Genomic DNA, 57,671 nt, shown 5'->3' with positions numbered 1-57,671 from the left:
GAACCCATCGCTATCGGGATTTCGCCGCTCGGTTTTATGGTGCTGTTTTTGGTCGCTGTCGCCGCCTGGATGTTCGCCCGGACGGCCTTCGGGCGCGATTTTTACGCGGTGGGCGATAATCTTGCCGCCGCCCGCCAGCTTGGGGTCGCGGTGAATCGTACCCGTCTTTTAGCCTTCACTTTCAACGGCATGCTGGCGGCCATCGCCGGGATTATTTTTGCTGCGCAAATTGGTTTTGTCCCCAACCAAACCGGTAGCGGGCTGGAAATGAAAGCCATCGCTGCCTGCGTGCTGGGCGGGATTTCATTACTCGGCGGCACTGGCACCGTGATTGGGGCGTTTCTTGGCGCGTTTTTCCTCACGCAAATCGACACCGTGTTAGTGCTGTTCAAACTCCCGGCCTGGTGGAATGACTTTATCGCCGGACTCGTTTTGCTCGGCGTTCTGGTGCTTGACGGGCGCTTACGCCAGGCCCTCGCGCGTCATCAGCGGGCGCAGAAATACAGCCGCTTTGTGCCGCCGTTGCCGGGGGCTAAAAACGTGCGGCCTTTTCCCCGCAAGAAGAAGGATGTGGCCTAAATGAGCAAGCTGAAACTTAACTGGGAAGTGGCGCTATTGCTGATTCTGGTGGCAGAAATTCTGCTGTTCGGGGCCATTAATCCGCGCATGCTGGACGTCAATATGCTGCTGTTTAGCACCAGCGATTTTATCTGCATTGGCATTGTGGCGCTGCCGCTAACACTTGTGATCATTAGCGGCGGCATTGATATTTCGCTTGGCTCCACTATCGGCCTGTGCGCCATTGCGTTGGGCGTGATGCTCCAGGCGGGCTTGCCAATCTCGCTGGCGATTATTCTCACGCTCGCCGTCGGCCTGTTGTGCGGGTTGTTTAACGCCGCACTCATTCACTACACCGGTATCAGCCCGCTGGTTATCACGCTCGGCACGCTTTATCTGTACGGCGGCGCGGCACTTTTGCTTTCGGGTATGGCGGGAGCGACGGGTTATGAAGGCATCGGTGGCTTCCCGGATGCCTTCACTAATTACGCCAACCTGACACTTTTCGGCCTGCCGATTCCGCTGGTGATGTTCGCGGTGATCACGCTGCTGTTCTGGCTGCTGACACATCGCGCACGCTTTGGTCGCCATATCTTCTTGATTGGTCAAAACCCGCGTGCGGCGCGTTATGCCGCGTTGCCAGTCAACGGCTCGCTGTACGGTGTGTACGGCATGGTGGGGTTGGCGTCGGCGATTGCCGCCATCGTGCTGGTGTCATATTTCGGCTCGGCGCGTTCTGATTTAGGGCGTGACCTGTTGATGCCTGCGTTAACGGCGGCGGTGTTGGGCGGGGCGAATATTTATGGCGGTTCCGGTTCGATTTTAGGGACCGCGCTGGCGGCGTTATTAGTGGGGTATTTGCAACAAGGTTTACAGATGGCTGGCGTGCCTAATCAGGTATCGAGTGCGTTGTCCGGTGCGCTGTTGATTGTGGTGGTCATTGGTCGTTCGGTGAGTTTGCACCGCGAATATTTACAGGCGACGTGGCGTCGTTTGCGCGGCAACAGAAAACTAACGGGAGTTTGATTATGAAGCAGACAACAAAACGCGCCCTGCAACTCAGTGCATGGGCCTTAGCCTTTGGTGTGGTGAGCGCGCAGGCCGCCGACCGAATCGCCTTTATCCCAAAACTGGTCGGCGTAGGTTTCTTTACCAGCGGGGGTAATGGCGCGATGCAGGCGGGTAAAGACCTTGGCGTGCCGGTGACGTATGACGGCCCAACTGAACCGAGCGTCTCCGGCCAGGTGCAGCTTATCAACAACTTCGTCAACCAGGGCTACAACGCGATTATTGTCTCGGCGGTATCGCCAGACGGTTTATGCCCGGCGCTGAAACGCGCCATGCAGCGCGGGGTAAAAGTGCTGACCTGGGATTCTGACACCAAACCTGAGTGCCGCAGTATTTACATCAACCAGGGCACGCCGCAACAGCTTGGCGGCATGCTGGTGGATATGGCTGCTAAACAAGTGACAAAACCTGCCGCCAAAGTGGCGTTCTTCTACTCAAGCCCGACGGTGACGGATCAAAACCAGTGGGTGAAAGAGGCGAAAGCCAAAATTGCGAAGGATCATCCAGAATGGCAAATCGTCACCACTCAGTTTGGCTATAACGACGCGACTAAATCGTTGCAAACCGCTGAGGGTATTCTAAAAGCGTACCCGGATCTGGATGCGATCATTGCCCCGGATGCGAACGCACTGCCTGCCGCCGCGCAGGCAGCTGAAAACCTGAAACGCACTAATGTGGCGATCGTCGGCTTCAGTACGCCAAACGTGATGCGCCCGTATGTTGAGCGCGGAACGGTGAAAGCCTTCGGCCTTTGGGACGTGGTACAGCAGGGTGAAATTGCGGTCAACGTCGCAAATACCATGCTGAAAAAGGGCGATCTTAACGTGGGCGATAGCGTGGAAGTGGCGAAAATCGGCAGTCTGAAAGTCGAGCCTAATAGCGTGCAGGGTTATCAATATGAAGCCAAAGGCAACGGCATTGTGCTGCTGCCGGAGCGCGTGGTGTTCACCAAAGACAACATCGGCAAATACGATTTCTGAGGGAGGAAAAATGGCAGATCTTGACGATATCAGAGAAGGCAAAGATTACGGCATTGGCCGCCCTCAGGAGAACAAAGCGTTTTACCTGAAGGGCAGCGGGGCGCTGGATTGGGGGATGCAATCGCGCCTGGCGCGGATATTTAACCCCGACTCCGGGCGCACCGTCATGTTGGCCTTCGATCATGGTTATTTCCAGGGGCCGACCACCGGCCTTGAACGTATCGATTTATCTATTGCACCGCTGTTCCCGGAAACCGATGTGCTGATGTGCACGCGCGGTATTTTACGCAGCGTGGTGCCGCCAGCCACGAACAAACCAGTGGTGCTGCGGGCCTCGGGCGGGAATTCAATTCTCAGCGAACTGTCGCGGGAAAGTGTGGCGGTGACCATGGAGGATGCGCTGCGCCTGAATGCCTGCGCGGTGGCAGCGCAAATTTATATCGGCAGCGAATACGAACATCAGTCGATCAACAACATTATCAAGCTGGTGGACGAAGGCACGCGGTACGGGATCCCGACTCTGGCCGTGACCGGTGTGGGTAAAGAGATGGCGCGAGATGCGCGCTATTTCTCCCTCGCCAGCCGAATTGCCGCAGAAATCGGTGCGCAGTTTGTGAAAACCTATTTTGTTGAAGAAGGGTTCGAGAAAGTGACGGCCAGTTGCCCGGTGCCGATTGTTATCGCCGGAGGTAAAAAATTGCCGGAACAAGAAGCGTTGGATATGTGCTTCAGGGCGATTGACCAGGGTGCATCGGGCGTGGACATGGGGCGCAATATCTTCCAGTCAGACGCGCCGCTTGCGATGTTAAAAGCGGTGAAAAAGGTGGTGCATGAGAATGTTTCGGCCCGGGAAGCGTATCAGTTCTGGCTCGATGAAAAACACCATGGAGGCAAGGCATGAATGTGACGCTGGTGGAGATTAATATCAAACCGGAACGGGTCGATGAGTTTATGGATGTGTTCCGCGCCAATCACGAAGGGTCAATCAACGAGCCGGGGAATCTGCGTTTTGATGTGTTGCAGGATCCGGATGTAGCGACACGGTTTTATATCTACGAGGCGTATCAAAACGACGAAGCAGTGCTGGCGCATAAGCAGACGCCGCATTACTTAGCGTGCGTTGAGAAGCTGGATGGGATGATGTCGGAGCCGCGTAAGAAACGGAGTTTTGTGGGGTTATTGCCATAGGAGATGGCTGTCTCTTAGTCAGATCTATATGAGCCAGGTGAAAGTTCCGTTCACTTAATTTTCAGTGGTTTATGAAGCCACCGAAACGGTGAACGTGCAAAGGGTGCTACCGCAGCACCCTTTGCAATCCCGGCTCCCGGCGTTTAAATCGCCGCTGCGCGGTAAACCTCCATTTTTCCTTTCAGTCCCAGGGTCGGTTGTGACTCGCTCCCGGCGATCACAACCTCTCGCCGTTCCCGACGGCTCGACCCGGCCTTCCAGTCAAAACGGAGGCGATTTATGCCGGACTAAAAGGTCAACGTCAAAAGCCGAACCGGTTTTGACCTTGTTCCCGGTAAAAATTGCCCCGGCGCCAGGATTATCAAGGAGAGGGTGTTCTCTCCTTGATACGGTCACCGTTAACAGTGGTTGCAGAGATAACCAGACGTTCGGGTGAGCGGAAAAACACCTCATCTTACAGATCTCACCCTGGCAAATTGCCAGACTGAGATCTGTATAAGACAATGTCTAAGGATGAAGAATCGGATTAATGTTCTTCTGTCACAACCGCATCTGGCTGAGTCACTCTCAAACTCGCGAGGGCCTTCCTCGCACAGCCCAACACATGCTCACACTGCTCAATCGTGATAGTCAGCGGTGGCTCAATGCGAATAGTTTTCGCATTATTGAGCGTCCCGGCGACCAGCACCTGCTGGCGGAACATTTCACTGGCAAAATTATAGCCAATTTCGTTGTCGCTAAACTCGATGGCAATCAACAAACCTTGTCCACGCGCATCGACAACCAGTTCCGGGAACTCACGTTTCAGAGCCTGGAAGCCATCCACCAAAAGTTGCCCTTTCTGCTGCGCCTGAGCGGGAAGATTTTGCTCAAGCAGAACATGAATAGTCGCAAGCGCTGCCGCACAGGCCAACGGGTTGCCGCCAAAGGTGGTGGTGTGCAGGAAAGGATTATCAAACAGCACAGAGAACACTTCTTCTGTCGCAACCGTTGCGCCAATCGGCATTACGCCGCCGCCGAGTGCTTTGGCGAGGCATAAAATATCAGGCTGTACGTTTTCGTGTTCGCAGGCGAACATTTTGCCCGTACGTCCCATGCCGGTTTGCACCTCGTCAAAAATCAGCAGTGCGCCAAATTCGTCGCAAAGTTTACGAACCGCTGGCAAATATCCGACTGGCGGGATAATCACGCCGCCTTCACCCTGAATAGGCTCAAGGATCACGGCTGCGACATCATCACCGGTTTTACGGCATTCGCTGAGCATAATGCGTAACGCGTCGATATTGCCAAACGGCACATGCCGGAAGCCCGGAAGCAGCGGCATAAACGGTTTACGGAAAGCGGCTTTTGCTGTTGCGGACAATGCCCCGAGAGATTTGCCATGAAACGCGCCTGAGGCTGCGATAAAGGTAAATTTCCCACGCGGAGATTGATACGCTTTGGCGAGTTTAATCGCCGCTTCAACCGATTCTGTCCCGCTGTTGCTAAAGAAGCTGTATTTGAGTTTGCCCGGAGTGAGTGTCGCAAGCGTTTTGGCAAGCATCGCCCGTAAAGGGTCGAGCAGCTCCTGACTGTGCAGGGGTTGTTTTTCTAGCTGATGCTGTACGGCGGATACCACTGTTGGATTACGGTGCCCCACGTTAAAAATGCCGAACCCACCCAGACAATCTAAATATTCCTTACCCTGGGTGTCGACAAGCGTATTCAGACTGCTCGCTTGCCACTCTACGGCTCCGTAATCCCCGCCGGCGGTCACTGATTTGCGATACTCAAGAAAACCCGGATTCACATGCTGTTGGAAGTTTTCGATAACCTCTCGATTTAGCGCTTTCATCTCCTCATGGCTGAGTGTCTTCTTTTCGATGATGTTCAGAGCGTGCGCTGTGCAGGCAAGAGCCGAAGCGCTAGTAGGTAACCTGTTCAAAATGTGCTCCTGGGAATGACGTATCACGCGATACACAAAATAAGTATTGCAGGGAATACGCCACTTCGCTTCCCCTAAACAAAATCGGGATAAACGATCTGGGGGAATTGCGATTGCGTAATAATTAATCACAAAGAGTCACGTTTTGCGGTTAAATATCCTGGTCAGGAGCGGCTTTGCTATGGGATATCTGGTTTTTTTGCACCATAACCATGCGTCGTGCTGCTTATTGGTGCGATGACGCCATGTTGCCGCTTACGCGGCGTCCATGCGGTGTTCTCCGCGAACCAGAGCGGCGCGGTTGAACTCATGTTGTATCGCGCCGTCCGCCATATACGCCGCACGGTCTGACATATGCGCAATCACGTCCGCGTCATGGCTGACCAGCAAATAAGTCATGCCAAACTGTTGTTTCAGGCGGTTGAGCAAATTGAGAATTTCCGCCTGTACCGACATATCCAGCGCGGAAGTGGGTTCATCGAGCAGCAGAATTTTAGGGCGCAGTAACAGCGCACGCGCAATAGCCACACGCTGGCGTTGCCCGCCGGAAAGCTGATGCGGATAGCGCTGCAAGGCGTCTGCGGGCAACCCGACCTGCTGCAATGCTTCTTCTACGCGCAGTACAATTTGCGACTCGCCATGAATTTTCAGCGGTTCGGCCAGCGTCCGGTAAATAGTATGGTTTGGGTGCAAAGAGGCGTAGGGATCCTGAAACACCATTTGCACGTTGCGGCGTAAATCGCCCTGAAACCGCACGCCGGGTTTAATCGCGCCGTCCAGTAATTTCACATGGCCTTGCCACTCGCGTTGTAACCCCGCCAGCACGCGTAAAATGGTGGATTTCCCGCAACCTGAAGCGCCAATCAAACTAAACGTTTCACCCTGATTAAGGGTAAAACTGGCATCGCGTACGGCGGTTTTAAGCTGGCCTTTTGCCAGAAATTGCACGCGTAAATTATTGACTTCAACGAGAGCCATGGCTATCTCCTTGCAGGTTCTGGCTGCGGTCTAACGTGGGGAGCATCATGCCGTAAGTGGTTGCATTGGGGCGGCATGTCCAGAGTGTGCGGGTGTACGGATGGGTGGCGTTGGCAAGTTGGTCGGCGGCCATTTCATCGACTTTTTGACCCTGATACATCACCAGCACGCGTTGGCAATGTTGGGCAACTAGCGGTAAATCGTGACTTATCAGCAACATCGCCATCTGGCGTTGCTCGCATTGTTCAACCAACAGTTCCAGAATCTGGTTACGCAGACGCGCATCCAGCGCGGAAGTGGGTTCATCGGCGATCAACACTTTCGGGTTGTTGACCAGCGCGATAGCAATCATCACGCGTTGCCCCATGCCGCCGGAAAGTTCAGCCGGATAGCGTGGCAGCACGTTTTCCGGCAACCCGACTGAATTGATCACTTCGAGAATACGTTCACGACGCTGTGCCGCTGAGAGTTTCTGATGCAGTCGCAGGGCTTCGTCAATCTGCTGGGCGACATTTTTGACTGGATTGAGCGCGTAGCGCGGGTCTTGTAACACCATCGCGATGTCATTCCCGCGCAGGTTTTGCCAGCCACGGTTGTGCATCGTCAGCAGGTCGTTATCCAACACATTGAGCTGAGTGGCGCTGACTTTGCCCGGTTTGCGCACCAGCCCCATCAGCGCTCGCGCCGTCATGGATTTACCGGAGCCTGATTCCCCGACCAGCGCCAGGCGCTCGTTACCCAGCGTAAACGAGAGGTTATTCACCACGCGTGCGCCGGGGTAATCAATGTTTAGCTCACGAACTTCAATACGATTCTCACTCATGACCCGGCTCCAGCACGTCGCGTAAACCATCGCCCAATAAGTTAAATGCCAGGCTGCTAATTAAAATGGCGGTGCCAGGAATGGCGGCAATCCACCACTGGTCAAAAATGACCTGCATACCGTCGGCAATCATTGAACCCCATTCGGACATCGGTGGTCTTGCGCCCAAACCTAAGAAACCCAGCCCGGCGGCGGCGAGAATAATGCCTGCCAAATCCAGCGCCAGACGCACAATCGCCGACGGCAAACAGAGCGGTAGAATATGCCCCACCAATAACCGTAGCCCGCGAATGCCCATCATTTCGGCGGCAGCCAGATAGTCACTATGGCGCAGGCGTTGGATTTCACTGCGCGCCTGGCGGGCATACGCAGGCCAGGTGGTGAGCGCCAGCGCCAGAGCGCCATTCACAAGCCCTGGGCCAAGCATCGCCACAAAAGCGAAGGCCAGAATCAGACGCGGCATCGACATCACCACATCGGTAAAGCGCATTAGTACGCGCTCAAGCCAGCCGCCGTAGTAGCCAGACAGAATGCCAATCAGCAAGCCGACGGGCAGGGTAATTACCGTCACCAGCAGCACCAGCCCGATTGCTGGACGCGCGCCATAAACCAGGCGTGAAAGCAGGTCACGACCGTAGCTATCGGTTCCCAGCCAGTGGTGAGCGTTGGGCGCTTGCAGGCGTGCGGCGGCGTCTTGCCAGTTCGGGTCGAAGGGCGCGATAAGCGGGGCGAAAACCGCAATCAGCACCAGCAGCGTGATAATCACCAGGCCGCAAAGGGCGGCGGGTGAGCGCAATGTACGGCGTAAAAACAGGTAAGACGGCATCAGTGCACCCTCGGATCGGTGACACGCACCAGCACGTCAGTCAGGTTGTTGATAATGACAAACGACACGCCAATCAGCAGCGTGCCGCCCATGATCGCGGTGGTATCTCCGGCGAAGAGCGCGGTGGTCAGGTAACGCCCGATTCCCGGCCAGGAAAAGACGGTTTCGGTCAGTACCGCCCCTTCCAGCATGCCGGTATAAGCCAGCGCGATAACCGTAAACAGCGTGCCGCGAATGTTGGGCAGCACGTGGCACACCAGAATTGTCATGTCGCCAGCACCTTTGGCGCGGGCAAGAGTAATGTACTCTTTGTTCATTTCGCTTAAACAGGCGGTGCGCGTGAGGCGGGTAATGCTTGCCAGCGAGTAATAGGCCAGCAGCAAAACCGGCAAAGTCAGGTGGTTGATGGCATTCATGAACGCGTCACGGTCGCCAGAAAGCCAGGTGTCTATCAGCACAAAACCGGTTTTGGCTTCGACGCTGTACTGGTAAATATCATCCAGACGACCTGGCCCCGCGCTCCATTGCAGGCGTGCGTAAAACAGCGCCAGCATCAGCAAACCGAGCCAGAAGATGGGCACGGAGTTGCCCAGCAGGGTGAAGGTGCGTACCGCTAAATCCCATGGCGAGCCTGCAAAACGGGCACACAGCACACCAAAAAATACGCCCAGCACGCTGCCAATAATCAGCGCGAGGGTGGCCAGCTCAAGTGTTGCCGGAAAGGCGGCGAGCAAATCTTGTAATACGGGCTGGCCGGTGGCGCTGGCGGTGCCTAAATCGCCATGAGCGAGTTGGGTCAGGTAATGCCAGAACTGAACCGGGAGCGGTTTATCTAGGCCAAGCTGGTGGTGGACCTGGTCGTAAGTGGCCTGGCTTGCGTGGTCGCCGACGATTTGCAGCACGCGATCGACAGGCGAAAGTGCCGAAAGGGCAAAGGTGATAAGCAGCAGGCCGACAAGCGTGAGCGCCAGGGTAAACAATCCCTGGGCCAGGGTGAGCAACGGGCGGCGAAATGAGACTTCAGACATGGGTAACTCTTTTGCTGGTGTTGGATAAAGCAACCCTCACCCCGACCCTCTCCCTGAGGGAGAGGGGGAAACGGGTCAATCCCCTCTCCTGGGGGAGAGGGTTAGGGTGAGGGGCAATCTTATTTACTGACGCGATCGTAATACACCATATCCGCATTCAACCCTTGCTGATAACCCTTCACGTTTTCACGGACCACGATTTGGGTTTTGCCCTGATCTACAAACACATACGGCGAGTTATGCTGCACTTCTTCCTGTATTTTCTTATACAGATCCAGGCGTTTTGCCGGGTCAGCTTCGGCGACAGCCGCCAGAGTTTGCTTATTCAACTCAGGAATTTGCCAGCCGTTTAAGCCTGCCACGGTGCTCGCTTTACCGTCGTTATAGGCAAAAGCGCTGGCGTTTGAGTGAGCGTCAAAGTAATCCGGGATCCACAAACGAATCGCCGCCTGGTGCTGTTTAGCACGAACGCGAGCGTAGACCTGGCTGCCTGCGGCTGGCAGAAGATCAATCTTCACGCCGCCCTGGGCAAAACTCGCCTGCATCGACTGCGCGATGGTGATAAACGGCGGTTTGTTTTCTACATCCAGCGTGAAGTGCGCGTCTTTGATGCCTGCTTTAGCGAGGATTTCTTTCGCTTTTGCCGGGTCAAATTTGAATGGATTGTTATCCAGCGCCCCAGCAAAGCCCACCGGCAGGAAGCTCTGGTGGATAAAATACTGGCCTTTCAGCAAGTCTTTGGTGATGCCTTCGTAGTCGACCAGGTAGCGAGCCGCTTCCCACAGGGCCGGGTTTTTCAGCAGCGGGTTAGCATTGTTACCGGCGTTGAACACCATGTAATTCTGCTCGGCAGACGGAATACTCAACACTTTCACGCCTGGTTTGCCTTCCAGAGCACTGGTCTGATCCGCACCTAAATCACGTGCGATATCGGCATCGCCTTGCTGAATCAGCAGGCGGCGAGCAGCAGGATCGGGCACGTTTTTGATAATGATGTTTTTAACTTTTGGCGCGTCGCCTGGAGATGTCGGGTTTGCATCCAGAACAATCGCCTGATGCGGCTGGTAAACGCGCATTTTGAACGGGCCGCTGCCTGCCGAGTGCATCTTCAGCCATTCGTTGCCGAAGTCACCGGCTTTAGCATTTGGGGAAACCGCTTTTTCATCCACGATAGAGGCAATCGGCGTGGAGAGAATATTCAGCGCCACCGCCGGGCTAACGTCTGCCGTCCAGTGTAATTCCAGCGTGTGGTCATCGACCTTTTTCAACTGGCTGGCGATGTTGTCTGGCTGCCAGCCCAACACGTTGAGAATAAACGCCGGGGATTTGTTGAGCGTCACCGCACGGGTATAAGAGAAGATAACGTCTTCCGGACGCAGCGGATTACCCGAGGAGAATTTGGCATCCGGGCGCAGTTTAATGGTCAGTTTTTTATTCGCCGCATCGCCCTGCCAGCTTTCGGCCAGTACCGCGACCACTTTCGCCGGGTCATCACGGTCGGCCTGAACCAGGCGCTGATACAAACTTGGTACGGTTTGAATGCTCGAAAGCTCGTTCGCTTCAGCAGGGTCAAGGCTGACGATATCGTCCAGCCCCTGGGCGACAATCAAGGTATTTGGCGGTGTAACGGCATAGCTGCTGGCGGAGATTGCAGCCAATAGCAGTAACGGCAGTGCTTTTCTTTGCATGTGGCACCCTGCGTAAAAGAGAAGAATTCTTTATGAGTTGTTATTCGCGGACTGGATTACGTTAGGTGAGTTATGAATATTCGCAAAGTCCAAAAAATACTTTGCTTATAAATTTTAGACATAACCAATTCCTGCCAGGAATGAGGGTTAAAGCCTGAAATGAAAACGCCGGGCATTAACCCGGCGTTTGCGATGCTGCTAAAGATTACTCGTTGATGCGCGGGTGCTGATCCACCAGGTTGGTGCGCTTCGCCTGTAATTCTTCAATCTCACGGTCGATATCTTCGATTTTTTGCTCGATGTTATCGTGGTGTTCCTGAACAATTTCACGCGCTTCGGCAATATCAGACGCCGCAGGCGTTGCGCCTTTCAGCGGCTTATTTGCCGTCTCTTTCATCGTCAGACCGGTAATCAGACCGATAGCCGCCACCACCATCAGATAATAAGCGGGCATCATCAGGTTTTCGGTGGATTCCACTAACCACGCCGCAACTGTTGGGGTCACACCCGCAACCAGCACCGAAATATTAAAGGCACTGGCTAACGCACTGTAACGAATATGCGTCGGGAACATGGCGGGCAGAGTCGAAGCCATCACCCCGGTGAAGCAGTTCAGCACGACCGCCAGAATCAGTAACCCAGCAAATATCAGCCCCAGCACATTACTGTTAATCAGAATAAAGGCCGGAATCGCCAGAACAAGCAATGCCACGCTACCGAAGACGATAAACGGACGGCGGCCAAAACGGTCACTCAGCAGGCCAATCATCGGCTGCACAAACAGCATCCCAATCATGATGGCGATAATAATCAGCACGCCATGTTCTTCGGAATAATGCAGGTTGTGCGACAGGTAACTTGGCATATACGTCAGCAACATATAGTAGGTGACGTTGGTGGAAATCACGATGCCGACACAGGTCAGCAGGCTGCGCCAGTGTTTGGTCGCAATCTCTTTGAAGGAGACTTTAGGGCCATCAGCCAGGCCTTCTTTATCGCCCTGTTCGAGTTTATCAATGTGCTGCTGGAACGCAGGAGTCTCTTCCAGCGCATGGCGCAGATACAGGCCGATAATCCCTAATGGCAATGCCAGGAAGAACGGCAGACGCCAGCCCCATTCGAGGAAGTTAGCTTCACCGACAATCGCCGTAATCAGCACCACCACGCCCGCACCACAGACAAAACCGGCTATCGAACCGAAGTCCAGCCAGCTGCCCATAAAGCCGCGTTTACGGTCTGGTGAGTATTCCGCAACAAAGATTGAAGCCCCCGTGTATTCACCACCCACTGAGAACCCTTGCGCCATTTTCGCAAGCAACAACAGGATTGGCGCCCAGATACCAATTGTCGCGTACGACGGAATCAGGCCAATACAGAAGGTACTCAATGACATAATGATAATGGTGATGGACAGGATCTTCTGACGCCCGTATTTATCGCCGAGCATCCCGAAGAACAGGCCACCCAACGGGCGAATCAGGAAGGGAACGGAAAACGTACCCAGTGCGGCGATCATCTGCACGCTTGGGCTGGCATCCGGGAAGAAAACCTTACCGAGGGCGTAAGCAACAAAGCCGTATACGCCGAAATCAAACCATTCCATCGCATTGCCAAGCGAGGCGGCGGTAATCGCCTTTTTAAGACGGCTATCGTCGATGATGGTGACGTCACTGACCTTAATAGGTCTGACTTTCTTTTTCCTTTTTAACATTATTATCCTCTTTTTCCTTGCGGGCGCTAAACGGTCCCGTACTAAGTGTAGTGTGCCGATTGCAAATTGAAGGTCAAAACTCCAGCACTTAGCGTCACTATGACATTTTCATTAATAACTTTATGAAATTAATGGGAAATGTGTTCCCCATCCAAAATCATTATAAAAAATATGGCTTAGTTAAAAAAGTGTGATCGTCGTCAAGTTTAACCGCTAAAGGAAATTTTTGCAGCGCCGAAATAACAATGCCACTAAAAATATTAACAATTGGATAACCTGACAGGGGAGTTGCTATGACTGCGCGCACGGCTGCTACACAGCATGAATACCTGCTCGACGACGACACGACATTGATGTCGACCACCGATTTGAAAAGCATCATTACCCATGCGAACGATGCGTTTGTGAAGGTGAGTGGTTACGAACTTCACGAGCTAACAGGCCAGCCGCACAACCTGGTGCGCCACCCTGATATGCCCAAAGCCGCCTTTGCTGATATGTGGTTTACCCTGCAAAAAGGCGAGCCGTGGACCGGTATCGTCAAAAACCAGCGTAAAAATGGCGATCACTACTGGGTGCGGGCGAACGTTGTCCCAGTGGTGCGAAACGGGAAAACAACCGGCTATATGTCGATTCGCACTAAAGCGAAACCGGAAGAAATTGCCGCCGCCGAGCCGCTCTACAAGGCGCTTAAAGAAGGGCGTTGCCAGCGCCGTCTGTTTAAGGGGCTGGTTATTGGCAAAACCTGGCTGGGGAAAATCCCGGCCTTGCCGTTGCGTGGACGTATTCGTTTGATTATAAGCGCCGTGTTTTTGCTGATGATGGCGGCTTCTGCATCGCTTGGCCTTGGCGCACTGCCGGTGCTGATGAGCGCCCTGGCGAGCGTGCTGGCTTGTCTGCTACTCGAGTGGCAAATTGCCCGTCCGCTGGAAAATGTCGCGCGCCAGGCACTGGAAGTGGCAACCGGAAACCAGCAGAGCGTGCAGCATCTGGCGCGAAGCGACGAAATCGGCATGACGTTACGTGCCATCGGCCAGCTTGGGTTGATGTGCCGCTGGCTGATTCATGATGTCAGCCACCAGGTTGAGAACGTGCGTAGCGGGAGTGAAACGCTGGCGCAGGGGAATGTGGAACTGAATGAACGCACGCGCCAGTCCGTGGAAAATGTGCAGCAAACCGTCACCACCATGAGCCAGATGGCGGTATCGGTGCAGAACAATTCAGAAACCGCTGCCGCCGCAGATAAACTTTCAAGTTCTGCGAGCAAGGCCGCAGCGCATGGCGGGAAAGCGATGGAAACCGTGGTGACCACTATGGATGACATTGCCGACAGTACGCAACGTATCGGCTCTATCACCAGCCTTATCAATGACATTGCGTTCCAGACAAATATTCTGGCTCTGAACGCGGCGGTGGAAGCCGCACGTGCCGGAGAGCAGGGTAAAGGTTTTGCCGTGGTTGCTGGTGAAGTGCGAAACCTGGCACAACGCAGCGCGACGGCGGCCAACGATATCCGCAAACTGATTGATGCCAGCGCCAGCAAAGTGCAGTCCGGCACCATTCAGGTTCACGAAGCGGGGCGCACCATGAATGATATTGTCGAGCAGGTGCGCAATGTGACTCAGCTTTTGGGGCAGATAAGCCTCGCCACTTCTGAGCAAGCCGAAGGATTGTCTGATTTAACGCGCGCGGTCGCAGAACTGGACGCTATCACACAGAAAAATGCGGCGCTAGTCGAAGAAAGTGCGGAAGTGTCGGCAATGGTGAAGCACCGGGCGACGCGCCTCGAAGATGCGGTAACCGTTCTGCATTAGGGTTAAAAAATCGATAACCGCACGTTTTAACCCCTGGGATGGTTTTTTTTAGCTAGTCTGGGACAGATTGACCGTTTATTCACGACCCAAATCTATGGAGAGAATTATGACGCAGTCGTCCCAAATTAACCGCCGCTTTGTCCTGGCGCAGCGCCCGCAAGGTATGCCAACCGATCAGGATCTTCGCCTGGAAGAAGAGCCCGTTCCACAGCCTGCGGCAGGCCAGTTGCTGCTGCGCACACTCTATTTATCCCTCGACCCGTATATGCGCGGGCGCATGGATGATGCCGAGTCTTATTCCGCGCCGCTGGCCATTGGCGATGTCATTGGTGCAGGCACTGTCTGCCGTGTCGAAAAATCTGAACACGCGGACTATAAAGCGGGTGAGCTGGTGTTGGCCTACACCGGTTGGCAGGATTACGCGTTGTCTGATGGCAGCGACGTGCAGAAACTCGACCCGAATATGCAGCACCCGTCGTATGCGCTCGGTTTGCTCGGCATGCCAGGTTTTACCGGTTACATGGGGCTGACCGATATCGGCCAACCGAAAGCCGGAGAAACCGTGGTTGTTGCGGCGGCCAGCGGTGCCGTGGGCTCAGTGGTTGGGCAAGTGGCGAAATTGCTCGGTGCAAAAGTCGTCGGGATTGCAGGTGGGGCTGAGAAGTGCCGTTACGTCACAGAAACGCTGAAGTTTGACGCCTGTATTGACCACAAAGCGCCAGATTTTGCCGAACAGCTGAAAAAAGCCTGTAACAAAGGCATTGATGTCTATTTTGAAAACGTCGGCGGTGCGGTGTTTGATGCGGTTCTGCCGCTGCTTAATACCAAAGCGCGTGTTCCGGTGTGCGGCGTTATCAGCCAGTACAACGGCGCTAACAGCGCTTTTGAGCAGGATCGTTTGCCGCTGTTGATGGGCACCATTCTGAAAAAACGTCTGCGTGTTCAAGGCTTTATTATTTCTCAGGATTACAGCGACAGTTATCCGCAATTCTTTAAGCAGATGAGCCAATGGCTGGCGGAAGGTAAAATTCAGTTCCGTGAAGATATTGTCGACGGTCTGGAGAATAGCGTTGAAGCATTCCGCGGCTTATTAAGCGGCAAGAACTTTGGCAAGGTGATTGTGAAAGTCGCCGAATAAAGTGAAAAGGGTGGATGAGGTTAACGCTTATCCACCCATTTTTTTACTTTTTATATGGCCCGTCTATTACCGAATTCCGCACTAATAAATCCGAGGTAAATATATTCTCTTTGGATAAATACCCGCCATCCAGCATTGAAATTAAACGGTTGATCACTTCGCTGATCATTTCGCTGACTGGATCTCTAACACTGGATAACGCCGGGGAGAGATAAGGTGCGGTAGGGATATTATCGAAGCCGATAATTGATATTTCACCGGGAACCGAAATTCCCAGATCGTTTAATTTCTTCATGGCACCGATCGCCATTTCATCATTACTGGCGACGATCGCGCTGATCTTATCCTGCCGTTGATACAGCGATTCTACCGCTGAGACTCCACTGCCAGGCGTCCATTTCCCTTGCACGATTAAGTTGTCGTTAATGCCAATATCATATTGATTTAACGCTTCTTTATATCCGGCTAAACGCTCGATCGCGGTAGGGGAATCCATCGATCCGGTAATAAAAGCAATATCACGATGACCGCGCTCAATAAGATGTTTGGTGGCCAGATAGCTGGAGCCTTTATGGTCACAACAAATACAGTGGCTTTGGTGTTTTCTTAATTTTCGATTCACTACCATGATGGGCTGTTTGTATTGATCGATAATTTCATCCATTTCATCAATGGATAAAAAACGCGGATAAATAATCACCGCATCACAACGTAAATCGAGCAAAAATTGAATGGCTTCGCGTTCTTCCTGCGCACTGTGTTTACCGTCCACCAGAATAAGCTGGCGACCGTTGTCTTCTAATTTCTTGGCGGCCTGAGAAAGAATTTCGCTGAAATAGCTGCCGTTATATAACGTGTTCGTCACGACCAGCCCAATACATTCCGATTTATTAGACGCCAGATTACGTGCCAGTAAATTTGGCCGATATCCCGCTTCCTCAATGGCTTTATAAACCTGCTCTTTGGTGGCGTCGCTCACGTATCCCTTGCCGGATAAAACACGTGAAACGGTGGCTTTTGAGACACCGGCTTTTTTTGCCACTTCTAGCATTGTCGACATGGGAGCTTCCTGGCTTTGATGATTGCGCCCATTTTACACATTCCGCAGCGACAAAATACTGCCCTATACCCGTCATACTTCAAGCCGCTTCTTTGTTGGCTGCGTGACCTCGCCCAGGTCACTTACTTAAGTAAGCTCCCAGGGACTCGTTCCCTTGCCGCCTCGAAGCAACTCGAATTATTTAGGGTATGAAAGCGGTGTTAGTGGCCTTAAAAGGCTGATTATGGCGATCGCAATCACAAAATTAACAATATGAAAAATTAGTGTTTGATCTGTTTGTTTTGCCTGTTCAATCTAATGTGGAACCGGTTACCTATTTCTCAGAACCCTACAGCCTGGCGTGATATTACCGGTAATGATATTTGCAACTGCATGAATTTAAATAAGAAAGAGTGGTAACTCATGGCTAAGAATTACGCGGCAGTCTCTCAGTCGATAGTGGACGCAATTGGTGGCGCAGGAAACGTTGGCGCAGTCACACACTGCATGACGCGTTTGCGGTTTGTTTTAAATGACGACAGCATCGTGGATACCGCGAAACTGAAAGCTATCAATGGCGTGCTGGGTGTTGTTCGCAGCGAAAACCAGTGCCAGGTGATCATCGGTAATACCGTTTCTCAGGCCTATGCTGAAGTGCTGAAACTGTTGCCAGAAGGGATGCAGCCAGCGGTTCCGGCAAATGGCAAAAATAAAATCACCCTGAAACGGATTGGTGCCGGGATTCTGGATGCGCTGATTGGCACCATGTCGCCGTTGATTCCGGCGATTATCGGCGGTTCGATGGTAAAACTGCTGGCCATGATTCTGGATATGACCGGTGTATTCGGCAAAGGCTCTTCCACGCTGATTATTCTGAACGTGATTGGCGACGGCGCATTCTTCTTCCTGCCAATCATGGTTGCGGCCTCTGCCGCGATAAAATTCAAAACCAATATGTCGCTGGCGATTGCCATTGCTGGTGTGCTGGTTCACCCAAACTTTGTTGACCTGATGGCGAAAGCCGCCCAGGGCCAACACGTTGAATTTATGGGCATGACGGTCACGGCGGTGAAATACACCTATACGGTGATTCCGGCACTTTGCATGACCTGGATACTTTCTTATATCGAAAGATGGGTTGACCGCATTACGCCTGCGGTGACGAAAAACTTCCTCAAACCGATGCTGATTGTGCTGATCTCCGCCCCGATTGCCATCATGCTGATTGGCCCGCTGGGTATCTGGATTGGTACCGGTATTTCTTCCCTGGTTTATACCATTCACCACTATTTAGGTTGGTTGTCGGTGGCGATTATGGGCGCGCTGTGGCCACTGCTGGTGATGACGGGCATGCACCGTGTATTCACACCATCTATTATTCAAACCATTGCTGAAACGGGCAAAGAAGGGATGGTTATGCCTTCTGAAATTGGTGCCAACCTGTCACTTGGCGGTTCATCTTTGGCAGTGGCGTGGAAAACTAAAAACCCTGAACTGCGCCAGACTGCGCTGGCCGCTGCGGCTTCGGCGATTGTGGCGGGTATTTCCGAACCAGCACTTTACGGTGTGGCAGTGCGCCTGAAACGCCCATTAATTGCGGCATTAATCAGCGGTTTTGTTTGTGGTGCGGTGGCCGGAATCGGCGGGCTGGCGAGCCACTCCATGGCGTCACCGGGATTATTCACCAGCGTGCAGTTCTTTGACCCCGCAAATCCGATGAGCATTGTATGGGTGTTTGGCGTGATGATCCTGGCAGTGGTGCTCTCTTTCTTCCTGACGTTGTTGCTGGGCTTTGAAGATATCCCGGTTGAACAAGAGCAAGGTAACGAGAAAGAACAGGTACAGCCAAACGCCGTTGTTGCATCTGCAAGCGCTAACTAATTAAGAAGAGGAATCTCATGAGCGAATCTCTATTTCCGAAGGATTTTTTATGGGGCGGTGCGATTGCGGCGAACCAGGCTGAAGGCGCTTATCTTGAAGGCGGCAAAGGGCTGACCACCGTCGATACTATCCCGCATGGCAAAGACCGTTTATCGGTAAAACTGGGTATCGAGAAGCGCTTTAGTTTGCGTGATGACGAATATTACCCAAGCCACGTCGGCATTGATTTCTATCACCGCTACAAAGAAGACATCGCGCTGATGGCGGAAATGGGCTTTACCGTCTTCCGCACCTCCATTGCCTGGAGCCGTATTTACCCTAATGGCGATGAACTCACGCCGAATGCGGAAGGCATTGCGTTTTACCGCGACATGTTTGCCGAGTGCAAAAAGTACGGTATCGAACCGCTGGTGACGCTGTGTCATTTCGACGTGCCGATGCATCTGGTGAAAGAGTACGGCTCCTGGCGTAACCGCAAAATGGTGGAGTTTTTCACCCGCTATGCGCGCACCTGTTTTGAAGCGTTCGACGGGCTGGTGAAATACTGGCTGACCTTCAACGAAATCAACATTCTGCTGCATAGCCCGTATTCTGGCGCAGGTCTGGTATTCGAAGAAGGTGATAATAAAGAACAAGTTAAATACCAGGCAACGCACCACGAACTGCTGGCGAGTGCGCTGGCGACGAAAATCGCCCACGAAGTGAATCCGGACAATCAGGTGGGTTGCATGCTGGCGGGGGGGAATTTCTACCCGTACTCCTGCAAGCCTGAAGATGTGTGGGCGGCGCTGGAAAAAGACCGTGAGAACCTGTTCTTTATTGATGTGCAGGCGCGTGGCGCATACCCGTCTTACACCAAACGCGTGTTCCGCGAGAAAGGCATTACGCTAGAAATCGAGCCGGGCGATGATGAAATCCTCAAGAATACCGTCGATTTTGTTTCGTTCAGCTATTACGCCTCGCGTTGTGCGTCGGCTGATATGAACGATAACAACAGTAATGCGGCAAACATCGTGAAATCCCTGAAAAACCCGCACATTCAGGCGAGCGAATGGGGTTGGGGAATCGACCCGCTGGGTCTGCGAATCACCATGAACATGATGTACGACCGCTACCAGAAACCGCTGTTCCTGGTGGAAAACGGCCTCGGTGCGAAAGATGTGGTTAACGAGCAGGGCGAAATCAACGATGACTATCGTATTAGCTACTTGCGCGAGCACATCAAAGCCATGGCCGACGCCATCGACGACGGCATTCCGGTTATGGGTTACACCTCGTGGGGCTGCATAGATTTAGTCGCGGCATCCACCGGCGAAATGAGCAAACGTTATGGTTTCGTCTACGTAGATCGTGACGATCAGGGCAACGGTACTCTGGCCCGCACGCGCAAAAAATCGTTTTACTGGTATAAGAAAGTGATTGCCAGCAACGGCGCTGATTTAAGCTGATTGTGAGTCATGCGGCCTGGCTTTGAAGCCTGGCCGCAATAAAACGTTTAAACCCGCACCACCATCTCCAGCGGCGCGACCTACTGGGTCAAGCTGACTGAGTCATTCTTACGCTCGTAAATTACAACTTTCTGCTGACGGTGAATAACCCTGGGTTTTCTAGACTGAAAGAAAACGTCAGCAGAGGTTATACATGTCCTGGCAACCTTTTCTCTCAGTGATCCCAGGAGCTGTGCCTGTGGATCTCGCCGTAAAAAATATCACTTACAGCGACATAAGTGATGACTGGCCGATGAAGGATCAGGTTTCAGAACAGATCGATGATATTAACCTGCAGTTAGTCAACGATCCGACGCTTGAGGCGCCGGAGATTTTCTTAGATAGCGAGGGAAAGCGGCGAATACGCTGTCGCAATAAACTCTCGGAACTCGCTTTCCATCATCGTCCTGCCCTCGAAGAATGGCGTTGCCAGCTGGTTCCTACCGCGCTGGCACTTTGGGCTGTACAGCATCCGCTGGCGGAGCGCCTGATAAGCGGCGGGGAAATGGATATCCACAGCCGACCCTGGTTTATTCATGCCAATGATGCGCGAGGGATTCGCTCACGCGCTAAAGTGATGGCGAGTATTGCGGATATTCATCTTAATAATAGTGTCTCAGGAAATTGGGTGAGCCTGGCCTGTGGCGCGGCGGTACCGGTTTTAAAGACGCTGCGCGGGGCAAAACTCAAGGCGCAAAAATTCACTTTGTTGCTGATTGATCACGACCGGCAATCGCTGAAATTTGCCCGAGGCCTTGCGACACAATATGGGCTGGTGGAAGGGCATCATTTTCAGTTACTGATGCGCAATTTATTCGACCGGATGGTGGTCAGCGACAAACTGGTTCAGGAGTTAGGAGAACAGTCTGCGGAGCTGGTTGATGGTCTGGGGATATTTGAATATTTCTCGGAATCCGAAGCGGTGCATTTTATTCGCCACGCGCTACGTTTGGTCAAACCAGGCGGTGTATTGATCGTTTCAAATATGCTTAAAACCAGTCCGCAAATTGATTTCGCGCTGCGTTGCGTGGGCTGGACGACGATATATCCACGAACGCTTTTCGAGCTAAGGGATATTGTTCTGGCGGCGGGAATCAGTCTGCAAAATGTCACGGTGACATTACCGAGCGATGGGGTTTATGCAGTGCTGGAAATCAATGTGAAGCAATAAACCTGCTCAGACTTTTATTAAGAAATGAGCAGGCCATCTTATTAAGACAGGTAATTCATGCCTTGTTTCAGCACAAAATCACACGCCTGAGTTTTCACTTTTTCAGCCAGGGATGAATTGCCGATGGTATTCAGATTCACCTGCTGGTCTTTACCGGTATTGAGCAGCCCCATCAAACCCTGGGTGTAATCTTGTGGCTGGCTTTCTTTGGTGCCGCTGTCTAAGCCCAGCTTATCGAGAAGCTGGTTCTTCACGTTGTCGGTATTGGTGGCGGAAACCAGCTTGTTCTTCATGCAGTACTGCAAGATGCCCGCGGCGTTGGTCATGGTGTCAGCACTCAGGGCGTTAGTCCCGCCGCCGAGCAGGCTGGTCAGTGAGGCAACAGAGTTGCCAGTGGTGCCGGTATTGCTGGTGCTGGTAGATTTACTTAACTCATTTGCCGCGCTCGAAAGCTGATCCTGCCAGCTTGCTGCCATCGCCTGACCGGCAAATACGGATGTTGCCAGCGCCAGAGCGCATAAAACCTTTTTGCTTGCTTTCATCTGTTTATACTCTTTTCGATAACCTGCGTTGCAGGAGAATTTTCGTCGAGTATAGCGCTTTCTCTGAACTCATTAGAGTTCAGAGAGTTCTTAAAGCTTCCAGATTGCGGGGTTTTTATGGCCCGATGTAGCGCAGCACGACTTTTACCGCCATTTCACGGTAATGCGCGGTGCTATCAACCGGCTCTGAACCATCTTCAAAGAAGTTCGAGAATGTGTAGCTGTTCGCGACATGGTAGAAGCTAAAACTACTGATCAGGCGGTGTACGTCTTTGGCCGTCACGAGCTTATTAAACAGTTGTTTTTCCTGGCCGCGGGTTAACACATCTTCGAGTAATTCCAGGGCGCTGCGGTTTATTTCACGCAGGTAGGCTGATTCTTTCACAAAGCGCCCGCGCTGCATGTTTTCCATGCAAATAATACGAATGAAATCCGGATGGGTAGCGTGGAAATCAAATGTCCATTCCACCAATTCCACCATGGCTTCGACCGGCGGTTGATGGGAAAGATTTAGCTGGCGCTCACAGCTACGGATTTGGGTGTAGACATATTCAAGCACCTGAACATAAAGCAGTTCTTTGCTCTTGAAGTGATAAACCACCATGCGTTTTGTGGTGTTGGCCTTTTCTGCGATTTGCTCCATGCGTGCGCCGTTAAGGCCAAATTCAGCGAACAAACTAATGGCGCTGAAGAAAATCTTTTCTTTCAGACTGGCGTCATCAAAACGCTCAGGAAGATAAATTTCGTGGGTTTCCACGCAAGGCTCCTTAATGTCATCAGGCCGCTGGTACCGCCCAGGCCAGATGACATTAAAACAAGTTTGCGCGGGCAAAGCACTGATGAGTTAGCGAAGCCCTGAAACACATCACACTCGCGGGCGTTTACGGTAAAGCCAAAGCCCCGGAATAGATAAGCCAATCGATAACGCCCCCACAATAAATGACGCTTTCAGGAAGTTGGTAAGCAGCTGGATCATGAGGTCTTCGGTGTAACCAAAGTGGCTGAGTTTTACGGCTGAAATCATGGCGGTGTAGGCTGAAATTCCCGGAAACATCGGGATCACGGCGGCTACGGTAAAGACTTTGGGGTGCGCCAGGTACCAGCGCGACCACTGAATGCCGATGCTCCCGACCAGCAGTGAAGCAATAAATGTGCTCCATTCAATGTTCAGACCAGCGGTCATCATCGCCATTCTGGAGCCGTGACCAATCGCCCCGAGCAGAGCGCAATACGGCAGTGCGCGTTGCGGAACATTAAACACTAACGCAAAACCCACGGCGGGGATGGCCGCCAGCGCCATGTCTTGTAATAGCGCCAGCAAAAAGTCGATTATTCCCATCCTTTCAGCCCCCATAACGACATCGCCATCACCACACCAATGCAGGTGGCAAGCGTGAGTAAACTGGCCATTGCCCACCTGGCAAGCCCGGTATTGACGTGGCCTTTAAACATATCGGCGACGGCGTTTATTAATGGGAACCCTGGCACCAGCAGCAACACGCTGGCCGCCATCGCAATATTTGATGTGGTGGCAAATGGCCCTTTGGCAATCAGCAAGCCTGAAATCGACGTGGCGACAAAAGCCGTGATACAGAAGTTAATCTGTGGATGTAAATGGCGTGCGGTGAGTATCAGTCGGACATACATCGCCACTGAACCTGCCAGAAACGCGATAAATGCGCCATCCCAACCGCCCTTATTGAGCTTACAGAAACAGCCGCAGGAAAGGCCGACCATCAACACTACCAACCAGCGTGGGTAACGCAGCGGTTTAATGTGCTCGAAGCGTTTTAAAACATCTTTGCAATCCAATAGCTTGTGTTCGGCCATGATCACAATGTGCTGCACCTCCGTCACCACGTGCATGTTGATGCCGCGGTCGATGTTCTTGCGCGTGGTCGTGAGGCACTGGTTATCTTTGATGGTACTTAGAACAATGGCGTTCGCTGAAATGGAGCTTTCAACGCTATCCATCCCCAAAGCGATGCCCAGACGGCTGGAAAGTTCTTCAACCAGTGCGCTTTCCGCACCGTGTTGCAGCAAGAAAAGCCCGCACTGAATACAGAGGCGGGTGACATCGCGCTGTAAGTTTACTTCTGTCGACATGCCTGTCCTTTAATAGATGAAAGCGGTGACGCCGCTCAAATTTTAACATCTCCCATTATTAACATAGGCCACCCCCCGTACTCAGGCGGGCCAGATCAACATTTAGCCAGATAACCTATTTCGCACACTATTTCGGCGAAATATGAACTCGCCCACACTCTTAGTGTGAGTTTCGAAAAGTGCACGTTTCAGTCCGATTTTGGCCTTCTTTTTCCCTCTGATGACGATAAAAATGCATGAATGCGCATTTATGAAACATAAAAGCAACATTCATATAACCGTAGGGCAGAGAGCGTATTCTATGAAAACTCAAGTCGTCATTATTGGTGCTGGCCCGTCGGGTTTGTTGTTAGGGCAATTGTTGCACAATGCAGGCATCAGCAATATCGTGCTCGAAAGACAAACCCCCGAACATGTTTTAGGGCGTATCCGGGCGGGAGTTCTGGAAAGCGGGACTGTGGATTTACTGCGGGAAGCGGGCGTCAGTGATCGAATGGATGCCGAAGGATTGGTTCATGAAGGCGTTGAATTTTTGGTTCATGGTCAGCGAATCCCTGTTCCGCTCAAAGAATTGACGGGGGGAAAGACGGTTATGGTGTACGGCCAGACTGAACTCACGCAAGATTTAATGGATGCGCGGCGGGCAACGGATGCCGTCTCAATGTATGGCGTCAGCAATGTGCAATTGTTTGATGTCAAAAGTGATTCCCCATACGTCACTTTTGAAAAGCAGGGAGAAACTTACCGTATTGATTGTGACTATATTGCGGGTTGCGATGGGTTTCATGGCGTTTCACGCAAAGCCATTCCTGCACAAGTCACGCAAGAGTACGAACGTGTTTATCCCTTTGGCTGGTTAGGCCTGTTATCTGACACACCTCCTGTGAATCATGAGTTGATTTATGCTCACCATGAGCGCGGGTTTGTTTTGTGTAGTCAGCGCTCACTAACCAGAAGCCGCTACTATTTGCAGGTTCCGCTGAGCGATAACGTGGAAGCATGGCCCGATGAACGCTTCTGGGGCGAGCTAAAACAGCGTTTGCCACAAGAGTTGGCAGAAAAATTAGTGACTGGTCACTCACTTGAGAAGAGTATCGCGCCGCTACGCAGTTACGTGGTCGAGCCGATGCAGTATGGCAACCTATTCCTGGTGGGAGACGCTGCGCATATCGTACCGCCAACTGGTGCGAAAGGGCTGAATCTGGCGGCGTCTGATGTTAATTATCTGTACCGGATTTTGAAAAAGGTTTATCACGAAGGGCGAACTGATCTGCTGGAAACTTATTCACCGATAGCGCTCCGCCGGGTCTGGAAAGGCGAACGTTTTAGCTGGTTTATGACCAATCTGCTGCATGATTTTGCAGGCATGAACGCGTTTGATCGCAAGATGCAGCAGGCGGACCGGGAGTATTACCTGAAATCACGCGCCGGGCTTACGACGATTGCAGAAAACTATGTTGGGCTTGCTTTCGAATCCGTTGAATAAACTACACTTGTTCGACGCAACATTGGACAAGAGGATGGTATGAGTCTGAACACCGGTATTCCGGTCTTTAAACTTTATGGTGAAAGCCGCATTTGGCCTGCGGCGGATTTGCTGCATTGTGAGTCTATTCACAGTCGCAGCAGTCTTTATGAATGGCATATTCGTATTCATCAGCATGCCGATTTGGTTCAGTTGCTGTATCTGCATAAAGGACAGGTAGAGATAGATATTGAAGGTGAAAAGCATCATGTGGCTCATGCCTGTCTGCAAGTGGTGCCTGCATTGTGCGTACACGGTTTTAAATTTTCACCCGGCGCTCAGGGTTACATTCTTTCGTTTTCAGCGCCTTTGATCGCCCAGTTTGAACAGCAATTTGGCCGACCTTTACAAGTGTTAGCGCAAGCTGCTTGCGTCCCGGTGAAGGATTCGCGCAGGCAAATTAATACGTTGTTCAGCACGTTACAGAACGAGTATCAAGGGCAGGGCGAGGCACGAGATATGATGCTTTATTCGCTGATCGGTGCGCTGTTGGTCTGGCTTAATCGCCAGTGCGCTCCTGCGCCGAGTGGTAGTTCGCGTGTTGAACGAAAGCGTTCTGTTATTCATCAGTTTAATCAATTAGTGGAACGTCACTATCGAGAGCAATTATCGGTAACGCATTATGCAACGGTGGTGGGTTTATCGAGCGTTCATCTGAACAACTTGTGCCATGAGTTTTATGGCTGTAGCGCCCTTAACGTTCTGCATCAGCGCGTGTTGCTTGAAGCCAGGCGTAGTTTGCTTTATACCAGCATGACGATAAGCCAGATCTCGGAATATCTTGGATTCAGTGATGCGACTTATTTTTCTCGTTTTTTCCGCCGCTATACCGGGACGACACCAAAAGATTTTCGCAATCATCCCATTCATGAAATGTAATATATTTAATGAAAATTAATGCACTATTAACTATGGCTAATTTAAAATAAAAAGCAATATGTAAATAATGTCACTAACAGAAATAATATTTCATCATAAATATCTCTTTCTGTTTTAAATGTTTACTGAGAAGTCTTATCCTTCCTTTTTTATAGTTTATTATATATTAGTCAAAGGAATGATATGGAAAATAATATCACTGTAAATAATATTTCCAGCCCCGTAATCGTTGTGATGCCTTGTGTATTAACCGCAGCAGGAATCGTCAATACGCTACAGACTCAGTTAAAAATAAATGGATTAGTTAAGGTTATCAAACGACTGGATGAAGCTTACTCGGTGGTTTTAAAAATACCTGACGTCATGGTCCTTTTAAATATCAGTGAATCAACCAGCCAACTTGCCGAAGAGATAAAATTTATTAACTGGTGCCGAACGGTACAACCTTCAGCGAATATCATTGCTTACACTCGTAATCATAAAGTCAGCGTGCTGAATTATATTGCCGCTTTGGGGGTAAAAGTCATTATTTCCCAATATGAGCCAACCGCGACTTTCTCCGATCTGGTCAGTAAATCTTTTAATTCCAAGTCAATGCTGTGTAGCCCGATCGTTAAAAGTATCCTGGAAGAAAGAATTACCACTGAGTTAACGGTGTGCGAAGTTCAGGTCATTGGGCAATTATTCCTTGGACATAATGTTAGCCAGGTGGCGCATAACTTAGGGCGCGATATCAGAACGGTGAGTGCGCACAAAAGGCATGCCATGGAAAAACTGGGACTAAACTGCGAGAAAGATCTTCACGTTTTAGGTTGTGCGTTGTCAGGAAAATAGCGGTTTTATAAGGAGATAAAAATGCAGGAAAGCAAAACAAGGATTTTTTTGCGTAATCCATTCTGTCGCGCTGCCATTGTGAGTAAGCGGCCATTAATGTGTGAGGGTTTACAGGTGATTATGGCGGAGAAAGCGCCGCAGTCATCGCTGGTTTTACTGTCTGATTACTCACAGCTTACACCCGAAGTATTGCTCCAGATTGATGTCGTGGTACTTGAGTTAGACAGTTCGCTGCAAGAAATTTTCAATGAATGTGAACTCCTTAATTCACTGCAAAATCAGTATCGACAGGTTCACTGGGTTATTACCTTGCCCGCCCATTTGACAAATATCGCTATTGAACGCCTGCTGACTTCCAGAACGTCATTACTTTCTTTGCATGAGCCGATGGGCAGTATTATTGAGCATGTCTTTAATTGCGGCGGCGAAGTCGAAAGAATTAGCAGGCTGTTATTGCAAGAGAAAGCGGCGCAATCAACTCGTGCGGAAGTGGTCAGTACGAATCTGACTTTTTCTGAGCGTCGCGTGTTACGGCTAATCAGCAAAGGTTGGCAATTGACGCAAATTGCGACACTGCTCGAGAAGAATTATAAAACCGTCAGTGCGCAAAAAAGCAGTGCGCTGCGTCGTCTGTCATTGAAAAGTGATGCTGAAATGTATGCGTGGATGATCAGCGAACAGGGTATGCAGGAGCTGAATTTGTCGCCGCGCAACCCGGTAATGTGAAGTTTGTCAGGTATGACTGAGGAGAGTTAGCCTATCCTCAGTTTTCTGTTTATTGGCAAACATCGACCCAATGTGCGGCGGTGAGTTCTGCCATGCGAGTTGGGGAAATCCGTACCGCGCTATGAGTCGCCCCGGCCGCGGGTAAAACCTCTTCGTACTGTTTCAGTGAAATATCACAATAAACCGTTAAAGGATTCTCCAGGCCAAATGGGCAAACGCCGCCTACGGGGTGGCCTGTCCAGATAACCACTTCGTCGCTGCTTAACATGCGAGCTTTGGCACCAAATACGGTTTTGAGTTTCTTATTATCCAGACGTGCATCACCTTTCGCGACAACCAGCACGACCTGATCTTTTATTTTCAACGACAATGTTTTAGCAATTTGACCCGGTTCAACATTATGAGCCGCTGCAGCCAGGGCCACCGTTGCCGTGCTTTGGTTCAGTTCTATGATGTCGATATCAGGGGCGTTTTCGGCAAAAAATTGCCGGACGGACTGCAGGCTCATGCTTTTCTCCCATTTTAGCCAGCAAATAATTTGGCATAAGTCTGTGCTATATGTAAACCAGTGAAATTCGCCCTCTGGATGCTGAGTGAAAGGGTGATGTTGTGATGTGAAATGCCTAAAGAAGCTAAAGATTCGGTGATTTCTCGATCTTCTTCACAATCACTGCAACCGGTTTCAGTAACCGGTTGCAGTGCGTGAAATAGCGATGAATACTGAAACGGTCACCTTCCTGTATCCAATAATAAGAGCAGCCTATGTCTACGAATCATGCAGCCTTTAATTTGATATTTCGCTTTGTAGAAAACTACGTTAGCCCTGTCGCCGGGCGAATCTCCTCACAACGCCACGTGATGGCGATCCGTGATGGGTTTATCTCTGCGATGCCATTTATGATTGTCGGTTCGTTCCTGCTGGTCTTTGCATATCCTCCATTCTCGCCAACCACCACCTGGGGTTTTGCGCGTGCGTGGCTGGACATGGCAAAACAGTTTGAAGGGCAAATTCTGACGCCGTTTGATATGACGATGGGCATTATGTCTATCTACATTTGTGCGGCTATTGCCTACAACCTCGGTAAACACTATGTGAAGTCGCACGGCCTTGATCCGTTCATGTGCGCGATGCTTTCGCTGATGGCATTTTTGCTGGTGGCGGCACCGAAAACTAAAGGCGTTATGCCAATGGATAGCCTTGGCGGAACGGGGATCTTCACTGCGATCCTGGTTGCGATTTATTGCGTTGAGATGATGCGTTTCCTTAAAGCGCACAATATTGGGATCAAACTCCCAGACCAGGTGCCACCGATGATCAAAAACTCATTTGATCTCCTGATTCCGGTTCTGGTTGTGGTGCTGACGCTTTACCCGCTGAGTCTGTTTATTCAGTCGCAGTTCGATATGCTGATTCCACAAGCGATTATGTCGGTGTTTAAACCGCTGGTATCTGCGGCTGACTCATTGCCTGCGATTCTGCTGGCGGTGCTGATTGGCCACCTGCTTTGGTTTGCCGGGATTCACGGTGCGGCTATCGTTTCCGGTATGCTGCAAATGTTCTGGCTGACCAACCTGGGTATGAACCAGAGCGCACTGGCGCAAGGTGCACCGCTGCCACATATCTTTATGGAAGCGTTCTGGACGTTCTTCATTGTAGTGGGTGGTTCGGGTGCAACGATGGGGCTGGTGATTTGCTACCTGCGTAGTAAGTCAGCGCATCTGCGCTCAATTGGCCGCCTGAGTATCGTTCCTACCTGTTTCAACATTAACGAGCCGGTCATTTTCGGTACACCAATCGTCATGAACCCAGTGTTCTTTATTCCCTTCCTGCTGGCACCAATGGTGAACGCCGTTCTGGCCTGGGGAGCAATGAAGATGGATTTAATCGGGCGTGTGATTTCAGTTGTACCATGGACAGCTCCGGCACCTATCGGCGCTGCATGGGCACTGGGTTGGGACTTCCGCGCAGCAATTCTGGTAATTCTGCTGGCCGTTGTTTCTGCCATCATTTACTTCCCGTTCTTCAAAGTGTACGAGAAGCAATTGCTGGAACAAGAAGCAGAAGAAGCACAAAAAGCGTCTGGAGAAGAGAGTCAACAGGCGGCTTAATTGGATAGTGAGAAATGAGATGAAACGGTGGGGAAACCCGCCGTTTTGTTTTATGACTTTAAAGTGCAATCACCACAGCGTTGAACATCCGGCAGTTTATAGCGCTGGCAGCAAGTACGGCGAACCAACAAACCTTCACGAAGGATAACGGTGCGATAGAGCGGGTTGTCCTGGCCATTTTTCAGCTGTTTTTCAAAGAAACAGGCGTGGCGTAATTCGGCAATGGTCGATTCATCCAGCAGTTCTCTAAGCTCACCAAAAAACCAGTTCAGCAAATACCCAGTATTACTCCAGATAAGTTTCCCGTTAATTTCGCCGCTGTTTTCCAGAGCATCAACCACCGGCATTAGCCCGGTAACAAGCAACTTTTCCAGGCGTTGAACTAACGGCTGGGTGGTGGCAACTTTGTCTTCCTGAATATCTAACCAGAAGGTGGCGGCTCTACCCGTTTCGTGAAATTCCACCTGAATGCGCTGAGGATCGATATCCAACGCCCGTGGCTGCGTCACGAGCGCCATCACCAACGGCGGGACCAGTAAACCCAGATACCATTGCGCCCAAAGAGACTTTAGCGGTTTTCCCTCACGGGCAAGCTGCGGCTGATTACGATAAATATGGTCACTGTAGCTGGCAAGAAGGGAGGCAAGGGTTGCGGGTTGCGACCATTGGCGGAGAGTCAGGCTGTTTGCGGGCGCAGATTCGTTGAGTTTGATGATGTCGTTGAAATAGGGTTTGTGCGCGGTGAATGATGCCCGTAGCTCATCCGCAAGCGTGGGTTGTACGCTCGCAAAAGGCGGTTGCCACGCCAGATAATCATCAAACTGTGTAGATTGAAACGCCATCGACAAACAAGACCACTAATACAAATGATAATGATTGCCAATCCTATCTATAGATAATGCCTTTGGCAAGGCCATTTTATGCGCAATAAAAAAGGGAGGAAGTCATGCGGTATTGGTTTAAGCCGGTAGCAGTGAATCGCTAATCAGGATGCTATTACGACCCTGACGTTTTGCCCGATAGAGTGCGGTATCCGCCTGGCGGAGTGCTTCTTCAATATCGGACTGCTCAAGTGCTGCGATACCAATACTGGCGGTCACATGAGTGGCGACGTCGTCATTAAACAGGTGAGGGATTTTCAAATCGTACACGCGTTGGCGAATTCGCTCTGCCGTTTGAATGGCGCGTTCGGCATCAATATCCGTCAGCAATATCATAAATTCTTCGCCGCCATAGCGCGTAACGACATCACGTGAGCGAACTGCATCGCGAATCGCGGCTGAAACATGCGTCAGAGCCTGGTCGCCCATGCTGTGACCGTAGTTGTCGTTGTAGGCTTTGAAATGATCAATATCTAACAGCAGAACGAAATGCTGTCCTGAGCCTAACGCCAGGATGGTATCAAGACGGTTACGGAACCCACGGCGGTTATACAAACCCGTGAGTGGATCGAGCATACTCAAATCATTAAGCGTTTCTTTTTCTTCGAGTAATTTATCCATCAATCGACGGGTGAAATTATCATTACGTTTCTGAATGATATGTTGAATCGTGATGCCAATACCGGGGAGGACGACTGAATACAATACACGTGGCCAGTTTGCGCCATGGTCGAGCCATAAAATGACGGCGGTTGCGGGCAAGCATGATGCGAAAAAGGCCTGGATATTATTAATAAAAGAAATCGAGCCAATAAATAATATCGCCAATAAAGCGATAATGAGGAAATTAAGATCGACGACAGGCATCGCACTGACTTTTATATAGATATGCCAGGCCCAAAGCAGCCCAATAATTAACGAAACCATATTAATATTAATTAGTTTCTTTTTGTTAATGAACTGCCAAAGCAGACACGACATGCTGATCACCAGCACCATGATGATGGGCACGGTGAAATGTTGAGTGTTGGCTGACGGCGACACGATACTAAATCCCGCAGAGAATGCGTTCAGTAATAAAAATAAACGCAACGAGAGTTGATGCTTCCCTTTGAGTAATGCGCGCCAGGTTGTTGCTGTCATATCAAAATAGTTCTTACACTCATGCTCAACGTTATGTTGTTGAATAATATTATAAAAAGATACAGGTGAAGTGATGATTCAATGTGATTATATAGTTTTTATTTATGGATTTAACATCGCTGCTCAATCTATCACCTTAAGGAAAATATGTCATCAGATGATGAGGAATGCTTAACATTTCTAATGTAAAACGGTGAATACACCATGCTGACAAACGAGAAATTATATCATATGATATTGGTTATCATTACCACTTGGTGCAATAGCTATGATTTTACAACGGCGGTTAGAAAGCGGGTGGGGAGTATTGATTCCTGGAGGGATTGTCTCTGCTTTGCTGTGTCTTGATCTTACGTTTAGCGAGTGGCGGGTACTGATTGTATTGGGATTATTGGCGACCACGGGCATGTTGTACCATAAACGGTTACGTCATTTTGTGCTGTTGCCATCATGCGTTGCATTTGCCAGTGGGCTTGCGCTTGTGATGATGAATCTGGAAGTAATGAAATAGGGAAGTAAAACTGAGAATGACAAAAGTGAAGCGAGAAGAGGGTGATAAGAGTTGGTGCGAAGAGAGGGACTTGAACCCTCACGCCCGTTAGAGCACTAACACCTGAAGCTAGCGCGTCTACCAATTCCGCCACCTTCGCAAATCAAGTCTTATCTAAGATATCGCCTTCGCATTGGTGCGAAGAGAGGGACTTGAACCCTCACGTCCGTAAGAACACTAACACCTGAAGCTAGCGCGTCTACCAATTCCGCCACCTTCGCGCAGTGCGAACGATATCTTGCGTGGTTAATGGTGCGAAGAGAGGGACTTGAACCCTCACGTCCGTAAGAACACTAACACCTGAAGCTAGCGCGTCTACCAATTCCGCCACCTTCGCATACCCACAACACCGAAGTATTGTAACCACGGAGGCGCATTCTAGATGTTTTCTGCGCGTCGTCAACAGTTAATTTAGCGCCGCTTTTCTAATCGCTGCAAAAAGCGGCACAACAAAGTGTTAGCGCTTCTTCACGCCACGCATAACAACTGAGCGGTAAACTTTGAAACGACCTGTCTGGGCGATAACTTCGTGGTTGCCAAACGTTTCATCCAGCACGTCTGGATACGCCAGGAAGGCGTTAGCCACGATACGCAATTCACCGCCCATATTCAGATGACGAACCGCACCACGAATCAGCTGGTGAGCTGCATCAAGGCTGGTTTGCAGGCCATCATGGAATGGCGGGTTAGAGATAATCATATCAAAACGACCATTCACTTCGGAATAGACGTTACTGGCGATAACTTCGCCTTCGATTTCATTGGCAGCAAGCGTTGCACGGCTCGCAGCAACAGCTGGAGCAGAAACATCACATAAAGTCAGACGGACTTTTGGAGAGTGTTTGGCAAGCGTTACTGCCAGCACACCCGCACCACAACCGACATCCAGCACTTTGCCTTTAGTATGCGCAGTGAGCGTGGAAAGCAGCAGTTTACTGCCGGTATCCAGACCATCACGGCTAAACACGCCTGGCAGAGTTTTGATCGTCATATCATTGTGTTGATATTCATCCCACCAGGAATGTTCATCAAACTGCGGTTGTTTTTCCAGACGACCGTGATAGAAGCCACAACGACGCGCGCTGTCGATTTTATTGAGCGGGCTGAATTCTGCGAGCATTTGCTCAGCACTACGAACGCCGCTGCGGTTTTCACCGACCACAAAAATGTCGCTGCCAACCGGCATCAACGACAAAATGTTCATCAACTGGAACTGAGCTTCTGGCTTGTTCTTCGGCCAGTAATAAATCAGGGTATTGCAATCGCCAAGGGTGCTGGCATCAGCAACCAGGCCGTATTGCGCGTCTTCGCCCATCTGTGCGCTTAAAACCTGCCAGTGGTGAAATTGTTGTGTATGGACGCGACTTGCAGCCGTTTCAAAACGGGCCGGCAGATCGTCTTGTAAATCACCGGCAAACAGCACGCGGCTCTCGGTAAAATCATCGCTATGGCGCAGCAGCACTTCACTTGCCGGGGTTAACGCAGACATCAGGACACTCCTATTAAAGCAGAGCGGCGATTATAGAGCTTTAATGGCGCATATTCGATGAATTTGCTATATTTGCGCCCCAATTGGCACTCTCAACAGGTTTCGCTATGCCTCATATACCTTTGCGACGTGACTGGTTGTTACAACAACTGGGCATTACCCAATGGGAGCTGCGACGCCCGGCCGCGTTACAGGGCGAAATTGCCGTCTCACTGCATGAAAACGTCAAATTACTGATGGTTGCCGAAGACCTTCCGGATCTCAGCGATCCGTTGGTAAACGATGTTTTGCGCAGTTTAAATCTGAGCGTACAGCAGGTTATGCAACTGACGCCTGAACGAGCTGCAATGCTGCCAACTGACAGCCGCTGTAATAGCTGGCGATTGGGTGTGAGTGAAACGCTCCCCATTCCAGGTGCGCAGTTAGCGACTCCCGAGTTAAACGAGCTTTATCACAATGGCGCGGCGCGAAAGGCGCTGTGGCAGCAAATTTGCGAACATGAAAACGATTTCTTCCCTCACCACCAGTGACTTGAGCCAGGCATACGCCATTGAACTTCGCAGCCATGCTTTCCCATGGAGTGAAAAGACCTTCGCCAGTAACGAAGGTGAGCGCTATTTAAATTTACGTCTCGACGTAGACGGCAAGATGGCGGCGTTTGCAGTGACGCAAGTCGTACTGGATGAAGCGACGCTGTTTAATATTGCGGTCGATCCTGATTTTCAACGTCAGGGTTTGGGCCGCCAGTTGCTGGAGCATTTAATCAGCGAACTGGAAAAGCGAGATGTGTTTACCCTCTGGCTTGAAGTGCGCGCGTCGAACACGGCAGCGATTGCACTTTATGAGAGCCTGGGGTTTAACGAGGCGACGATTCGCCGTAACTACTACCCCACAAAAGAGGGTCGCGAAGATGCCATCATCATGGCATTACCGTTAGGCTAATTTGAAAAAGGTGTGTTGATGAACTGGGACTGGATTTTATTTGATGCTGACGAAACGTTATTTACCTTCGACGCTTTCGGCGGCCTACAGCGGATGTTTCTTGATTATAGCGTGACGTTTACCGCTGAAGATTTCCAGGATTACCAGGCTGTTAACAAACCTTTGTGGGTCGATTATCAGAACGGTGCCATTAGCGCCCTTCATTTGCAGCATCAGCGTTTTCAGGGTTGGTCGGAAAGATTGTCAGTGCCTGCTGGCGATTTAAATGCCGCTTTCCTCAACGCGATGGCTGAGATTTGTGTGCCATTGCCTGGCGCGGTGTCTTTGCTTAATGCCCTAAAAGATAAAGTAAAAATAGGCATTATCACCAACGGCTTTACGGCGTTGCAGCAAATTCGACTTGAGCGTACCGGCCTGCGGGATTACTTCGATTTGTTGGTGATTTCCGAACAAGTGGGTGTCGCAAAACCCGATCGTAAAATTTTTGACTATACCTTTGAGCAAATGGGCCATCCGCCGCGCGATCGCGTATTGATGGTTGGCGATACCGCAGAATCCGATATTTTAGGCGGCATGAATGCGGGAATCGCGACCTGCTGGCTCAATGCCCACGCAAGAAGTTTGCCGGAAGGCATCCGACCGACCTGGGAAGTTGCCTCACTAAGTGAACTGGAGCGATTGTTGTGTAATTCATAATTGCATCAACCCTTGGGTACAACGCAGATTGTTAAACCTGACCTGATAGGTAAAATAGCCGTCAGGTAATGTTCATTTGCCGCGCAGCTTTGCCTGTGCGCAATTCACAGAAGATTCTATTATGACTTTGTCTCCTTTTTTGCAAGAAGTGGGGAAACGCCGCACTTTTGCGATCATTTCTCACCCCGATGCCGGTAAAACGACCATCACTGAAAAAGTGTTGTTGTTCGGACAGGCCATTCAAACCGCAGGTACGGTAAAAGGCCGTGGCTCCAGCCAGCATGCAAAATCTGACTGGATGGAAATGGAAAAGCAGCGTGGTATTTCGATTACCACCTCGGTAATGCAATTCCCGTATCGCGACAGCTTGGTTAACCTGCTCGATACCCCAGGGCACGAAGACTTCTCCGAAGATACTTATCGTACTCTGACTGCTGTTGACTGCTGTTTGATGGTTATCGACGCCGCGAAAGGTGTAGAAGATCGTACCCGTAAGCTGATGGAAGTTACCCGTCTGCGTGATACGCCGATCCTCACCTTTATGAACAAACTCGACCGCGATATTCGCGACCCGATGGAAGTGATGGATGAAGTTGAACGTGAGCTGAAAATCGCCTGTTCACCGATCACATGGCCAATCGGTTGTGGCAAGTTGTTCAAAGGCGTTTATCACCTTTATAAAGATGAAACCTATCTCTACCAGACCGGTAAAGGCCACACCATCCAGGAAGTGCGCATTGTTAAAGGGTTAGATAACCCTGAGCTGGACGCGGCTGTAGGTGAAGATCTGGCGGCGCAATTGCGTGACGAACTGGAACTGGTTCAGGGTGCTTCTCACGAATTTGACCGCGAGTTGTTCCTGGAAGGCGAACTGACCCCGGTCTTCTTCGGTACTGCATTGGGTAACTTTGGTGTTGACCATATGCTCGATGGCCTGGTTGAGTGGGCGCCTGCGCCAATGCCGCGTAAAACTGATACGCGTGTCGTGGAAGCGGCGGAAGATAAGTTCACCGGTTTTGTGTTTAAGATTCAGGCCAACATGGACCCGAAACACCGTGATCGCGTTGCGTTTATGCGTGTGGTTTCTGGTAAATACGAAAAAGGCATGAAACTGCGCCAGGTTCGTACCGGCAAAGATGTGGTAATTTCTGACGCGCTGACCTTTATGGCCGGTGACCGCTCGCACGTTGAAGAAGCCTTCCCTGGCGATATCATCGGCTTGCATAACCACGGCACCATCCAGATCGGTGACACCTTCACCCAGGGCGAGATGATGAAGTTCACCGGTATTCCGAACTTCGCGCCGGAACTGTTCCGTCGTATTCGTCTGCGTGATCCGTTGAAACAGAAACAGTTGCTCAAAGGTCTGGTGCAGCTTTCTGAAGAAGGCGCGGTACAGGTGTTCCGCCCAATCGCTAACAACGATCTGATTGTTGGTGCGGTCGGTGTGCTGCAGTTTGACGTCGTTGTGGCGCGCCTGAAAAGCGAATACAACGTGGAAGCAATTTACGAGTCGGTAAACGTTTCGACGGCGCGTTGGGTTGAAAGCACTGACGTGAAGAAGTTTGAAGAATTCAAACGGAAAAACGAAATGCAGTTGGCGCTTGATGGCGGCGATAACCTTGCTTATATCGCTCCAACCATGGTCAACCTGAACCTGACACAAGATCGTTACCCAGAAGTAACGTTCCGTAAAACTCGCGAGCACTAATCGTCTCTCAGGGCGCGGCAGCCGTCGCGTCCTGCTACTTTTCCCGTCTTATTAATCCCTTACGGATTGTTCTTAATTTCCTGCATTTTCCTTACGTTCCTCCATTCACAGCATGCAAATCTGTGATTGTTGTCTATATTTAACAAACCAGTGACAAATTGGTTGGTCGAATATGCCATGTAAACGAAGCTTTCTGGCGGGTTCATCCACTCTAATTTTTATTGGCGTTATTAAAAACTGAACGGAAAATTTTTGGGCCGTAACACTTGGCCTGAGGTTTAAGGAAAGCCGTTACATTAAGGCTTGTGCTCAAATTGTGAGCAAAACTATAGGAATTAATCGATGACTATGACTACGACTAAGATTTCTAAAACTCTGTTAGCTGTTGTTCTTGGCTCTGTGCTGGCAAGCGGTAGCGCTTTAGCAGAAGACAAGATGCTTAACAAAACCGAATCGACAGCGGACACAGCAGGCGAAAAAATTGATAGTTCTGTAAAAGACGTCGGTAATTTCATGGATGACAGCGCAATCACCGCGAAAGTGAAAGCCGCCCTTGTCGATCACGAAGATATTAAAAGCACTGACATCTCTGTGAAAACTGAGAAAAAAGTGGTGACGTTAAGTGGATTTGTAGAAAGCCAGGCTCAGGCTGAGCAGGCAGTTACCGTTGCAAAAGGTGTGGAAGGCGTCTCTTCCGTAAGCGACAAACTGCATGTGCGTAATGGCGCTGACAAATCTGTAAGCGGTTATGCAGGCGATACTGCAACCACCAGTGAAATCAAAGCTAAACTTTTAGCAGATGACATCGTCCCTTCACGTCACGTGAAAGTGGAAACCACTGAAGGTGTTGTTCAGCTATCCGGTACTGTCGAATCGAATGCACAGGCTGCACGTGCTGAAAGTATCGCTAAAGCTGTTGATGGCGTGAAAAGCGTCAAAAACGACCTGAAAGTGAAGTAATAGAAAGAAAGAAACTTTCTTCTCCGGTGACAACCACCGGGGAAGTAGGTCAGCAACATCGTTACTCAAATATCGCCAATGAGTGCGCATCTGGCACTCTTCCAGAAGCGATTCGGGTTCAATATGGTTAAGGAGAAGCTTATGTTTCGTTGGGGCATTATTTTTCTGGTCATTGCGTTGATTGCAGCAGCACTGGGTTTTGGTACTCTCGCGGGTACTGCAGCAGGTGCAGCAAAAATTGTCTTCGTGGTAGGTATTATTCTGTTCCTGGTTAGCCTGTTTATGGGTCGAAAACGCCCATAGCAATATTTACGTGCTATAACAATTAGAGACAGACCAAAGAGCCAGTCTATTTAGACTGGCTCTTGCGTTTTTAAGCGACTAATAAATAACCAATAATAAATATCCTTTAGATTAAGGAAAGCAGGGTGGGACAAAGAATACCCGTAACGCTCGGCAATATTTCGCCGCTTGCGCTTCCAAAGTTTCGTCCCGGAAAACTCGCCATTGTTTGTGAAGGCGGCGGGCAGCGTGGGATATTTACAGCCGGCGTGCTGGATGAGTTTATGCGCGCTAACTTCAACCCGTTCGATCTCTTCTTAGGCACCTCCGCGGGCGCACAAAATCTCTCAGCTTACGTTTGCCACCAGCCGGGTTACGCCCGAAGAGTGATCACCCGCTTTACAACCACACGCGAATTTTTTGATCCGCTGCGCTTTGTGCGTGGCGGGCATCTCATCGATCTCGACTGGCTGGTGGAATCGACCGCAGCAAAAATTCCGCTCTCGATGGGCACGGCGGAAAAAATGTTTGAGTCTGGCAAAGCGTTCTACATGTGTGCTTGCCGCAGCGATGACTACACGCCGGGATATTTTTCGCCAGACAGCGGTACGTGGCTGAATCTTCTGAAAGCCTCAAGCGCAATTCCTGGCTTTTACCGCACGGGCGTAGAAATTGATGGTATTGGCTATCAGGATGGCGGAATCAGTGATGCGATCCCGGTGAGAGAAGCGGTGCGTTTAGGTGCTGATACGCTGGTGGTGATTCGTACCGTACCTTCGCAAATGTATTACACGCCAGAATGGTTTAAACGTATGGAGCGCTGGCTTGGTGACAGCAGCCTGCAACCGTTGCTCAACCTGGTGCATCACCATGAAGCCAGCTATCGCGAAATACAGAGCTTCATCGAAAAGCCACCGGGAAAGCTGCGCATTTTTGAAATTTACCCGCCGAAACCGTTGATGAGCTCCGCATTGGGCAGCCGATTACCGGCGCTGAATACCGACTATAAAATCGGGCGTTTGTGCGGACGTTACTTCCTCGCAACCGTCGGGAAATTGCTCACGGATAAGCCGCCAATTAAGCGCCACCTTCCGCGTATTGTGGTTCCAGGGCAGGTGGTCGTTCCGCAGACTGTGGTCACTCAGGAACCATTGTCTAAAGCGGTGATTGAAACGCCGGAAGCCAACGACGCCACTTTCAACAACGAGGATACGGCGTGACAATGACCTTTTACGATACCCATTGTCATTTCGATTTCCCGCCGTTTAGCGATGATCAAGCCAACAGCATCTCACTTGCCGCGCAAGCGGGCGTAACAAAAATCATTGTTCCGGCAATCGAAGCCGATCGGTTTAGTACGGTGCTGGCGCTGGCAGACAACTACCCGGCGCTCTATGCCGCAGTGGGTTTGCATCCGATTGTGATTCATAAGCACCAGGATGCGTCGCTGGCCTTACTCGAACATCACCTGCAACAACGGCCACCTAAACTGGTCGCCATCGGTGAGATTGGGCTTGATCTGTATATGGAAAATCCGCTTTTTGATAAACAAGAAGCGATACTGGATGCACAGCTAAAACTGGCAAAACGCTATGATTTGCCGGTCATTCTTCACTCTCGTCGCACGCACGACAAACTTGCCGCGCATTTAAAACGCCATAATTTACCGCGCACCGGTGTGGTACATGGCTTCTCGGGCAGCCTGCAACAGGCCGAGCGTTTTGTGGCGATGGGTTACAAAATTGGTGTGGGTGGAACGATCACTTACCCGCGCGCCAGTAAAACGCGCGATGTTATAGCACGCTTATCCCTTAGCGCTCTGGTGCTGGAAACGGATGCACCCGATATGCCGCTTAACGGCTGGCAGGGGCAACCTAATCGCCCGGAACGAATTGCCGACGTTTTTCAGACGCTTTGTACATTGCGTTCAGAACCTCCCGAAGTTATCGCGAGTACGATCATTCATAACTGCGATGAATTATTCAAATTGAAATAGTCAGTAACAAAATGTGACGTAGCTCACTTTATAAGACAAACGTTTCTGTGAATGTCTATAAATACGTGATTGCCATTCCATTTCCTGGCCTCCCTACCGCTATAATCCCGCCCGCTAAGGGCTTTAGATCACTTTCCTTTTTCAACTTATACACAGGGATTCTGTATGCAACTACTCATGGGATTGATCGGCATGATCGTTCTGTTGCTGATCGCCGTTTTACTTTCCAGTAATCGCAAAGCGATTAATCTCCGCACTGTTATTGGCGCCTGGATCATTCAAGTCGGTATCGGGGCCTTAATTCTGTATGTTCCGGTTGGTCGTAAAGTGTTGTTGGCCATGTCCGAAGGGGTGGCGAACGTTATCGGTTACGGTAACGCGGGTATCTCTTTCCTGTTTGGCGGGCTGGTTTCGGACAAAATGTTCGAAGTCTTTGGCGGCGGTGGCTTTGTCTTTGCATTGCGCGTTCTGCCAATTATCGTCTTCTTCTCCTCACTGATTGCTGTGCTGTATTACCTGGGCATCATGCAGTTAGTTATTCGCATTCTGGGCGGCGGCCTGCGTAAGGTTCTGAAAACCTCTCGCACCGAATCTCTGTCCGCAACTGCAAACATCTTTGTGGGCCAGACTGAAGCTCCGCTGGTGGTTCGTCCTTATATCGCGACCATGACGCGTTCAGAACTGTTCGCAGTCATGTGTGGTGGTCTGGCATCTGTTGCTGGTTCTGTTCTGGCGGGTTACGCGCAAATGGGCGTTCCACTGGAATACCTGATTGCCGCGTCCTTCATGGCGGCACCTGGCGGCTTGCTGTTCGCTAAAATCATCCTGCCTGAAACTGAAACGCCAAACGATGCGCCTGAACTGGAATCGATGAAAAACGATCCTGATCGCCCGGCAAACGTGCTGGATGCAGCGGCATCAGGTGCGGCGTCAGGTATGCAGCTGGCCCTGAACGTGGGTGCAATGTTGCTGGCGTTTGTGGCGTTGATTGCTCTGCTCAACGGTATGCTTTCTGGCATTGGCGGCTGGTTCAACTACCCGCAACTGTCTATGGAACTGATTCTGGGCTGGGTGTTCTCACCGCTGGCGTGGGTTATCGGTGTGCCATGGAGTGAAGCGAATGTCGCGGGTTCCTTCATCGGTCAGAAACTTATCATCAACGAATTTGTTGCGTATCTGAACTTCGGTGAATACCTGAAAGATGATGCAACCGTTGCGGCAGCAGGCCTGCAAGTTCTGTCAGATCACACCAAAGCAATTATTTCCTTCGCACTGTGTGGCTTTGCTAACCTTTCTTCTATCGCCATTCTGATTGGTGGCTTGGGAAGCATGGCGCCAAACCGTCGTCATGATATCGCGCAGTTGGGTCTGAAAGCGGTCGCCGCAGGTACGTTGTCTAACCTGATGAGTGCAACCATTGCCGGGGTCTTCCTGTCACTATAAAAACGGCGATGTTAAAATTATAACATCCCTGTGAAATCAATGGCTGACGCTTGCGTCGGCCATTTTTTATTTTTGAACGGCATTTTTACGTTATCCAACGTTGTTAAATCACATATACTGTAGAAAGCATGTAATTACATCTTTGGCTTTTGTGATGCTATACACAAAACCATCAGGATTGTGAATGTTATAATTATAACATCGCAACTGATTCTATATCTTTTGTTGGAGAGTGTTATGACCGATTTAACTGCAAGCAGCTTACGCGCCCTGAAATTGATGGACCTGACTACCCTGAATGACGATGACACCAATGAAAAAGTGGTCGCACTTTGCCATCAGGCCAAAACAGCGGTGGGTAATACTGCGGCGATTTGTATTTATCCGCGCTTCATTCCAATTGCGCGTAAAACTCTGAATGCACAGGGTACGCCTGATATCCGTATTGCAACCGTCACCAACTTCCCGCATGGCAACGATGATATCGAAATCGCCCTGGCGGAAACACGTGCGGCTATCGCTTACGGCGCGGATGAAGTTGACGTTGTGTTCCCATACCGTGCGTTGATTGCGGGTAACGAGCAAGTCGGTTTTGAGCTGGTGAAAGCCTGCAAAGAAGCTTGTGCAGCGGCGAACGTTCTGCTGAAAGTGATTATCGAAACCGGTGAGCTGAAAGAAGAAGCACTGATTCGCAAAGCATCTGAAATCTCTATCAAAGCAGGTGCTGATTTCATCAAAACTTCTACTGGTAAAGTGCCAGTCAACGCTACACCAGAAAGCGCTCGCATCATGATGGAAGTGATTCGTGATATGAATGTCGCGAAAACGGTTGGTTTCAAACCTGCGGGCGGTGTGCGCACTGCTGAAGATGCAGCACTGTTCCTGTCTATCGCTGATGACCTGTTTGGTGCTGACTGGGCGGATTCCCGTCACTACCGCTTTGGCGCATCCAGCCTGCTCGCGAGTCTGTTAAAAGCTCTGGGCCACGGCGACGGCAAAAGCGCTAGCGGCTACTAATCTCTTCCTTTGCGGCGGTTTCCCCGCCGCATTTCACCTGATGAACTCAGGGGGTTACCTTGTTCCTCGCTCAAGAAATTATTCGTAAAAAACGTGATGGTCATGCGCTTAGTGATGATGAAATTCGTTTCTTCATTAATGGCATTCGCGATAACACCATCTCCGAAGGGCAAATTGCAGCACTTGCAATGACCATTTTCTTCCACGACATGACTATGCCAGAACGCGTATCACTGACCATGGCGATGCGAGATTCAGGAACCGTGCTGGACTGGAAGAGCCTTAATCTGAACGGCCCTATCGTTGATAAACACTCAACGGGCGGCGTGGGTGATGTGACGTCCTTAATGCTTGGCCCAATGGTGGCGGCATGTGGCGGGTACATCCCAATGATTTCTGGCCGTGGTTTAGGCCACACTGGTGGTACGCTCGATAAACTCGAAGCAATCCCAGGCTTTGATATTTTCCCGGACGATAACCGTTTCCGCGACATCATCAAAAATGTCGGCGTGGCGATTATCGGCCAGACAAACTCGTTGGCACCGGCTGACAAGCGTTTCTACGCCACGCGTGACATTACCGCGACCGTAGATTCCATTCCGCTCATCACCGCATCGATTCTGGCGAAGAAACTTGCCGAAGGCCTGGATGCTCTGGTGATGGACGTGAAAGTCGGCAGCGGCGCATTTATGCCAACGTATGAGCTTTCTGAATTACTCGCCGAAGCGATTGTCGGCGTGGCGAACGGCGCAGGCGTGAAAACCACAGCACTGCTGACCGATATGAACCAGGTGCTGGCTTCCAGCGCGGGTAATGCGGTGGAAGTTCGCGAAGCGGTGCAATTCCTGACCGGCGAATACGTTAACCCGCGTCTGCATGAAGTCACCATGGCACTGTGCGTGGAAATGCTACTTTCCGGCAATCTGGCAAAAGATGACGCCGAAGCACGCCAGAAACTGCAAGCGGTGCTCGATAACGGTAAAGCGGCTGAAGTCTTTGGTCGCATGGTTGCGGCGCAAAAAGGCCCGGCTGACTTCGTTGAAAACTATGCGAAATATCTGCCAACTGCGGTACTGAGCAAAGCTGTTTATGCCGATCGTGCAGGTTTCGTGGGCGAAATGGACACCCGTGCTTTAGGCATGGCGGTGGTTTCCATGGGCGGTGGTCGTCGTCAGGCATCTGACACCATTGATTACAGCGTGGGCTTCACTGATATGGCTCGCCTGGGCGACAGCGTTGACACTACTCGCCCGTTGGCCATTATTCACGCCGCCAGCGAAAACCAATGGCAGGAAGCCGCTCGAGCGGTAAAAGCGGCAATCAAAGTGAACGATACACAGCCCGCAGAAACGCCAGTTGTATATCGCCGTATCAGCTAAATGCTGGCATACTGATCTGATCACTTTTTGAAACGCTTACGGGCGTTTCAGGCGCAATGACGCAGGAGAAATTATGAAACGTGCATTTATTATGGTGCTGGACTCTTTCGGTATCGGCGCAACAGAAGATGCAGCAAAATTTGGCGATGTTGGCTCTGATACTTTCGGGCACATTGCGCAGGCGTGTGCCAAAGGCGAAGCAGACAAAGGCCGTAAAGGCCCGCTGAGTTTGCCAAACCTCACCCGTCTGGGTCTGGTGAAAGCGGCCGAAGGTTCTACCGGTAAAATCCCGGCAGGTATGGACGGTAACGCAGAAGTTATCGGTGCATACGGTTGGGCGCATGAACTGTCATCAGGTAAAGATACGCCGTCTGGTCACTGGGAAATCGCCGGTGTTCCTGTGTTGTTTGACTGGGGCTACTTCTCTGACACTCAAAACAGCTTCCCGCAGGAATTGCTGGATAAACTGGTTAAGCGTGCAAATCTGCCGGGTTATCTCGGTAACTGCCACTCTTCCGGTACGGTAATTCTGGATGAGTTGGGCGAAGAGCATATGAAAACCGGCAAGCCGATTTTCTATACCTCTGCTGACTCGGTGTTCCAGATTGCCTGCCATGAAGAAACCTACGGCCTGGATAAACTCTACGAGCTGTGCGAAATCGCCCGTGAAGAGTTGACCGAAGGCGGCTACAACATTGGTCGTGTTATCGCGCGTCCGTTTATCGGCGACAAAGCAGGTAACTTCCAGCGTACTGGCAACCGTCATGATCTGGCTGTTGAACCGCCAGCGCCGACCGTGTTGAAAAAACTGGTTGATGAGAAAAATGGCCAGGTTGTTTCCGTGGGCAAAATTGCGGATATCTATGCTGAAGTGGGTATCACCAAAAAAGTGAAAGCGACCGGTCTGGATGCGCTGTTTGATGCCACCATCAAAGAGATGAAAGAAGCGGGCGACGACACCATCGTGTTCACCAACTTCGTTGATTTCGACTCTTCTTACGGCCACCGTCGTGATGTTGCAGGCTATGCTGCCGCACTGGAACTGTTTGACCGCCGCCTGCCAGAACTGATGGAACTGCTGAAAGAGGATGACATTCTGATCCTCACGGCTGACCACGGTTGTGACCCAACCTGGCAAGGCACAGACCATACTCGCGAACACATTCCGGTCCTGATTTACGGCCCGAAAGTGAAAGCTGGCTCGCTGGGCCACCGTGAAACGTTTGCCGATATCGGTCAGACGGTTGCTAGCTATTTCGGTACTTCTCCGATGGACTACGGCAAGAACATGCTGTGATTTCGACGGGTGGTGGAATCACCACCCGCGTTGAACCTCTTTTAACAAGGAATAAAAATATGGCAACGCCACATATTAATGCTGAGATGGGTGATTTCGCTGACGTCGTACTGATGCCTGGCGACCCGCTGCGTGCAAAACACATTGCAGAAACTTTCCTCGAAGATGTCCGTGAAGTGAACAATGTGCGTGGCATGTTGGGCTTCACAGGGACTTATAAAGGCCGCAAAATCTCTGTAATGGGTCACGGTATGGGGATCCCATCCTGCTCCATCTACACCAAAGAGCTGATCACTGATTTCGGCGTGAAGAAAATCATTCGTGTGGGTTCATGCGGCGCGGTACGTGCTGATGTGAAACTGCGTGATGTGGTCATCGGCATGGGTGCTTGCACCGACTCTAAAGTGAACCGTCTGCGTTTCAAAGACCACGACTTCGCGGCTATCGCAGACTTCGATATGGTTCGCAATGCCGTTGATGCAGCTAAAGCGCTGGGCGTTGACGCTCGCGTAGGCAACATCTTCTCCGCTGACCTGTTCTACACGCCAGACCCAACCATGTTTGACGTCATGGAAAAGTACGGCATCCTGGGCGTGGAAATGGAAGCTGCTGGTATCTACGGCGTGGCAGCAGAATTCGGTGCGAAAGCACTGACCATCTGCACCGTATCTGACCATATCCGTACTCACGAGCAGACGACTGCTGAAGAACGCCAGACTACCTTTAACGACATGATCAAGATTGCTCTTGAATCTGTGTTACTGGGCGACAAAGAGTAAGATTCAAAAGGGTGCTTCGGCACCCTTTATCGTTCATATATTGTTCATAGTATCTATTCACTGAAACCCTCTCATTCTTCACACCTGCTTTACCTTTCAAATATATAGCGCTATAAATCTATTCAAGTATCTATTCACGAATCTATTCATATGAGCGCGCTGACTGATTTGTTACTCCACGGGCCACAAACTGCAAACTCCTTGCGGCAGCGTTTGGGTGTCAGCCAGGCGACGTTTTCACGTCTTGTAAATGCTCAGAGCAATGTGATTAAAGCGGGGGCCGCCAGAGCGACTCGCTACGCGCTGCGGCGTCCTGTTCGTCAGATTCAGCAGTTCCCGTTGTGGCAAATTGATGATGTCGGGCAGGCATGGCGCTTCGGTGAGTTGTATCCCATTTGGCCGCAGGGGAGTTGCCTGGTCATTTTAAATAATGGTACCGCGCAGTGGTTTGACGGGATCCCCTGGTATTTGACTGACCTTCGCCCACAGGGTTTTTTGGGAAGAACGTGGGGTCGCAAATTAGCCCAGCAGGCGGGGCTACCGGAAGATATCCGCTTGTGGCAGGAAGAAGATGTTCTCCTGGCACTGTCTCAGCAAGTATCGGAAAACCTTGGTGGCTGGCTGGTTGGCGAGGAAAGCTATCGACGCTGGTTTGATACGCCTTTGCCGCCGGTGATTGCCGATGCTGATAAATTATCGGTTTATAGCGAACTGGCGAGTAGCGCACTCGCGGGCGATATCGTGGGGTCTTCAGCGGGGGGCGAACAGCCTAAATTTACCTGTTATGCACAGACGACGACCGGGCCGGCGCATGTCATCGTTAAATTCACCCCGTCGCTTCAAAACGAGAATAGTCAGCGCTGGTCTGATTTGCTTTATGCCGAAGCTTTAGCGCTCAACATCCTGGCTCAGGTCGGTATCCCCGCCTCGACGGCAAAAGTTTTGACCAATACGCAAAGACAAACATTCCTTGAGGTCATGCGTTTTGACTGCATGGGTGCGCAGGGCCGCAGAGGAATTGTCTCACTAGAGGCTGTTCAGAGTGAGTTTGCCAGCGGGGCACAGCCCTGGCCCATCACGATGGAAAAATTACTCGCCCAAAAGTCGGTTGAACCAGCAACCCTACGCCTGACGCAGCGCATCTGGGCGTTTGGCCGATTGATAGCCAACAGCGATATGCATGCAGGGAATCTTTCGTTCTATCTGTCTGATATGCCACTGCGTCTGGCGCCTGTCTACGACATGCTACCTATGGCTTTTGCCCCAAACAGTGCCGGGAATATGCGCAGAGAACCGGTAAAACCGCAGATTGATCCCGTTGTCCCACGAGAAGTATGGTTGGAAATGCTGCCCTATGCTCGCCAGTTCTGGCTCGAGGCAAGCCAGAATCAAGGGATTAGCGAAAGTTTCCGGGAATTGAGCCGAGCGATGGCTTCAGAGCTGGATGCGGTTGAAGCCAACGTTAAACGCCTTGCCTAACGCACCGTCTGCGCAATCCACGCGCTCAGTTCACGCAGCTCCATTTCCTGCTCTGGGAAATCCGCAATCAACGTTTCACACTGCTGCTGCAACATATCGCTACGATACAGACAACCCTGCAAGCGTGCCGCTAGCGCTTCCAGCGGGGCGGGGTTCAGGCTGTCGGTAAATATTTGCGTGCGGGTGATATGCCCTTTTTCAACGTCGAAGTGCAGCTCAACGCCACCCCAGGTAAAACGCTGGTCAAGTAAGTGGCTAAAGGCTGGAGCCTGGCCAAAATTCCATTCCCAACTGCTTTGACGGGCAAACGTTTCGGCAAAACCTGGCAAATCGGGCAGGGCATCTGGAGAGATATGTTCCGCTTCTACGCGTTCGCCGTAGTGAGCAAAGAATGATTCGCGAACCGCATCGCAAATTTGTTGGTGCGTAATACCAGGCAGAATATCGCTCAGATTGGTCACTCGCCCCCGAACCGACGTAATCCCTTTGGCCTGAAGTTTCTTCTCATCAGGATTCAGGTAATTTGCAAGACGGCTTAAATCCGCGTTAAGCAGTAAAGTGCCGTGATGGAAGCCGCGATCCAGCGTTTCTTTATATGCCGAACCAGAAACTTTACGCACCCCGTCAGCGGTAGCAACTTCCAGATCGTTGCGCCCGGAAGCCATTGCATTAATCCCGTGAGAATTAAGCGCATTCACCACAATGGCGGTAGAAATGCTTTTATCGTATTCGGGCTTTCCGGCCATAAACGTAAAACAGGTGTTGCCTAAATCGTGGAATACCGCGCCACCGCCGCTGCTGCGCCTTGCCAGCCGGACGTTATCTTCTTCCATGCGGCGGGTATTGCACTCTTTCCACGGGTTTTGCGCCCGGCCAATAACCACCGTATCAGCGTTGCGCCACAAAAAGAGTACGCGCTGTGTGGCCGGCATCTGGCGGAAAATGCACTCCTCAACCGCCAGGTTGAACCACGGATCGTAAGAGTCAGAAATAAGCAGTCGTAGTGTCGTCATCGTAGAAATCCTTTCTCTCTAAGGTTTATTCGCGCTCTGTTCATCTTCATCTTCCTTCACTTCGGTATTCGCGGTAAGAAGGAAAGGTGACTGCTGCCAGCGGGTGCGTTTGCCCTGCAATAGCGTGCGTGTCAGGACAATGCCAATCGCCAGCGCCAGCAACATCATCAGGCGCAGAATGTTTGTGGTGTTATCCACCTGTTTGGCTTCGGTGGCGAGAGTATGCGTATCGAGCGTGATACGCAGATAACCGACTGGCCCATCTTTATCTTCAATGGGTTGCACAATTTGCTGGTTAAAATAGCTGCCCGCTTTTTTGCCATCCAGCGCGAGTCTGTCGCGCACGCCGATCCCTTCGCCGGCACGGGCGATTTGATCACCGTTATTGTCATAAACACCTGCATCCAGAATGCGGCTGTCCTGAGTCAGTAACTTCAGTACGGCTGAAATCTTTTTCTCATCAGGATTTTCAGATTTCATTAGCGGAGTCAGGTTATAGCTGACCTGACGTGCCAGCGTTCTTGCCAGCTCTTCGAGCTGCACATTTCGGGCTTGCTGATGCCCCTGGCTAAACCACGATGCGCCTTGCATCAGTGCGACTAAAAGTGCGAGGCAGATAAGCACAATCACTGCACGATGCAGCCTGAATTTCATTTTTGCCCGAGCCATAATGCACCTTCAATAAATTGCTTACTTTAATGTTGCCAGAAGCAGCGTGGACAGGGTAGCCTCATGCGTTGTTTTACTCTGGCCTTTATCTTTATTCTGGAGCTGTGATGCCAAATAGTCTGACCTGGTGCGACCTACCGACCGATGTTTCTCTTTGGCCTGGGTTGCCGCTATCGCTAAGTGGTGATGAAGTTATGCCACTCGATTACCGTGCTGGCCGCAGTGGCTGGCTTCTGTATGGTCGGAACCTGGATAAAGAATGCCTGAACCGCTACCAGCGTAAACTTGGCGCCGCCATGGTAATCGTAACTGCGTGGTGTGTTGAAGATTATCAGGTTATTCGCCTGGCAGGTTCATTAACACCGCGAGCGACCAAACTTGCGCACGACGCCGGGCTGGATGTCGCGCCGCTGGGTAAGATTCCGCATTTGCGCACGCCAGGCCTGCTGGTGATGGATATGGACTCAACCGCCATTCAAATCGAGTGCATTGATGAAATCGCCAAACTGGCGGGAACCGGTGAAATGGTCGCCGAAGTGACAGAACGCGCCATGCGTGGCGAGTTAGATTTTACGGCCAGTCTGAAGCAGCGCGTAGGCACCCTTAAAGGAGCCAATGCTTCTATTCTGCGTCAGGTGCGTGATGAACTGCCGTTAATGCCGGGGCTGACTTCTCTGGTGTTAAAACTCGAATCGCTGGGCTGGAAAGTCGCGATTGCTTCCGGCGGTTTCACCTTCTTTGCAGAATACCTGCGCGATAAACTGCATCTTGATGCGGTGGTGGCGAATGAACTGGAAATTTGTGACGGCAAGCTAACCGGTGAAGTGATCGGGCAAATTGTTGATGCACAATTCAAAGCCGAAACGCTCAAGCGTCTGGCGGATAAATATGAAATTCCTGCCGCGCAAACTGTCGCGATTGGCGATGGAGCCAATGATTTACCGATGATTCAATCTGCTGGCCTGGGCATCGCTTACCACGCGAAACCAAAGGTGAATGAGAAAACTGAAATAACTATCCGTCACGCAGATTTGATGGGTGTGTTCTGTATTCTTTCCGGCAGCCTTATCCAGGAAGAACGCTAATGGCGAAAGCTCCGAAACGCGCATTTGTTTGTAACGAATGTGGTGCAGATTATCCTCGCTGGCAAGGGCAATGCAGCGCTTGTCATGCCTGGAACACCATTACTGAGGTGCGGATTGCCGCGTCTCCAACCGTTGCGCGTAACGAGCGTTTGTCGGGTTATGCTGGCAGTGCGGGCGTAAGCAAAGTCCAAAAACTTTCAGATATTAGCCTCGAGGAACTGCCGCGTTTTTCCACCGGCTTTAAAGAATTTGACCGTGTGTTAGGCGGCGGTGTGGTGCCTGGCAGCGCCATTCTGATTGGTGGTAATCCGGGCGCGGGTAAATCCACGCTGCTGCTGCAAACGTTATGCAAGCTCAGTGAACAGATGAAAACACTGTATGTCACGGGTGAAGAATCGCTGCAACAAGTCGCCATGCGCGCCCACCGCCTGGGTTTGCCGACCAATAACCTGAATATGCTTTCGGAAACCGGCATCGAGCAAATCTGCATGATTGCCGAAGAAGAAGCGCCGAAGCTGATGGTTATCGACTCCATCCAGGTTATGCACATGGCGGATGTGCAATCGTCGCCGGGCAGTGTGGCGCAGGTGCGTGAGTCCGCCGCTTACCTGACGCGCTTTGCCAAAACGCGCGGTGTGGCAATTATCATGGTCGGTCACGTGACTAAAGACGGTTCACTTGCCGGGCCAAAAGTCCTTGAGCACTGTATCGACTGCTCGGTGATGCTTGATGGCGATGCCGATTCCCGTTTCCGCACGTTGCGTAGCCATAAAAACCGCTTCGGTGCGGTGAATGAATTGGGCGTGTTCGCCATGACGGAACAAGGGCTGCGTGAAGTGAGCAACCCTTCAGCCATCTTCCTGAGCCGTGGTGATGAAGTGACTCCCGGCAGCTCGGTGATGGTGGTGTGGGAAGGCACGCGGCCATTGCTGGTAGAAATCCAGGCGCTGGTGGATCAATCCATGATGTCCAACCCACGTCGTGTGGCTGTGGGTCTTGAGCAAAACCGCCTGGCAATTTTACTGGCCGTTTTACACCGCCATGGCGGTTTGCAAATGGCTGATCAGGATGTGTTTGTGAATGTGGTGGGTGGTGTGAAAGTCACGGAAACCAGTGCTGATCTGGCGTTACTGCTGGCGATGGTTTCCAGTCTGCGAAATCGCGCTTTACCGCAAGATTTAGTGGTGTTTGGTGAAGTTGGGCTGGCAGGCGAAATTCGCCCGGTGCCAAGCGGGCAGGAACGTATTTCTGAGGCAGCAAAACACGGCTTTAAACGTGCCATTGTGCCGCAGGCGAATGTGCCGAAAAAACTACCGGAAGGGATGCAGGTCTTCGGCGTGAAAAAACTTGCTGATGCGCTGTCGGTGTTTGACGACTTATAATGACCTATTTCGCAGGAGGCACAGCATGTCGTCTTTTGAGTATCTGAAGACCGCTATTCGTCAGCAGAGCGTTACGCTGCAACAAGTTGCGGAATCCTGCGGCATGACTAAGGGCTACCTTAGCCAGCTATTGAACGCCAAAATCAAAAGTCCAAGCGCGCAGAAGCTGGAGGCGTTACACCGTTTTCTGGGTCTTGAATTTCCCCGCCGTGAGAAAAAAGTCGGCGTGGTGTTTGGTAAGTTTTACCCGCTGCATACCGGCCATATCTATTTGATTCAACGCGCGGCAAGCCAGGTTGATGAACTGCACATCATTATGGGTTATGACGAAACCCGCGACCGTTTATTGTTTGAAGACAGCGCCATGTCTCAACAACCCACCACGGGCGACCGTCTGCGCTGGCTGCTACAGACTTTCAAATATCAGAAAAACATCCGCATTCATTCGTTTAACGAAGAGGGGATGGAGCCGTATCCGCACGGCTGGGATGTCTGGAGCCGTGGCATCAAAACTTTTATGGAAAGCAAAGGTATCAATCCCGATTGCATCTACACCTCTGAAGAGGGCGATGCGCCACGGTTTATCGAACAACTCGGCATTGAAACGGTGCTGATAGACCCGAAGCGCACGTTCATGAATATCAGCGGTGGGCAGATTCGCGAAAATCCGTTCCGCTACTGGGAATATATTCCAACGGAAGTGAAACCGTTCTTTGTGCGAACGGTCGCGATTCTGGGCGGTGAGTCGAGCGGTAAGTCGTGGATGGTGAATAAGCTCGCCAATATTTTCAATACCACCAGTGCCTGGGAATACGGGCGTGATTACGTCTTTTCCCATCTGGGTGGGGATGAGATGGCGCTGCAATATTCTGATTATGACAAGATTGCTATCGGTCACGCGCAGTACGTTGATTTTGCAGTGAAGTATGCGAATAAAGTGGCTTTTATCGATACTGACTTTGTTACCACTCAGGCATTCTGTAAAAAGTATGAAGGCCGCGAACACCCGTTTGTGCAGGCGCTGATTGATGAGTACCGCTTTGATCTGGTGATTTTGCTGGAAAACAACACGCCGTGGGTAGCCGATGGCTTGCGCAGCCTTGGTAGTGATACGGATCGGAAGTCTTTCCAGAATTTGTTGGTATCGATGCTTGATGAAAACAACATCAGCTATGTGCACGTGGAAGAGTCGGACTATGATTCGCGTTTCTTGCGCTGTGTGGATTTGGTGAAGAACATGATTGGCGAGCGGGGATAATCGGGCTTGTCAAAAGAAGGGGCGCATTAAGCGCCCCTTTTTTATTACTTCGTTACGCGCTTGTACTTAATACGCTTAGGTTCCAGCGCATCCGCACCCAGGGTGCGTTTCTTGTACTCTTCGTACTCAGTAAAGTTACCTTCAAAGAACTCCACTTTGCCTTCATCCTGGTAATCCAGAATGTGCGTGGCGATACGGTCAAGGAACCAACGGTCGTGTGAGATAACCATTGCACAGCCTGGGAATTCCAACAGGGCGTTTTCTAACGCGCGCAGGGTTTCGATATCCAGGTCGTTTGTTGGTTCATCGAGCAGCAATACGTTACCGCCAACTTGCAGCAGTTTCGCCAGATGCAGACGGCCACGCTCACCACCAGACAGTTCGCCAACACGTTTACCCTGGTCAACGCCTTTAAAGTTAAAGCGACCCACGTACGCACGGCTTGGCATCTCGGTATTACCGACACGCATAATGTCCTGGCCGCCGGAAACTTCTTCCCACACGGTTTTGCTGTTGTCCATCGCGTCACGGAACTGATCGACAGACGCCAGTTTCACGGTTTCGCCCAGTTCAATGGTGCCGCTGTCAGGCTGTTCCTGACCAGACATCATACGGAACAGGGTAGATTTACCCGCGCCGTTCGGACCGATGATCCCGACAATTGCACCTTTCGGTACAGAGAATGTCAGGTCTTCAATCAGCAGGCGGTCGCCGTAGGATTTACGCAGATTGGTAACCTCAACGACTTTATCACCCAGGCGTGCACCTGGTGGAATAAACAGTTCGTTGGTTTCGTTACGTTTCTGGTATTCGGTGTTGTTCAGTTCTTCAAAGCGAGCCAGACGGGCCTTGCCTTTAGACTGGCGGCCTTTAGCGCCCTGACGAACCCACTCCAGTTCCTTCTCAATGGATTTACGGCGAGCCGCTTCCGTTGAGGCTTCCTGAGCCAGACGAGCATCTTTCTGCTCAAGCCAGGAAGAGTAGTTACCTTCCCACGGGATACCTTCACCGCGGTCAAGCTCCAGGATCCAGCCCGCAACGTTGTCGAGGAAGTAACGGTCGTGGGTAATTGCCACAACGGTGCCTTCGAAGTCGTGCAGGAAGCGCTCGAGCCATGCCACGGATTCAGCATCCAGGTGGTTCGTTGGTTCGTCGAGCAGCAGCATGTCTGGTTTTTCGAGCAGCAGGCGGCAAAGTGCCACACGGCGACGCTCACCACCGGACAGTTTATCAATTTTTGCGTCCCAGTCTGGCAGGCGCAGGGCATCAGCAGCACGCTCCAGTTGCACGTTCAGGTTGTGACCGTCGTGCGCCTGAATGATTTCTTCAAACTTGCCCTGTTGGGCTGCCAGTTTGTCGAAGTCAGCGTCCGGCTCTGCATATTTGGCATACACTTCGTCGAGGCCTTTCAGGGCATTAACCACTTCAGCCACGGCTTCTTCAACCGATTCACGGACGGTATGTTCAAGGTTGAGTTGCGGTTCTTGCGGCAGGTAGCCGATTTTCAGTCCAGGTTGTGGACGAGCTTCGCCTTCGATGTCGGTATCAATGCCGGCCATAATGCGCAGCAGCGTGGATTTACCGGAACCATTCAGACCCAGTACGCCAATCTTGGCGCCAGGGAAGAAACTGAGCGAGATATTTTTCAGAATATGACGTTTCGGCGGAACAACTTTGCCGACACGATGCATGGTATAAACGAATTGAGCCACAGTGCGACTTCGCCTCTTTTTCGTGATGTAAGATGGTACATATCAGTGGCGAAGTGTAGCCGTTTTCAGCAGGTAATCCCAGCAGGGGAAGCGGGATGTGTTACCCGGAACAGCCTTAACGCTTTTAAAGACAAAATAACACCCTCTGGCGTGGCGAAACTGCAATACCAGGGTTAGCATGAAGTAATTAATGGCGGCATGATGCTGCCCGTGAACATGTGAGGAGAACTTGTGGGGAAAGCCAAACAAGTCGTAGGGCAATTGCTAGTGGCGATGGTAACTCTTGCGGCAATAACTCATGCAGTTCGTGCGGATTCTCTGGACGAGCAGCGCAGCCGCTACGCGCAAATCAAACAAGCATGGGATAGCAAGCAAATGGATGTGGTGGCGCGAATAATGCCCACTTTGCAAGATTATCCGCTGTATCCCTATCTCGAATATCGCCAGATTACTGACGACTTAATGAATGAGCCAACGCTCGTCGTCAGCCAATTTATTGCAGCCAACCCAACACTTCCGCCAGCGCGGGTGCTGAAATCACGTTTTGTGAATGAACTGGCGCGCCGTGAAGACTGGCGTGGCTTGCTGGCATTCAGCCCAGATCAACCGGGCACAACAGAAGCCAAATGTAATTATTACTACGCGAAATTTAACACCGGGCAGGCAGATGCTGCATGGGCGGGTGCTAAAGATTTGTGGCTGACAGGTAAAAACCAGCCGTCGAGCTGTGACCGTTTATTCTCGGCGTGGCGTTCGTCCGGCACCCTGGATCCGCTGGCGTACCTGGAACGTATCCGCCTGGCGATGAAAGAAGGCAATACTTCGTTGGTTAACAATCTGGCGAGCCAAATGCCAGCCGACTACCAGACCATATCCAGCGCGCTCATTAGCCTGCAAAACGATCCTAATACGGTACTGACGTTTGCCCGTTCAGTTGGTGCCACTGACTTCACTCGTCAGGCTGTCGCCATTGCATTCACGCGTGTAGCACGCGATGACGTAGAAAATGCGCGCATGATGATTCCATCGCTTGTTCAGGCGCAGCAACTTAACGACTCTCAGGCTCAGGAACTAAGAGACACCGTAGCCTGGCGTTTGATGGGCAACGATATCACTGCCGAACAGGCTGCCTGGCGTGATGATGCGATTATGCGTTCAGAGTCTACAAGTTTAGTTGAACGACGCGTGCGTATGGCGCTGGGAACGGGCGATCGAAATGGTCTGAATACCTGGCTTGCGCGCTTGCCGATGGAAGCCAAAGAGAAAGATGAATGGCGCTACTGGCAAGCAGATCTGCTGATGGAGCGTGGCCGTGAAACGGAAGCCAAAGAAATTCTCCATTCACTCATGCAGCAACGGGGTTTTTACCCGATGGTGGCAGCGCAGCGTTTAGGGGAAGAATATCCGTTACGCGTCGATAAAGCGGCTGCGGTAAACCCAGCGTTGGTTCAGGGGCCTGAAATGGCGCGTGTACGCGAACTGATGTACTGGAATCTGGATAATACTGCACGCAGCGAATGGGCGAATTTGATAAGCAGCCGCAGTAAACCCGAGCAGGAAGGGTTAGCGCGTTACGCGTTTGAGCAAAACTGGTGGGATCTGAGTGTGCAGGCAACGATCGCCGGAAAACTTTGGGATCATCTCGAAGAGCGCTTCCCGCTGGCGTACAAAGATATTTTCTCTCGCTACGTGAGCGGAAAAGATATCTCGCAAAGCTACGCAATGGCGATTGCGCGGCAGGAAAGTGCCTGGAACCCTAAAGTAAGATCGCCTGTTGGCGCGAGTGGTTTAATGCAAATTATGCCGGGTACTGCTACGCACACCGTGAAGATGTTTAATATTCCAGGTTACACCAGCACTAATCAGCTACTGGACCCGGAGACCAACATCAACATCGGCACCAGCTATTTGCAGTATGTTTCTCAGCAATTTGAAAATAACCGGATTTTCTCATCGGCCGCGTATAACGCAGGTCCGGGACGTGTCAGAACCTGGCTGGGTAACAGCGCCGGGCGCATCGACGCAGTGGCGTTTGTTGAAAGTATTCCTTTCTCAGAAACACGCGGATATGTGAAGAACGTGCTGGCTTACGATGCCTACTACAGCTATTTCATGGGCAAATCTAAGCCGCTGCTCACCGATGGAGAGTGGCAACGCCGTTATTGATTTTGTGGGGTCTATGATATGCTGCGTACTAGTTGAATAGTATGGTGGCATAACATGACTCAGCACTCTCAATATTCGGCAGAGCACGCCGAGCAAAGTAATCAAGAGTGGCTCCGCTTTGTGGAGCTGCTACAGCAATCGTTCGATAAGCAGCTGCACATGCCGCTGCTTATGCTGTTGCTGACGCCAGACGAACGCACAGCCCTGGGGACGCGCGTCAGAATCATTGAAGAGTTACTGCGTGGTGAGATGAGCCAGCGTGAGCTTAAAAACGAGCTTGGTGCGGGGATTGCGACAATCACGCGTGGTTCCAATAGCC

54 protein-coding genes and 3 tRNA genes (2 of these 57 running past the window's edge) are annotated in these 57,671 nt (G+C 51.1%); 35 read left to right on the top strand and 22 right to left on the bottom strand.

All coding sequences use genetic code 11. The features are described from left to right. The 5 genes in view from lsrC to lsrG are tightly spaced (at most 10 nt apart) and all read left to right on the top strand, a layout consistent with a single transcriptional unit that may run on beyond the window. Positions 1–579 carry the 3' portion of an autoinducer 2 ABC transporter permease LsrC gene (lsrC, locus tag M2371_RS13155; protein ID WP_259267916.1) on the top strand. Its footprint begins 453 nt before the window's first position, so only the last 579 of its 1,032 coding nucleotides appear in the window; the start codon falls outside the window, past its left edge; its stop codon occupies positions 577–579. After that, a complete protein-coding gene (gene lsrD, locus M2371_RS13150) occupies positions 580–1,584 on the top strand; it encodes an autoinducer 2 ABC transporter permease LsrD (RefSeq protein WP_259267915.1) in 1,005 nt (334 codons plus the stop codon). Positions 1,585–1,586: 2 nt separating this feature from the next. Continuing rightward, entirely contained in the window at positions 1,587–2,606 is a 1,020-nt protein-coding gene (gene lsrB / locus M2371_RS13145; protein ID WP_172893150.1) for an autoinducer 2 ABC transporter substrate-binding protein LsrB, read from the top strand. 10 nt (positions 2,607–2,616) lie between these two features. Beyond that, positions 2,617–3,507 (top strand): 3-hydroxy-5-phosphonooxypentane-2,4-dione thiolase, encoded by an 891-nt coding sequence (lsrF, locus tag M2371_RS13140; RefSeq protein WP_034498738.1) that lies wholly within the window; start codon positions 2,617–2,619, stop codon positions 3,505–3,507. Beyond that, positions 3,504–3,794 carry a (4S)-4-hydroxy-5-phosphonooxypentane-2,3-dione isomerase gene (gene lsrG / locus M2371_RS13135; protein ID WP_034498737.1) on the top strand — a complete coding sequence of 97 codons (291 nt, stop codon included), beginning with the start codon at positions 3,504–3,506 and terminating at the stop codon, positions 3,792–3,794. The genes lsrF and lsrG overlap by 4 nt, the downstream gene beginning before the upstream one ends. A gap of 526 nt (positions 3,795–4,320) precedes the next feature. Here the strand turns inward: lsrG and ygjG are convergent. The 7 genes from ygjG to proP all read right to left on the bottom strand — a co-directional run bounded on the left by ygjG (position 4,321) and on the right by proP (position 12,772). After that, complete coding sequence (ygjG, locus tag M2371_RS13130; protein ID WP_259267914.1) at positions 4,321–5,718, bottom strand: putrescine aminotransferase; 1,398 nt, start codon at positions 5,716–5,718, stop codon at positions 4,321–4,323. A 255-nt stretch (positions 5,719–5,973) separates the two neighbouring features. Next, positions 5,974–6,696, bottom strand: a complete 723-nt coding sequence (locus tag M2371_RS13125; RefSeq protein ID WP_172893153.1) for an ABC transporter ATP-binding protein — start codon at positions 6,694–6,696, stop codon at positions 5,974–5,976. Beyond that, positions 6,683–7,519, bottom strand: coding sequence for an ABC transporter ATP-binding protein (locus M2371_RS13120; RefSeq protein WP_172893154.1), 837 nt, complete (start codon positions 7,517–7,519; stop codon positions 6,683–6,685). The genes M2371_RS13125 and M2371_RS13120 overlap by 14 nt, the downstream gene beginning before the upstream one ends. Next, positions 7,512–8,345, bottom strand: a complete 834-nt coding sequence (locus M2371_RS13115; protein ID WP_034498731.1) for an ABC transporter permease — start codon at positions 8,343–8,345, stop codon at positions 7,512–7,514. Before M2371_RS13115 ends, M2371_RS13120 begins: the two co-directional genes overlap by 8 nt. Further along, positions 8,345–9,373 (bottom strand): ABC transporter permease, encoded by a 1,029-nt coding sequence (locus M2371_RS13110; RefSeq protein ID WP_259267913.1) that lies wholly within the window; start codon positions 9,371–9,373, stop codon positions 8,345–8,347. The genes M2371_RS13115 and M2371_RS13110 overlap by 1 nt, the downstream gene beginning before the upstream one ends. Before the next feature lie 119 nt (positions 9,374–9,492). After that, the gene (locus M2371_RS13105) at positions 9,493–11,061 is read right to left on the bottom strand and encodes an ABC transporter substrate-binding protein (RefSeq protein WP_259267912.1); all 1,569 of its coding nucleotides are present in this window, start codon (positions 11,059–11,061) and stop codon (positions 9,493–9,495) included. A gap of 205 nt (positions 11,062–11,266) precedes the next feature. Next, positions 11,267–12,772 carry a glycine betaine/L-proline transporter ProP gene (gene proP, locus M2371_RS13100; protein ID WP_172893158.1) on the bottom strand — a complete coding sequence of 502 codons (1,506 nt, stop codon included), beginning with the start codon at positions 12,770–12,772 and terminating at the stop codon, positions 11,267–11,269. Between the two features lie 293 nt (positions 12,773–13,065). On the opposite strand from proP, the gene M2371_RS13095 reads away from it, so the two are divergent. Together M2371_RS13095 and M2371_RS13090 are read left to right on the top strand one after the other, a co-directional pair. Beyond that, the gene (locus M2371_RS13095) at positions 13,066–14,586 is read left to right on the top strand and encodes a PAS domain-containing methyl-accepting chemotaxis protein (RefSeq protein WP_259267911.1); all 1,521 of its coding nucleotides are present in this window, start codon (positions 13,066–13,068) and stop codon (positions 14,584–14,586) included. A gap of 106 nt (positions 14,587–14,692) precedes the next feature. After that, complete coding sequence (locus M2371_RS13090; RefSeq protein ID WP_259267910.1) at positions 14,693–15,724, top strand: NADP-dependent oxidoreductase; 1,032 nt, start codon at positions 14,693–14,695, stop codon at positions 15,722–15,724. 43 nt (positions 15,725–15,767) lie between these two features. Here M2371_RS13090 and M2371_RS13085 read toward each other — a convergent pair whose 3' ends face one another. Beyond that, complete coding sequence (locus M2371_RS13085; protein WP_259267909.1) at positions 15,768–16,784, bottom strand: LacI family DNA-binding transcriptional regulator; 1,017 nt, start codon at positions 16,782–16,784, stop codon at positions 15,768–15,770. A gap of 402 nt (positions 16,785–17,186) precedes the next feature. Here M2371_RS13085 and ascF point away from each other — a divergent pair, with 402 nt between their 5' ends. From ascF to M2371_RS13070, 3 genes are all read left to right on the top strand, one after another. Next, positions 17,187–18,644 carry a PTS cellobiose/arbutin/salicin transporter subunit IIBC gene (gene ascF, locus M2371_RS13080; protein ID WP_259267908.1) on the top strand — a complete coding sequence of 486 codons (1,458 nt, stop codon included), beginning with the start codon at positions 17,187–17,189 and terminating at the stop codon, positions 18,642–18,644. 17 nt (positions 18,645–18,661) lie between these two features. Next, the gene (locus M2371_RS13075) at positions 18,662–20,092 is read left to right on the top strand and encodes a 6-phospho-beta-glucosidase (RefSeq protein WP_172893163.1); all 1,431 of its coding nucleotides are present in this window, start codon (positions 18,662–18,664) and stop codon (positions 20,090–20,092) included. A 238-nt stretch (positions 20,093–20,330) separates the two neighbouring features. Further along, on the top strand, positions 20,331–21,302 hold the full coding sequence (locus M2371_RS13070; protein WP_310473321.1) for a class I SAM-dependent methyltransferase: 972 nt from the start codon (positions 20,331–20,333) through the stop codon (positions 21,300–21,302). 41 nt (positions 21,303–21,343) lie between these two features. Here the strand turns inward: M2371_RS13070 and M2371_RS13065 are convergent, their stop codons facing one another. From M2371_RS13065 to M2371_RS13050, 4 genes are all read right to left on the bottom strand, one after another. Beyond that, positions 21,344–21,844, bottom strand: coding sequence for a DUF2501 domain-containing protein (locus tag M2371_RS13065; RefSeq protein ID WP_115627226.1), 501 nt, complete (start codon positions 21,842–21,844; stop codon positions 21,344–21,346). A gap of 115 nt (positions 21,845–21,959) precedes the next feature. After that, a complete protein-coding gene (locus tag M2371_RS13060) occupies positions 21,960–22,601 on the bottom strand; it encodes a TetR family transcriptional regulator (RefSeq protein WP_081908431.1) in 642 nt (213 codons plus the stop codon). A gap of 108 nt (positions 22,602–22,709) precedes the next feature. Further along, positions 22,710–23,183 carry a threonine/serine exporter gene (locus M2371_RS13055; RefSeq protein WP_034498674.1) on the bottom strand — a complete coding sequence of 158 codons (474 nt, stop codon included), beginning with the start codon at positions 23,181–23,183 and terminating at the stop codon, positions 22,710–22,712. Further along, a complete protein-coding gene (locus M2371_RS13050) occupies positions 23,174–23,950 on the bottom strand; it encodes a threonine/serine exporter ThrE family protein (RefSeq protein ID WP_259267906.1) in 777 nt (258 codons plus the stop codon). The genes M2371_RS13055 and M2371_RS13050 overlap by 10 nt, the downstream gene beginning before the upstream one ends. 301 nt (positions 23,951–24,251) lie before the next feature. Here M2371_RS13050 and pobA point away from each other — a divergent pair, with 301 nt between their 5' ends. The 4 genes from pobA to M2371_RS13030 all read left to right on the top strand — a co-directional run bounded on the left by pobA (position 24,252) and on the right by M2371_RS13030 (position 27,914). After that, positions 24,252–25,436, top strand: a complete 1,185-nt coding sequence (pobA, locus tag M2371_RS13045; RefSeq protein ID WP_259267905.1) for a 4-hydroxybenzoate 3-monooxygenase — start codon at positions 24,252–24,254, stop codon at positions 25,434–25,436. A 39-nt stretch (positions 25,437–25,475) separates the two neighbouring features. Then, positions 25,476–26,354 carry a helix-turn-helix domain-containing protein gene (locus M2371_RS13040; protein ID WP_172893167.1) on the top strand — a complete coding sequence of 293 codons (879 nt, stop codon included), beginning with the start codon at positions 25,476–25,478 and terminating at the stop codon, positions 26,352–26,354. Positions 26,355–26,537: 183 nt separating this feature from the next. Then, positions 26,538–27,188 carry a LuxR C-terminal-related transcriptional regulator gene (locus M2371_RS13035; RefSeq protein WP_259267904.1) on the top strand — a complete coding sequence of 217 codons (651 nt, stop codon included), beginning with the start codon at positions 26,538–26,540 and terminating at the stop codon, positions 27,186–27,188. Positions 27,189–27,209: 21 nt separating this feature from the next. Then, positions 27,210–27,914 (top strand): LuxR C-terminal-related transcriptional regulator, encoded by a 705-nt coding sequence (locus M2371_RS13030; protein ID WP_259267903.1) that lies wholly within the window; start codon positions 27,210–27,212, stop codon positions 27,912–27,914. Between the two features lie 49 nt (positions 27,915–27,963). Here M2371_RS13030 and M2371_RS13025 read toward each other — a convergent pair whose 3' ends face one another. Continuing rightward, positions 27,964–28,422 (bottom strand): YbaK/EbsC family protein, encoded by a 459-nt coding sequence (locus M2371_RS13025; protein ID WP_034498661.1) that lies wholly within the window; start codon positions 28,420–28,422, stop codon positions 27,964–27,966. 254 nt (positions 28,423–28,676) lie between these two features. On the opposite strand from M2371_RS13025, the gene M2371_RS13020 reads away from it, so the two are divergent. Continuing rightward, a complete protein-coding gene (locus M2371_RS13020) occupies positions 28,677–30,023 on the top strand; it encodes a PTS sugar transporter subunit IIC (RefSeq protein WP_034498658.1) in 1,347 nt (448 codons plus the stop codon). 50 nt (positions 30,024–30,073) lie between these two features. Here the strand turns inward: M2371_RS13020 and fhuF are convergent, their stop codons facing one another. Both fhuF and M2371_RS13010 read right to left on the bottom strand, forming a co-directional pair. Further along, complete coding sequence (fhuF, locus tag M2371_RS13015; protein WP_172893170.1) at positions 30,074–30,865, bottom strand: siderophore-iron reductase FhuF; 792 nt, start codon at positions 30,863–30,865, stop codon at positions 30,074–30,076. 117 nt (positions 30,866–30,982) lie between these two features. After that, complete coding sequence (locus M2371_RS13010) at positions 30,983–32,047, bottom strand: diguanylate cyclase (protein WP_259267902.1); 1,065 nt, start codon at positions 32,045–32,047, stop codon at positions 30,983–30,985. Positions 32,048–32,318: 271 nt separating this feature from the next. Here M2371_RS13010 and M2371_RS13005 point away from each other — a divergent pair, with 271 nt between their 5' ends. Further along, a complete protein-coding gene (locus tag M2371_RS13005) occupies positions 32,319–32,558 on the top strand; it encodes a DUF1435 domain-containing protein (protein WP_259267962.1) in 240 nt (79 codons plus the stop codon). Positions 32,559–32,610: 52 nt separating this feature from the next. Here M2371_RS13005 and M2371_RS13000 read toward each other — a convergent pair. The 4 genes from M2371_RS13000 to rsmC form a co-directional block, all read right to left on the bottom strand. Further along, positions 32,611–32,697: transfer RNA gene (locus M2371_RS13000), tRNA-Leu, on the bottom strand. Between the two features lie 34 nt (positions 32,698–32,731). Continuing rightward, positions 32,732–32,818 (bottom strand) — tRNA-Leu (locus M2371_RS12995). Positions 32,819–32,847: 29 nt separating this feature from the next. After that, positions 32,848–32,934 (bottom strand) — tRNA-Leu (locus M2371_RS12990). 120 nt (positions 32,935–33,054) lie between these two features. Next, on the bottom strand, positions 33,055–34,086 hold the full coding sequence (rsmC, locus tag M2371_RS12985) for a 16S rRNA (guanine(1207)-N(2))-methyltransferase RsmC (protein ID WP_034498648.1): 1,032 nt from the start codon (positions 34,084–34,086) through the stop codon (positions 33,055–33,057). A gap of 107 nt (positions 34,087–34,193) precedes the next feature. Here rsmC and M2371_RS12980 point away from each other — a divergent pair, with 107 nt between their 5' ends. The 14 genes from M2371_RS12980 to yjjJ all read left to right on the top strand — a co-directional run bounded on the left by M2371_RS12980 (position 34,194) and on the right by yjjJ (position 48,067). Beyond that, positions 34,194–34,616 (top strand): DNA polymerase III subunit psi, encoded by a 423-nt coding sequence (locus tag M2371_RS12980; protein ID WP_115627238.1) that lies wholly within the window; start codon positions 34,194–34,196, stop codon positions 34,614–34,616. Then, on the top strand, positions 34,585–35,028 hold the full coding sequence (gene rimI, locus M2371_RS12975; RefSeq protein WP_034498644.1) for a ribosomal protein S18-alanine N-acetyltransferase: 444 nt from the start codon (positions 34,585–34,587) through the stop codon (positions 35,026–35,028). The genes M2371_RS12980 and rimI overlap by 32 nt, the downstream gene beginning before the upstream one ends. 18 nt (positions 35,029–35,046) lie before the next feature. Then, complete coding sequence (gene yjjG / locus M2371_RS12970) at positions 35,047–35,724, top strand: pyrimidine 5'-nucleotidase (RefSeq protein WP_172893175.1); 678 nt, start codon at positions 35,047–35,049, stop codon at positions 35,722–35,724. A gap of 121 nt (positions 35,725–35,845) precedes the next feature. Next, entirely contained in the window at positions 35,846–37,435 is a 1,590-nt protein-coding gene (gene prfC / locus M2371_RS12965; RefSeq protein ID WP_034498707.1) for a peptide chain release factor 3, read from the top strand. A gap of 342 nt (positions 37,436–37,777) precedes the next feature. Continuing rightward, positions 37,778–38,395, top strand: a complete 618-nt coding sequence (osmY, locus tag M2371_RS12960) for a molecular chaperone OsmY (protein ID WP_172893176.1) — start codon at positions 37,778–37,780, stop codon at positions 38,393–38,395. A gap of 141 nt (positions 38,396–38,536) precedes the next feature. After that, positions 38,537–38,698 carry a DUF1328 domain-containing protein gene (locus tag M2371_RS12955; RefSeq protein WP_064513877.1) on the top strand — a complete coding sequence of 54 codons (162 nt, stop codon included), beginning with the start codon at positions 38,537–38,539 and terminating at the stop codon, positions 38,696–38,698. A 125-nt stretch (positions 38,699–38,823) separates the two neighbouring features. Beyond that, entirely contained in the window at positions 38,824–39,897 is a 1,074-nt protein-coding gene (locus M2371_RS12950) for a patatin family protein (RefSeq protein ID WP_259267901.1), read from the top strand. Next, entirely contained in the window at positions 39,894–40,673 is a 780-nt protein-coding gene (locus M2371_RS12945) for a TatD family hydrolase (RefSeq protein ID WP_259267900.1), read from the top strand. The genes M2371_RS12950 and M2371_RS12945 overlap by 4 nt, the downstream gene beginning before the upstream one ends. 165 nt (positions 40,674–40,838) lie before the next feature. Further along, positions 40,839–42,116, top strand: a complete 1,278-nt coding sequence (locus tag M2371_RS12940; RefSeq protein ID WP_259267899.1) for a NupC/NupG family nucleoside CNT transporter — start codon at positions 40,839–40,841, stop codon at positions 42,114–42,116. 237 nt (positions 42,117–42,353) lie between these two features. Further along, entirely contained in the window at positions 42,354–43,133 is a 780-nt protein-coding gene (gene deoC, locus M2371_RS12935; RefSeq protein WP_259267898.1) for a deoxyribose-phosphate aldolase, read from the top strand. 59 nt (positions 43,134–43,192) lie between these two features. Next, entirely contained in the window at positions 43,193–44,512 is a 1,320-nt protein-coding gene (gene deoA / locus M2371_RS12930; protein ID WP_034498630.1) for a thymidine phosphorylase, read from the top strand. A gap of 73 nt (positions 44,513–44,585) precedes the next feature. After that, positions 44,586–45,809, top strand: coding sequence for a phosphopentomutase (deoB, locus tag M2371_RS12925; RefSeq protein WP_034498627.1), 1,224 nt, complete (start codon positions 44,586–44,588; stop codon positions 45,807–45,809). Positions 45,810–45,868: 59 nt separating this feature from the next. Beyond that, positions 45,869–46,588: a purine-nucleoside phosphorylase gene (gene deoD, locus M2371_RS12920; protein ID WP_034459469.1), complete on the top strand. Its 720-nt coding sequence runs from the start codon at positions 45,869–45,871 to the stop codon at positions 46,586–46,588. 150 nt (positions 46,589–46,738) lie between these two features. Continuing rightward, entirely contained in the window at positions 46,739–48,067 is a 1,329-nt protein-coding gene (yjjJ, locus tag M2371_RS12915; protein WP_259267897.1) for a type II toxin-antitoxin system HipA family toxin YjjJ, read from the top strand. On the opposite strand, the gene lplA is transcribed toward yjjJ, so the two are convergent. Continuing rightward, complete coding sequence (gene lplA, locus M2371_RS12910) at positions 48,064–49,080, bottom strand: lipoate--protein ligase LplA (RefSeq protein WP_259267896.1); 1,017 nt, start codon at positions 49,078–49,080, stop codon at positions 48,064–48,066. The genes yjjJ and lplA overlap by 4 nt on opposite strands. An 18-nt stretch (positions 49,081–49,098) precedes the next feature. Then, positions 49,099–49,749 carry a YtjB family periplasmic protein gene (locus M2371_RS12905; protein WP_172893184.1) on the bottom strand — a complete coding sequence of 217 codons (651 nt, stop codon included), beginning with the start codon at positions 49,747–49,749 and terminating at the stop codon, positions 49,099–49,101. Positions 49,750–49,856: 107 nt separating this feature from the next. On the opposite strand from M2371_RS12905, the gene serB reads away from it, so the two are divergent. From serB to nadR, 3 genes are read left to right on the top strand one after another with little or no spacing between them, the layout of a single operon-like run. Continuing rightward, complete coding sequence (gene serB, locus M2371_RS12900) at positions 49,857–50,834, top strand: phosphoserine phosphatase (RefSeq protein ID WP_034498620.1); 978 nt, start codon at positions 49,857–49,859, stop codon at positions 50,832–50,834. After that, on the top strand, positions 50,834–52,216 hold the full coding sequence (gene radA, locus M2371_RS12895; protein ID WP_034498619.1) for a DNA repair protein RadA: 1,383 nt from the start codon (positions 50,834–50,836) through the stop codon (positions 52,214–52,216). The genes serB and radA overlap by 1 nt, the downstream gene beginning before the upstream one ends. 25 nt (positions 52,217–52,241) lie before the next feature. Continuing rightward, positions 52,242–53,474, top strand: coding sequence for a multifunctional transcriptional regulator/nicotinamide-nucleotide adenylyltransferase/ribosylnicotinamide kinase NadR (gene nadR, locus M2371_RS12890; RefSeq protein ID WP_034498617.1), 1,233 nt, complete (start codon positions 52,242–52,244; stop codon positions 53,472–53,474). Between the two features lie 44 nt (positions 53,475–53,518). On the opposite strand, the gene ettA is transcribed toward nadR, so the two are convergent. Beyond that, positions 53,519–55,186, bottom strand: a complete 1,668-nt coding sequence (gene ettA, locus M2371_RS12885) for an energy-dependent translational throttle protein EttA (protein WP_172893185.1) — start codon at positions 55,184–55,186, stop codon at positions 53,519–53,521. 231 nt (positions 55,187–55,417) lie between these two features. On the opposite strand from ettA, the gene sltY reads away from it, so the two are divergent. Further along, entirely contained in the window at positions 55,418–57,352 is a 1,935-nt protein-coding gene (sltY, locus tag M2371_RS12880) for a murein transglycosylase (RefSeq protein WP_259267895.1), read from the top strand. Positions 57,353–57,406: 54 nt separating this feature from the next. Beyond that, a protein-coding gene (gene trpR / locus M2371_RS12875; protein ID WP_115627251.1) for a trp operon repressor crosses the window boundary here: on the top strand, positions 57,407–57,671 show its 5' portion. It continues 65 nt past the right edge of the window; only the first 265 of its 330 coding nucleotides appear in the window; the start codon lies at positions 57,407–57,409; its stop codon lies off the right edge, out of view.

This window comes from Buttiauxella sp. BIGb0471 (assembly GCF_024807715.1).
In the GTDB taxonomy this organism is placed as follows: domain Bacteria; phylum Pseudomonadota; class Gammaproteobacteria; order Enterobacterales; family Enterobacteriaceae; genus Buttiauxella; species Buttiauxella agrestis.
Note: the sequence above shows the minus strand (reverse complement) of the source record. Positions and strands in the feature narration are given on the sequence as shown.

Bases quoted from the DNA above. Each gene is read 5' to 3' on its own strand.
- prfC (WP_034498707.1), top strand. From the start codon at position 35,846: ATGACTTTGTCTCCTTTTTTGCAAGAAGTGGGGAAACGCCGCACTTTT.
- deoD (WP_034459469.1), top strand. From the start codon at position 45,869: ATGGCAACGCCACATATTAATGCTGAGATGGGTGATTTCGCTGACGTC.
- proP (WP_172893158.1), bottom strand. From the start codon at position 12,772: ATGTTAAAAAGGAAAAAGAAAGTCAGACCTATTAAGGTCAGTGACGTC.
- lsrD (WP_259267915.1), top strand. From the start codon at position 580: ATGAGCAAGCTGAAACTTAACTGGGAAGTGGCGCTATTGCTGATTCTG.
- osmY (WP_172893176.1), top strand. From the start codon at position 37,778: ATGACTATGACTACGACTAAGATTTCTAAAACTCTGTTAGCTGTTGTT.
- M2371_RS12940 (WP_259267899.1), top strand. From the start codon at position 40,839: ATGCAACTACTCATGGGATTGATCGGCATGATCGTTCTGTTGCTGATC.
- M2371_RS13095 (WP_259267911.1), top strand. From the start codon at position 13,066: ATGACTGCGCGCACGGCTGCTACACAGCATGAATACCTGCTCGACGAC.
- M2371_RS13115 (WP_034498731.1), bottom strand. From the start codon at position 8,345: ATGCCGTCTTACCTGTTTTTACGCCGTACATTGCGCTCACCCGCCGCC.
- M2371_RS13120 (WP_172893154.1), bottom strand. From the start codon at position 7,519: ATGAGTGAGAATCGTATTGAAGTTCGTGAGCTAAACATTGATTACCCC.
- M2371_RS13030 (WP_259267903.1), top strand. From the start codon at position 27,210: ATGCAGGAAAGCAAAACAAGGATTTTTTTGCGTAATCCATTCTGTCGC.
- M2371_RS13020 (WP_034498658.1), top strand. From the start codon at position 28,677: ATGTCTACGAATCATGCAGCCTTTAATTTGATATTTCGCTTTGTAGAA.
- yjjJ (WP_259267897.1), top strand. From the start codon at position 46,739: ATGAGCGCGCTGACTGATTTGTTACTCCACGGGCCACAAACTGCAAAC.
- M2371_RS13025 (WP_034498661.1), bottom strand. From the start codon at position 28,422: ATGAGCCTGCAGTCCGTCCGGCAATTTTTTGCCGAAAACGCCCCTGAT.
- lsrG (WP_034498737.1), top strand. From the start codon at position 3,504: ATGAATGTGACGCTGGTGGAGATTAATATCAAACCGGAACGGGTCGAT.
- ascF (WP_259267908.1), top strand. From the start codon at position 17,187: ATGGCTAAGAATTACGCGGCAGTCTCTCAGTCGATAGTGGACGCAATT.
- M2371_RS13065 (WP_115627226.1), bottom strand. From the start codon at position 21,844: ATGAAAGCAAGCAAAAAGGTTTTATGCGCTCTGGCGCTGGCAACATCC.
- rsmC (WP_034498648.1), bottom strand. From the start codon at position 34,086: ATGTCTGCGTTAACCCCGGCAAGTGAAGTGCTGCTGCGCCATAGCGAT.
- nadR (WP_034498617.1), top strand. From the start codon at position 52,242: ATGTCGTCTTTTGAGTATCTGAAGACCGCTATTCGTCAGCAGAGCGTT.
- lsrB (WP_172893150.1), top strand. From the start codon at position 1,587: ATGAAGCAGACAACAAAACGCGCCCTGCAACTCAGTGCATGGGCCTTA.
- deoB (WP_034498627.1), top strand. From the start codon at position 44,586: ATGAAACGTGCATTTATTATGGTGCTGGACTCTTTCGGTATCGGCGCA.
- serB (WP_034498620.1), top strand. From the start codon at position 49,857: ATGCCAAATAGTCTGACCTGGTGCGACCTACCGACCGATGTTTCTCTT.
- M2371_RS13010 (WP_259267902.1), bottom strand. From the start codon at position 32,047: ATGACAGCAACAACCTGGCGCGCATTACTCAAAGGGAAGCATCAACTC.
- M2371_RS12905 (WP_172893184.1), bottom strand. From the start codon at position 49,749: ATGGCTCGGGCAAAAATGAAATTCAGGCTGCATCGTGCAGTGATTGTG.
- pobA (WP_259267905.1), top strand. From the start codon at position 24,252: ATGAAAACTCAAGTCGTCATTATTGGTGCTGGCCCGTCGGGTTTGTTG.
- radA (WP_034498619.1), top strand. From the start codon at position 50,834: ATGGCGAAAGCTCCGAAACGCGCATTTGTTTGTAACGAATGTGGTGCA.
- deoC (WP_259267898.1), top strand. From the start codon at position 42,354: ATGACCGATTTAACTGCAAGCAGCTTACGCGCCCTGAAATTGATGGAC.
- M2371_RS12955 (WP_064513877.1), top strand. From the start codon at position 38,537: ATGTTTCGTTGGGGCATTATTTTTCTGGTCATTGCGTTGATTGCAGCA.
- lsrF (WP_034498738.1), top strand. From the start codon at position 2,617: ATGGCAGATCTTGACGATATCAGAGAAGGCAAAGATTACGGCATTGGC.
- fhuF (WP_172893170.1), bottom strand. From the start codon at position 30,865: ATGGCGTTTCAATCTACACAGTTTGATGATTATCTGGCGTGGCAACCG.
- M2371_RS13105 (WP_259267912.1), bottom strand. From the start codon at position 11,061: ATGCAAAGAAAAGCACTGCCGTTACTGCTATTGGCTGCAATCTCCGCC.
- lplA (WP_259267896.1), bottom strand. From the start codon at position 49,080: ATGACGACACTACGACTGCTTATTTCTGACTCTTACGATCCGTGGTTC.
- M2371_RS13055 (WP_034498674.1), bottom strand. From the start codon at position 23,183: ATGGGAATAATCGACTTTTTGCTGGCGCTATTACAAGACATGGCGCTG.
- M2371_RS13040 (WP_172893167.1), top strand. From the start codon at position 25,476: ATGAGTCTGAACACCGGTATTCCGGTCTTTAAACTTTATGGTGAAAGC.
- M2371_RS12980 (WP_115627238.1), top strand. From the start codon at position 34,194: ATGCCTCATATACCTTTGCGACGTGACTGGTTGTTACAACAACTGGGC.
- M2371_RS13035 (WP_259267904.1), top strand. From the start codon at position 26,538: ATGGAAAATAATATCACTGTAAATAATATTTCCAGCCCCGTAATCGTT.
- M2371_RS13050 (WP_259267906.1), bottom strand. From the start codon at position 23,950: ATGTCGACAGAAGTAAACTTACAGCGCGATGTCACCCGCCTCTGTATT.
- M2371_RS13125 (WP_172893153.1), bottom strand. From the start codon at position 6,696: ATGGCTCTCGTTGAAGTCAATAATTTACGCGTGCAATTTCTGGCAAAA.
- M2371_RS13110 (WP_259267913.1), bottom strand. From the start codon at position 9,373: ATGTCTGAAGTCTCATTTCGCCGCCCGTTGCTCACCCTGGCCCAGGGA.
- yjjG (WP_172893175.1), top strand. From the start codon at position 35,047: ATGAACTGGGACTGGATTTTATTTGATGCTGACGAAACGTTATTTACC.
- M2371_RS13090 (WP_259267910.1), top strand. From the start codon at position 14,693: ATGACGCAGTCGTCCCAAATTAACCGCCGCTTTGTCCTGGCGCAGCGC.
- rimI (WP_034498644.1), top strand. From the start codon at position 34,585: ATGAAAACGATTTCTTCCCTCACCACCAGTGACTTGAGCCAGGCATAC.
- M2371_RS13085 (WP_259267909.1), bottom strand. From the start codon at position 16,784: ATGTCGACAATGCTAGAAGTGGCAAAAAAAGCCGGTGTCTCAAAAGCC.
- M2371_RS13075 (WP_172893163.1), top strand. From the start codon at position 18,662: ATGAGCGAATCTCTATTTCCGAAGGATTTTTTATGGGGCGGTGCGATT.